At 71.0% G+C, this 57,282-nt stretch carries 52 protein-coding genes, 2 tRNA genes and 1 riboswitch (1 of these 55 only partly in view); of the genes, 27 read left to right on the forward strand and 27 right to left on the reverse strand.

From position 1 onward, the window contains the following. Positions 1–510 precede the first annotated feature (510 nt). The 6 genes from FED44_RS22630 to FED44_RS22655 all read right to left on the reverse strand — a co-directional run bounded on the left by FED44_RS22630 (position 511) and on the right by FED44_RS22655 (position 8,819). Positions 511–3,099 carry a valine--tRNA ligase gene (locus tag FED44_RS22630; RefSeq protein WP_138461970.1) on the reverse strand — a complete coding sequence of 863 codons (2,589 nt, stop codon included), beginning with the start codon at positions 3,097–3,099 and terminating at the stop codon, positions 511–513. A 72-nt stretch (positions 3,100–3,171) separates the two neighbouring features. Beyond that, positions 3,172–4,455 (reverse strand): ATP-dependent Clp protease ATP-binding subunit ClpX, encoded by a 1,284-nt coding sequence (gene clpX, locus FED44_RS22635; protein ID WP_117410257.1) that lies wholly within the window; start codon positions 4,453–4,455, stop codon positions 3,172–3,174. A 194-nt stretch (positions 4,456–4,649) separates the two neighbouring features. Next, complete coding sequence (locus tag FED44_RS22640; protein ID WP_117410256.1) at positions 4,650–5,297, reverse strand: ATP-dependent Clp protease proteolytic subunit; 648 nt, start codon at positions 5,295–5,297, stop codon at positions 4,650–4,652. A gap of 14 nt (positions 5,298–5,311) precedes the next feature. Further along, positions 5,312–5,956 (reverse strand): ClpP family protease, encoded by a 645-nt coding sequence (locus FED44_RS22645; protein WP_262367144.1) that lies wholly within the window; start codon positions 5,954–5,956, stop codon positions 5,312–5,314. Between the two features lie 380 nt (positions 5,957–6,336). After that, complete coding sequence (tig, locus tag FED44_RS22650; protein ID WP_117409708.1) at positions 6,337–7,749, reverse strand: trigger factor; 1,413 nt, start codon at positions 7,747–7,749, stop codon at positions 6,337–6,339. Between the two features lie 203 nt (positions 7,750–7,952). Then, a complete protein-coding gene (locus FED44_RS22655) occupies positions 7,953–8,819 on the reverse strand; it encodes a helix-turn-helix domain-containing protein (protein WP_117409709.1) in 867 nt (288 codons plus the stop codon). 275 nt (positions 8,820–9,094) lie between these two features. On the opposite strand from FED44_RS22655, the gene FED44_RS22660 reads away from it, so the two are divergent. The 5 genes from FED44_RS22660 (at position 9,095) to FED44_RS22680 (ending at position 12,862) form a co-directional block, all read left to right on the forward strand. Further along, the gene (locus tag FED44_RS22660) at positions 9,095–9,574 is read left to right on the forward strand and encodes an ATP-binding protein (RefSeq protein ID WP_117409710.1); all 480 of its coding nucleotides are present in this window, start codon (positions 9,095–9,097) and stop codon (positions 9,572–9,574) included. Between the two features lie 28 nt (positions 9,575–9,602). Continuing rightward, a complete protein-coding gene (locus FED44_RS22665; RefSeq protein ID WP_244302158.1) occupies positions 9,603–9,983 on the forward strand; it encodes a hypothetical protein in 381 nt (126 codons plus the stop codon). A gap of 144 nt (positions 9,984–10,127) precedes the next feature. Continuing rightward, entirely contained in the window at positions 10,128–11,636 is a 1,509-nt protein-coding gene (locus FED44_RS22670; RefSeq protein ID WP_167521563.1) for a serine hydrolase domain-containing protein, read from the forward strand. 99 nt (positions 11,637–11,735) lie between these two features. Further along, positions 11,736–12,122: an ArsR/SmtB family transcription factor gene (locus FED44_RS22675; protein WP_138461973.1), complete on the forward strand. Its 387-nt coding sequence runs from the start codon at positions 11,736–11,738 to the stop codon at positions 12,120–12,122. Next, positions 12,119–12,862 (forward strand): cation efflux transmembrane domain-containing protein, encoded by a 744-nt coding sequence (locus FED44_RS22680; RefSeq protein WP_138461974.1) that lies wholly within the window; start codon positions 12,119–12,121, stop codon positions 12,860–12,862. Before FED44_RS22675 ends, FED44_RS22680 begins: the two co-directional genes overlap by 4 nt. An 81-nt stretch (positions 12,863–12,943) precedes the next feature. Here FED44_RS22680 and FED44_RS22685 read toward each other — a convergent pair. Continuing rightward, positions 12,944–13,014: transfer RNA gene (locus FED44_RS22685), tRNA-Gly, on the reverse strand. Positions 13,015–13,104: 90 nt separating this feature from the next. On the opposite strand from FED44_RS22685, the gene FED44_RS22690 reads away from it, so the two are divergent. Beyond that, positions 13,105–13,181 (forward strand) — tRNA-Pro (locus FED44_RS22690). A gap of 52 nt (positions 13,182–13,233) precedes the next feature. On the opposite strand, the gene FED44_RS22695 is transcribed toward FED44_RS22690, so the two are convergent. The 3 genes from FED44_RS22695 to FED44_RS35945 form a co-directional block, all read right to left on the reverse strand. Then, positions 13,234–14,397, reverse strand: coding sequence for an FAD-dependent monooxygenase (locus tag FED44_RS22695; protein WP_138461975.1), 1,164 nt, complete (start codon positions 14,395–14,397; stop codon positions 13,234–13,236). Between the two features lie 148 nt (positions 14,398–14,545). Further along, the gene (locus tag FED44_RS22700; RefSeq protein WP_138461976.1) at positions 14,546–17,611 is read right to left on the reverse strand and encodes an ATP-binding protein; all 3,066 of its coding nucleotides are present in this window, start codon (positions 17,609–17,611) and stop codon (positions 14,546–14,548) included. A 29-nt stretch (positions 17,612–17,640) separates the two neighbouring features. Further along, complete coding sequence (locus FED44_RS35945) at positions 17,641–17,751, reverse strand: DUF2382 domain-containing protein (RefSeq protein ID WP_167521564.1); 111 nt, start codon at positions 17,749–17,751, stop codon at positions 17,641–17,643. A gap of 91 nt (positions 17,752–17,842) precedes the next feature. On the opposite strand from FED44_RS35945, the gene FED44_RS22705 reads away from it, so the two are divergent. Further along, entirely contained in the window at positions 17,843–18,256 is a 414-nt protein-coding gene (locus FED44_RS22705; RefSeq protein WP_138461977.1) for an SRPBCC family protein, read from the forward strand. A 5-nt stretch (positions 18,257–18,261) separates the two neighbouring features. On the opposite strand, the gene FED44_RS22710 is transcribed toward FED44_RS22705, so the two are convergent. After that, positions 18,262–18,654: a VOC family protein gene (locus FED44_RS22710; protein ID WP_117409730.1), complete on the reverse strand. Its 393-nt coding sequence runs from the start codon at positions 18,652–18,654 to the stop codon at positions 18,262–18,264. Positions 18,655–18,704: 50 nt separating this feature from the next. On the opposite strand from FED44_RS22710, the gene FED44_RS22715 reads away from it, so the two are divergent. The 4 genes from FED44_RS22715 (at position 18,705) to FED44_RS22730 (ending at position 23,188) form a co-directional block, all read left to right on the forward strand. Continuing rightward, complete coding sequence (locus FED44_RS22715; protein WP_117409717.1) at positions 18,705–19,202, forward strand: DUF2087 domain-containing protein; 498 nt, start codon at positions 18,705–18,707, stop codon at positions 19,200–19,202. Between the two features lie 63 nt (positions 19,203–19,265). Then, on the forward strand, positions 19,266–20,624 hold the full coding sequence (locus FED44_RS22720; RefSeq protein WP_117409718.1) for a TrpB-like pyridoxal phosphate-dependent enzyme: 1,359 nt from the start codon (positions 19,266–19,268) through the stop codon (positions 20,622–20,624). 191 nt (positions 20,625–20,815) lie between these two features. Next, complete coding sequence (locus tag FED44_RS22725) at positions 20,816–22,534, forward strand: ATP-binding SpoIIE family protein phosphatase (RefSeq protein WP_117409731.1); 1,719 nt, start codon at positions 20,816–20,818, stop codon at positions 22,532–22,534. An 87-nt stretch (positions 22,535–22,621) separates the two neighbouring features. After that, entirely contained in the window at positions 22,622–23,188 is a 567-nt protein-coding gene (locus FED44_RS22730) for a TIGR03086 family metal-binding protein (RefSeq protein WP_138461978.1), read from the forward strand. A gap of 18 nt (positions 23,189–23,206) precedes the next feature. Here the strand turns inward: FED44_RS22730 and FED44_RS38515 are convergent, their stop codons facing one another. After that, the gene (locus FED44_RS38515; RefSeq protein ID WP_396697758.1) at positions 23,207–23,284 is read right to left on the reverse strand and encodes a 50S ribosomal protein bL37; all 78 of its coding nucleotides are present in this window, start codon (positions 23,282–23,284) and stop codon (positions 23,207–23,209) included. 138 nt (positions 23,285–23,422) lie between these two features. Between FED44_RS38515 and FED44_RS22735 the strand changes: the two genes are divergently transcribed. The 3 genes from FED44_RS22735 to FED44_RS22745 all read left to right on the forward strand — a co-directional run bounded on the left by FED44_RS22735 (position 23,423) and on the right by FED44_RS22745 (position 26,493). Continuing rightward, positions 23,423–24,229 carry a DeoR/GlpR family DNA-binding transcription regulator gene (locus tag FED44_RS22735; protein ID WP_117409720.1) on the forward strand — a complete coding sequence of 269 codons (807 nt, stop codon included), beginning with the start codon at positions 23,423–23,425 and terminating at the stop codon, positions 24,227–24,229. Between the two features lie 48 nt (positions 24,230–24,277). Next, positions 24,278–25,336, forward strand: coding sequence for a galactose-1-phosphate uridylyltransferase (gene galT / locus FED44_RS22740; RefSeq protein ID WP_138461979.1), 1,059 nt, complete (start codon positions 24,278–24,280; stop codon positions 25,334–25,336). A gap of 72 nt (positions 25,337–25,408) precedes the next feature. Continuing rightward, a riboswitch (cyclic di-AMP (ydaO/yuaA leader) is annotated at positions 25,409–25,547 on the forward strand. 34 nt (positions 25,548–25,581) lie between these two features. Further along, the gene (locus tag FED44_RS22745) at positions 25,582–26,493 is read left to right on the forward strand and encodes a VldE C-terminal domain-containing protein (protein ID WP_244302160.1); all 912 of its coding nucleotides are present in this window, start codon (positions 25,582–25,584) and stop codon (positions 26,491–26,493) included. Between the two features lie 56 nt (positions 26,494–26,549). Here the strand turns inward: FED44_RS22745 and FED44_RS22750 are convergent, their stop codons facing one another. Next, the gene (locus tag FED44_RS22750; RefSeq protein WP_117409723.1) at positions 26,550–26,978 is read right to left on the reverse strand and encodes a hypothetical protein; all 429 of its coding nucleotides are present in this window, start codon (positions 26,976–26,978) and stop codon (positions 26,550–26,552) included. A 222-nt stretch (positions 26,979–27,200) separates the two neighbouring features. Between FED44_RS22750 and FED44_RS22755 the strand changes: the two genes are divergently transcribed. Further along, complete coding sequence (locus FED44_RS22755) at positions 27,201–27,710, forward strand: DinB family protein (RefSeq protein ID WP_117409724.1); 510 nt, start codon at positions 27,201–27,203, stop codon at positions 27,708–27,710. 72 nt (positions 27,711–27,782) lie between these two features. Here the strand turns inward: FED44_RS22755 and FED44_RS22760 are convergent, their stop codons facing one another. Then, the gene (locus FED44_RS22760; protein ID WP_117409725.1) at positions 27,783–29,087 is read right to left on the reverse strand and encodes a M50 family metallopeptidase; all 1,305 of its coding nucleotides are present in this window, start codon (positions 29,085–29,087) and stop codon (positions 27,783–27,785) included. 191 nt (positions 29,088–29,278) lie between these two features. On the opposite strand from FED44_RS22760, the gene FED44_RS22765 reads away from it, so the two are divergent. Continuing rightward, positions 29,279–29,884, forward strand: coding sequence for a response regulator transcription factor (locus FED44_RS22765; protein WP_117409726.1), 606 nt, complete (start codon positions 29,279–29,281; stop codon positions 29,882–29,884). A 19-nt stretch (positions 29,885–29,903) separates the two neighbouring features. Here the strand turns inward: FED44_RS22765 and FED44_RS22770 are convergent, their stop codons facing one another. Next, positions 29,904–31,016, reverse strand: a complete 1,113-nt coding sequence (locus tag FED44_RS22770; RefSeq protein ID WP_117409727.1) for a PP2C family protein-serine/threonine phosphatase — start codon at positions 31,014–31,016, stop codon at positions 29,904–29,906. Positions 31,017–31,211: 195 nt separating this feature from the next. Here FED44_RS22770 and FED44_RS35950 point away from each other — a divergent pair, with 195 nt between their 5' ends. Then, on the forward strand, positions 31,212–31,376 hold the full coding sequence (locus tag FED44_RS35950; RefSeq protein WP_165900879.1) for a hypothetical protein: 165 nt from the start codon (positions 31,212–31,214) through the stop codon (positions 31,374–31,376). A gap of 96 nt (positions 31,377–31,472) precedes the next feature. Here FED44_RS35950 and FED44_RS22775 read toward each other — a convergent pair whose 3' ends face one another. After that, positions 31,473–31,943 (reverse strand): ribose-5-phosphate isomerase, encoded by a 471-nt coding sequence (locus FED44_RS22775; RefSeq protein WP_117409541.1) that lies wholly within the window; start codon positions 31,941–31,943, stop codon positions 31,473–31,475. A 111-nt stretch (positions 31,944–32,054) separates the two neighbouring features. On the opposite strand from FED44_RS22775, the gene def reads away from it, so the two are divergent. Beyond that, positions 32,055–32,543 carry a peptide deformylase gene (gene def, locus FED44_RS22780; RefSeq protein WP_117409540.1) on the forward strand — a complete coding sequence of 163 codons (489 nt, stop codon included), beginning with the start codon at positions 32,055–32,057 and terminating at the stop codon, positions 32,541–32,543. Between the two features lie 12 nt (positions 32,544–32,555). Here def and FED44_RS22785 read toward each other — a convergent pair whose 3' ends face one another. Further along, the gene (locus FED44_RS22785; RefSeq protein ID WP_138462135.1) at positions 32,556–33,962 is read right to left on the reverse strand and encodes an aldehyde dehydrogenase family protein; all 1,407 of its coding nucleotides are present in this window, start codon (positions 33,960–33,962) and stop codon (positions 32,556–32,558) included. A gap of 203 nt (positions 33,963–34,165) precedes the next feature. Between FED44_RS22785 and pepN the strand changes: the two genes are divergently transcribed. From pepN to FED44_RS22805, 4 genes are all read left to right on the forward strand, one after another. Next, on the forward strand, positions 34,166–36,730 hold the full coding sequence (gene pepN / locus FED44_RS22790; RefSeq protein WP_138461980.1) for an aminopeptidase N: 2,565 nt from the start codon (positions 34,166–34,168) through the stop codon (positions 36,728–36,730). 268 nt (positions 36,731–36,998) lie between these two features. Next, positions 36,999–37,541, forward strand: coding sequence for a LemA family protein (locus FED44_RS22795; RefSeq protein WP_138462136.1), 543 nt, complete (start codon positions 36,999–37,001; stop codon positions 37,539–37,541). A 2-nt stretch (positions 37,542–37,543) separates the two neighbouring features. Next, positions 37,544–39,028: a DUF2207 family protein gene (locus FED44_RS22800; protein ID WP_138461981.1), complete on the forward strand. Its 1,485-nt coding sequence runs from the start codon at positions 37,544–37,546 to the stop codon at positions 39,026–39,028. 9 nt (positions 39,029–39,037) lie between these two features. Beyond that, positions 39,038–40,006, forward strand: a complete 969-nt coding sequence (locus FED44_RS22805) for a hypothetical protein (RefSeq protein WP_138461982.1) — start codon at positions 39,038–39,040, stop codon at positions 40,004–40,006. A gap of 3 nt (positions 40,007–40,009) precedes the next feature. On the opposite strand, the gene FED44_RS22810 is transcribed toward FED44_RS22805, so the two are convergent. Further along, on the reverse strand, positions 40,010–41,437 hold the full coding sequence (locus FED44_RS22810) for an amidase (protein ID WP_117409534.1): 1,428 nt from the start codon (positions 41,435–41,437) through the stop codon (positions 40,010–40,012). Positions 41,438–41,710: 273 nt separating this feature from the next. On the opposite strand from FED44_RS22810, the gene FED44_RS22815 reads away from it, so the two are divergent. Both FED44_RS22815 and ilvD read left to right on the forward strand, forming a co-directional pair. Continuing rightward, entirely contained in the window at positions 41,711–42,412 is a 702-nt protein-coding gene (locus FED44_RS22815; protein ID WP_244302161.1) for a nuclease-related domain-containing protein, read from the forward strand. Positions 42,413–42,510: 98 nt separating this feature from the next. After that, positions 42,511–44,349 carry a dihydroxy-acid dehydratase gene (gene ilvD / locus FED44_RS22820; protein ID WP_138461983.1) on the forward strand — a complete coding sequence of 613 codons (1,839 nt, stop codon included), beginning with the start codon at positions 42,511–42,513 and terminating at the stop codon, positions 44,347–44,349. A 34-nt stretch (positions 44,350–44,383) separates the two neighbouring features. On the opposite strand, the gene pip is transcribed toward ilvD, so the two are convergent. Continuing rightward, complete coding sequence (gene pip, locus FED44_RS22825) at positions 44,384–45,343, reverse strand: prolyl aminopeptidase (RefSeq protein ID WP_117409531.1); 960 nt, start codon at positions 45,341–45,343, stop codon at positions 44,384–44,386. Positions 45,344–45,506: 163 nt separating this feature from the next. On the opposite strand from pip, the gene FED44_RS22830 reads away from it, so the two are divergent. Continuing rightward, the gene (locus FED44_RS22830) at positions 45,507–46,001 is read left to right on the forward strand and encodes a helix-turn-helix transcriptional regulator (protein WP_117409530.1); all 495 of its coding nucleotides are present in this window, start codon (positions 45,507–45,509) and stop codon (positions 45,999–46,001) included. Between the two features lie 176 nt (positions 46,002–46,177). Here FED44_RS22830 and FED44_RS22835 read toward each other — a convergent pair whose 3' ends face one another. From FED44_RS22835 to FED44_RS22850, 4 genes are all read right to left on the reverse strand, one after another. Next, positions 46,178–47,740, reverse strand: a complete 1,563-nt coding sequence (locus FED44_RS22835; RefSeq protein ID WP_117409529.1) for an alpha/beta hydrolase domain-containing protein — start codon at positions 47,738–47,740, stop codon at positions 46,178–46,180. Positions 47,741–48,233: 493 nt separating this feature from the next. Further along, complete coding sequence (locus tag FED44_RS22840; protein WP_111700843.1) at positions 48,234–48,449, reverse strand: FmdB family zinc ribbon protein; 216 nt, start codon at positions 48,447–48,449, stop codon at positions 48,234–48,236. A gap of 36 nt (positions 48,450–48,485) precedes the next feature. Next, the gene (locus FED44_RS22845; protein ID WP_138461984.1) at positions 48,486–49,304 is read right to left on the reverse strand and encodes a GNAT family N-acetyltransferase; all 819 of its coding nucleotides are present in this window, start codon (positions 49,302–49,304) and stop codon (positions 48,486–48,488) included. A gap of 7 nt (positions 49,305–49,311) precedes the next feature. Then, positions 49,312–49,821, reverse strand: a complete 510-nt coding sequence (locus tag FED44_RS22850; protein ID WP_111700845.1) for an HNH endonuclease — start codon at positions 49,819–49,821, stop codon at positions 49,312–49,314. A gap of 301 nt (positions 49,822–50,122) precedes the next feature. Here FED44_RS22850 and FED44_RS22855 point away from each other — a divergent pair, with 301 nt between their 5' ends. Further along, positions 50,123–52,186, forward strand: coding sequence for a prolyl oligopeptidase family serine peptidase (locus FED44_RS22855; protein ID WP_138461985.1), 2,064 nt, complete (start codon positions 50,123–50,125; stop codon positions 52,184–52,186). On the opposite strand, the gene purU is transcribed toward FED44_RS22855, so the two are convergent. Further along, positions 52,183–53,031, reverse strand: a complete 849-nt coding sequence (purU, locus tag FED44_RS22860) for a formyltetrahydrofolate deformylase (protein ID WP_111700847.1) — start codon at positions 53,029–53,031, stop codon at positions 52,183–52,185. The two genes, FED44_RS22855 and purU, sit on opposite strands and share 4 nt — an antisense overlap. Before the next feature lie 74 nt (positions 53,032–53,105). On the opposite strand from purU, the gene FED44_RS22865 reads away from it, so the two are divergent. Continuing rightward, positions 53,106–53,567: an NUDIX hydrolase gene (locus FED44_RS22865; RefSeq protein ID WP_279633906.1), complete on the forward strand. Its 462-nt coding sequence runs from the start codon at positions 53,106–53,108 to the stop codon at positions 53,565–53,567. A 22-nt stretch (positions 53,568–53,589) separates the two neighbouring features. On the opposite strand, the gene FED44_RS22870 is transcribed toward FED44_RS22865, so the two are convergent. The 3 genes from FED44_RS22870 to FED44_RS22880 all read right to left on the reverse strand — a co-directional run. After that, on the reverse strand, positions 53,590–55,593 hold the full coding sequence (locus tag FED44_RS22870) for a tetratricopeptide repeat protein (protein WP_138461986.1): 2,004 nt from the start codon (positions 55,591–55,593) through the stop codon (positions 53,590–53,592). Positions 55,594–55,744: 151 nt separating this feature from the next. After that, positions 55,745–56,311, reverse strand: coding sequence for a GNAT family N-acetyltransferase (locus FED44_RS22875; RefSeq protein ID WP_244302163.1), 567 nt, complete (start codon positions 56,309–56,311; stop codon positions 55,745–55,747). 9 nt (positions 56,312–56,320) lie between these two features. Next, positions 56,321–57,282, reverse strand: partial view of a tetratricopeptide repeat protein gene (locus FED44_RS22880; protein WP_111700849.1) — the 3' portion only. Its footprint extends 634 nt past the window's final position; 962 of the gene's 1,596 nt are visible here — the last part of the coding sequence; its start codon lies off the right edge, out of view; its stop codon occupies positions 56,321–56,323.

Consider the following 57,282-nt stretch of genomic DNA (forward strand, 5'->3'; position numbering starts at 1 on the left):
CCCGGCTAAGGAAAGGCACCGTCAAAGGAATCCGCCACCAACACGGTGACGGGGTCATGCATGATTCATGCACTGGCTTTTAGCACACTGTTGAGTTCTCAAGAAACGGACGCGACCACCATCACCCAGAACCCTTGAACCAGGTCCCACGCTCCAGGGCGTTTTCCGTTGTGCCTTTATTCTGTCCGGTCTCGTTATTCGTGTCAAATCGAGGTGATTTGCACTGAATTCCGATTTCCGGCCGAGAATTCTGACCACCCCGTCTCCGGGGCAACCCCTCGAACTTACCTGATCCGCGACACTCCGTCGAACCGCGACGAGGTGACCCGAGATCGGGCGTGAGGAAGGGAGTGCAGAGAGCCTAACAGCCGGATCCCCTTCGGGTATTCCGACTCGCCGACTCCCTGCGCGTGCACAAAGACTAGCACCCGTCAGGGTATGCCGAGCACAACTTGGGCAACTTCATAGTCCTGCCCTGCCTCTGGCACTCCCAAACCTCATCTGACGCAGCTATCCCTGCAGCGCGGCAAGCTGGGCCTCCAGACGGGAGATGTCCTCCGCCGCCTGCTCGGCGCGTCGGCGCACCTTGGTGACCACGTCCTCGGGCGCCTTCGCCATGAACTGCTCGTTGCCCAGCTTCGCGGTGACCTGGGCCTGTTCCTTGCGTGCCACGGCGAGGTCCTTCTCCAGACGCTTGCGCTCCGCGGCGACGTCGATGGCTCCGGCCGTGTCGATCTCCACGAGGACCGTGCCGACCGTGAGGCGTGCGGTGGGGGTGAACGTCTCCGACGGTTCGTCGAGGCGCAGCAGGACGCGGACAGCGCCCTCGTGGGCGGCGAGAGCCGTACCCGGCAAGGAGAGCCGCGCGGCCACGCGCTGGCCGGGCTTCAGGCCCTGGTCGGAGCGGAACCTGCGCACCTCGGTCACGAGGTTCTGCAACGCGACGATCTCCTGCTCGGCCGCGGGGTCGAGCAACTCGGGCGAGACGGCGGGCCAGGGGGCGACCACGATGGACTCTCCCCCGGTCAGGGCGCGCCACAGCTCCTCCGTCACGAAGGGCACCAGCGGGTGGAGCAGCCTGAGCAGCGCGTCGAGGACATGGCCGAGCACCCGCTTGGTGTTCTCGGCCACGACCCCGCCCTCGGCGAACTGCACCTTGGCCAGCTCGACGTACCAGTCGAAGACCTCGTCCCACGCGAAGTGGTAGAGGGCGTCGGAGACCTTGGCGAACTCGAAGTCCTCGAAGGCCGCGTCGATGGTCGTGACGACCTGCTGCAGCCGCGACAGGATCCAGCGGTCGGCCGGGGTGAGGTCGCCGGGCAGGCCCTCGGAGACGGCACCGTTCATCAGGGCGAAGCGGGTGGCGTTCCAGATCTTGTTGCAGAAGTTGCGCGATCCGGCCGCCCAGTCCTCGCTGATCGCCACATCGGAGCCGGGGTTCGCGCCGCGCAGCAGGGTGAAGCGTGTGGCGTCCGCGCCGTACCGCTCGATCCAGTCGAGCGGGTCGACCACGTTGCCGAACGACTTCGACATCTTCTTGCCGAACTGGTCGCGCACCATGCCGTGCAGAGCCACCGTGCGGAACGGCGGCCGGCCGTCCATCGCGTACAGCCCGAACATCATCATCCGGGCGACCCAGAAGAAGAGGATGTCGTAGCCGGTGACGAGCACGGTCGTCGGATAGAAGCGGGCCAGCTCGGGTGTCTCGTCGGGCCAGCCGAGCGTGGAGAACGGCCACAGGCCGGAGGAGAACCACGTGTCCAGGACGTCCTGGTCCTGCTCGTAACCGGCGGGCGGGTCCTCGTCCGGTCCCACGCAGACCATGTCGCCGTCGGGGCCGTACCAGACCGGGATGCGGTGTCCCCACCACAACTGCCGGGAGATGCACCAGTCGTGCATGTCGTCGACCCAGTCGAAGTAGCGCTTGGCCAGCTCCGGCGGGTGGATGCGGGTGCGGCCGTCGCGCACCGCGTCGCCGGCGGCCTTGGCCAGCGGCGTGACGTTGACGAACCACTGCAGCGACAGCCGCGGCTCGACCACGGTCTTGCATCGGGAGCAGTGGCCCACCGAGTGGACGTACGGCCGCTTCTCGGCCACGATCCGGCCCTGCTCGCGCAGCGCGGCGACCACGGCGGGCCGCGCCTCGAACCGGTCGAGGCCCTGGAACGGCCCGTGGGCGGTGATGACGCCGCGCTCGTCCATGACGACGAGCGACTCCAGCGAGTGGCGGCGGCCGATCTCGAAGTCGTTCGGGTCGTGGGCGGGGGTGACCTTGACCGCACCGGTGCCGAAGGAGGGGTCCACGTGCTCGTCGGCGACGATCGGGATGCGCCGGCCGGTCAGCGGGACCTCGACGTGCTTGCCGATGAGATGCGCGTAGCGCTCGTCGGCGGGGTGGACGGCCACCGCGGTGTCGCCCAGCATGGTCTCCGCCCGGGTGGTGGCGACGACGATCTCCTCGTCACCCGAGCCGTACCGGATGGAGACGAGCTCGCCGTCGTCGTCGCTGTGCTCCACCTCGATGTCCGAGAGCGCGGTGAGGCAGCGCGGGCACCAGTTGATGATCCGCTCGGCGCGGTAGATGAGCCCGTCGTCGAAAAGCTTCTTGAAGATCGTCTGGACGGCGCGGGAGAGCCCCTCGTCCATCGTGAACCGCTCGCGGGACCAGTCGACGCCGTCGCCGAGTTTCGTCATCTGGCCGAGGATCCGCCCGCCGGACTCCTCCTTCCACTGCCAGACGCGCTCGACGAACGCCTCACGGCCGAAGTCGTGGCGGGACAGGCCCTCCTTGGCGATCTCTCGCTCCACGACGTTCTGCGTCGCGATGCCGGCGTGGTCCATGCCGGGAAGCCACAGCGTCTCCATGCCCCGCATGCGGGCCCGCCGGGTCAGCGCGTCCTGGACCGAGTGGTCGAGCGCGTGACCCACGTGCAGCGACCCGGTGACGTTCGGCGGGGGAAGCACGATGGTGTACGGCTCGCGCCCACTGCCGGGGTCGGCGGTGAAGTAGCCCGCCGATACCCAGCGCTCGTAGCTCCGGGTCTCGACTTCGGCGGGGGCGTACTGGGTGGGCAGCTCAGACGTAGTCACGCTGCCCAATTCTAGGGAGGTCCGGACGCCTCCCGCGCCGTCGCCGCACGCCCTGTGGACAATGGCCGGCGACGGCCGGGATCAGGCCGACTTCTCCCGCGGCGTACGCTGCTGCTTGGCCTGCAGCTGGTCGCGCGGCACGAGGGTGGGGTTCACGTGCTCCAGCACGGCCTCGCGGGTGATGACGACGCGTGCCACGTCCTGCCGGGAGGGGACCTCGTACATCACCGACTGGAGGACCTCCTCCATGATCGCGCGCAGGCCGCGGGCGCCGGTGCCGCGCAGGATGGCCTGGTCGGCGATCGCCTCCAGCGCGTCGTCGGTGAACTCGAGCTCGACGTTGTCCAGCTCCAGCAGGCGCCGGTACTGCTTGACGAGCGCGTTCCGCGGCGCGGTGAGAATCTGGATCAGCGCGCTCCGGTCGAGGTTGTGCACCGACGTGATCACGGGCAGCCGCCCGACGAACTCGGGGATCATGCCGAACTTGAGCAGGTCCTCCGGCATGACGTCGGAGAAGATGTCCGAGGAGTCCATCTCCTCCTTGGAGTGGATGATCGCGTTGAAGCCGATGCCCTTCCGGCCGACCCGCGACTCGATGATCTTCTCCAGCCCGGCGAAGGCGCCGCCGCAGATGAACAGCACGTTCGTGGTGTCGATCTGGATGAACTCCTGGTGGGGATGCTTGCGGCCGCCCTGCGGCGGCACGCTGGCGGTGGTCCCTTCCAGGATCTTCAGCAGGGCCTGCTGCACACCCTCCCCCGACACGTCCCGGGTGATCGACGGGTTCTCGCTCTTGCGGGCTATCTTGTCGACCTCGTCGATGTAGATGATCCCGGTCTCGGCCTTCTTGACGTCGTAGTCGGCGGCCTGGATGAGCTTGAGGAGGATGTTCTCCACGTCCTCGCCGACGTAGCCCGCCTCGGTCAGCGCGGTGGCGTCCGCGATCGCGAACGGCACGTTGAGCATCTTGGCGAGGGTCTGCGCCAGCAGGGTCTTGCCCGACCCGGTGGGACCGAGCAGCAGGATGTTCGACTTGGCCAGCTCCAGGCCGTCGTCGCGGCCCCGCTCCCCGGACTGGACGCGCTTGTAGTGGTTGTAGACCGCGACCGACAGCGCCTTCTTGGCCTTGTCCTGGCCGATGACGTACGCGTCGAGGAACTCGTAGATCTCACGCGGCTTGGGGAGGTTGTCCCACTTGAGCTCGGAGGACTCGGAGAGCTCCTCCTCGATGATCTCATTGCAGAGATCGATGCACTCATCGCAGATGTAGACGCCTGGTCCGGCGATGAGCTTCTTGACCTGCTTCTGGCTCTTGCCGCAGAACGAGCACTTCAGCAGGTCTCCCCCGTCGCCGATGCGTGCCACCCCAGATACTCCTTTGCGTGGGACCGCCCCTGCCGCCGCGGTCGCTTCCGTCCGCAACCGATTGTGATCCGGTGCGAAAACGTCATCCCGCTCAGGTTTCGACGTTACCGTCTCTCGGGCCCTCAGTGAGCCCCCTAGCGGTGAGTCGCACCGGAACGTGCCCAATTGGGCACTGTTCCGGTGCGGCAACTCCCTCAGGAAGCGGCGACCGCCGCCGCGCGCTTCTTCCGCGACGGAATGATGTCGTCCACCAGACCGTACGCCTTCGCCTCCTCGGCGCTGAGGATCTTGTCGCGCTCGATGTCCCTGCGGACCTCGTCGGGCGACTTACCCGAGTGCTTCGCCACGAGGTCCTCGAGCAGCGACCTCATACGCAGGATCTCACGAGCCTGGATCTCGATGTCGCTGCCCTGACCGCCGCCCTCGGTGTAGGGCTGGTGGATCAGGACACGGGCGTTCGGCAGCGCGAACCGCTTGCCCGGCGTGCCGCCGGCCAGCAGGATCGCGGCGGCCGAGGCCGCCTGCCCCAGGCAGACCGTCTGGATCTCGGGCCGGACGAACTGCATGGTGTCGTAGATCGCCGTCATCGCGGTGAACGAACCGCCGGGCGAGTTGATGTACATGCTGATGTCGCGGTCCGGGTCCAGCGACTCCAGCGTGAGCAGCTGCGCCATCACGTCGTTCGCCGAGGCGTCGTCGATCTGGACCCCGAGGAAGATGATGCGGTCCTCGAACAGCTTGTTGTAGGGGTTCATCTCCTTGACGCCGTACGACGTGCGCTCGACGAAGGAGGGAAGAACGTAGCGGCCGTTGATGTCACCCGGCCGGATCAGCTCACTCATCTCGGAAGCTCCAGTCACGAGACGGCGCCCTCGGAGGGCACCTGGCGGGCGCTGCGCACCACGTGGTCGATGAAGCCGTAGTCCTTGGCCTCCTCGGCCGTGAACCAGCGGTCCCGGTCGGAGTCGCGCTCGATCTGGTCGAGCGGCTGCCCGGTGTGAGAGGCGATCCGCTCCGCGAGCGTCTTCTTCACATAGAGCATCTGCTCGGCCTGGATCGCGATGTCGGCCGCGGTGCCCCCGATGCCGCCCGAGGGCTGGTGCATCATGATGCGGGCGTGCGGGAGGGCGTACCGCTTGCCGCGGGCGCCCGCGCAGAGCAGGAACTGCCCCATCGAGGCGGCCAGTCCCATCGCGACGGTGCACACGTCGTTCGGCACATACTCCATCATGTCGTAAATCGCCATGCCCGCGGTCACGGAACCGCCGGGGGAGTTGATGTACATCCAGATGTCGCGGTCGGGGTCATCGGCGGCGAGGAGCAGGAGCTCAGCGCACAGCCGGTTGGCCACCTCGTCGTTCACCTGGGTGCCGAGCACCACGATGCGCTCGCGCAGCAGGCGCTGGTAGAGCTGGTCCTCGAGGCGAGAGGGGCCACCCTCCGGGCTCCGGGCCTCGAAGCCGGAACCACCGGTCGGGAAGAAGGTCGGCGGGCTGGTCACAGCGTCACCTTCCGATGCGTCGTAAACGATTGGCTTTGCTTGTGACCTTAACGCGCGGCGCAGACAGCTCATGCCCTCGCGCCGTACTGTTCGCTGACGGCGCATGCCCCGCCCCCGATCCGCGGGCGGCCGAGCCCCGGCCGTCCCCCGCCCGCGTTCCGTGCGCTCGCCGCGCCTGACAGCGCGACGACGGGCGTGCCGCGCCGCCGGGGCTCCCGGTCGTACGGCCGATCGGCGGCACGCCGACGCGGAAATATCTAGCGGGATTTGCCGCGAATATAGCCGGAAACCCTCGCCGCACCCGCAGGTACGACGAGGGTTTCGTCGTCGTCCCGGCCGTGTGGCCGGCGGCACGCCCCGGCCGGTGTGGCCGGAGGAACTCAGCCTTCCCTGGCCTCGGCGGCGGCCGGAGCGTCGGCGGGCTGGTCGCCCTCCTGCGCCTCCTCCACGCCCACGGCCTCCTGCTCGGGGTTGAGCTCGGCGTAGATGGCCTTGAGGTCCACCTCGTTGCCGGCGGTGTCGGTCACCTTGGCCGCGTCCCCGATGAGGGTCTTGGCCTTCTCGCGCACGATCTCCATCATCGCCAGCGGAAGCTGGTTGTTGTCGGCGAGGTGCTGGGCCAGCGTGTTCGGCGCGACGCCCATCTGCATGGCGCGGCGGACCACGAAGTCGGTGAGCTCCTGCTCGCTGACGCCGATGTCCTCAGCCTTGACGATCTTGTCGAGCACGAAGCCGGACTTGAGGGCCTTGGCGGCGTTCGCCTCGTACTCGGCGAACAGCTCCTCCTCGGTGGTCTGCTGGAGACGGAGGTACGCCTCGCGGCTCAGACCGCTCTCCGAGATCTGGTGCTCCAGATTGTGCTTGCGCGCGTCGATCTCGGCGGTGAGCGCGCTCTCGGGCAGCGGGATCTCGATCCTGTCGAGCAGCGCCTCAAGGGCCTTCTCGCGGCTCTGCACGACCTGGTCGACGAGCTTGTTGCGACGGGCCTGCTCGCGGATGCTGTCCTTCAGCTCGTCGAGGGTGTCGAACTCGCTGGCGAGCTGCGCGAACTCGTCGTCCAGCTCGGGCAGCACCTTCTCCTTCACCGACTTGACCGTGATGATCACGTCGGCCTCCTCGCCGGCGTTCTCACCGCCGACCAGCGTCGTGCGGAAGGTCTTGTCCTCGCCGGCCGCCATGCCCTGCAGCGCGTCGTCCAGGCCCTGGAGCACCGAGCCGGCGCCGACCTCGTACGACACGTCGGCGGCCTGCTGCTCGTCCAGGTTGCGGCCGTCGATCTCGGCACGCAGGTCCATCACGACGTAGTCGCCGTTCTGCGCCGGGCGGTCCACCCCGGTCAGGGTGGCGAAGCGCTGGCGCAGGCCGTCCAACTGGGCGTCGACGTCCTCGTCGCTCACCTCGGCCGCGTCGACCACGATCTCGGCGCCCTCGTAGCCGGGGACGTCGAAGGCGGGACGGACGTCCACCTCGGCGGTGAACTCGACCTGCTCACCGTCCTCGATCTTGGTGACCTCGATCTCCGGCTGGCTCACCGGGAAGACCTCGGTCTCGTCGACGGCCTGGCCGTACAGCTTGGGCAGCGCGTCGTTCAGGGTCTCCTCGAGAACCACCGCGCGGCCGAAGCGCTGCTCGATGATCCGGGCCGGCACCTTGCCAGGACGGAAGCCGGGCACACGCACCTGCTGCGCGACCTTCTTGTAGGCGGCCTGCAGGCTCGGCTCGAGCTCCTTGAACGGCACCTCGACGGTGAGCTTGACCCGGGTAGGGCTGAGCTCCTCGACAGCGGTCTTCACGGGGTGATCTCCTTGGTCCATCATCTGGTGGTCGCGGGCACGTCGTGCACGGCAACCGCGGCACAATAACGCGCGCCGCGCCCACGTGAGGGGCGCAGGGACCGCCCTCTCCGCCTGCACGCGACCTGTCCGGGCATGCTCGACTGTGGCGGGTGTCCAACGCCAAGGGCAGTCTAGAGCAGATGAGGGCCTGGAGCGACTGCTCAGAGCTCGGTCATGATCTGCCGCAGCAGGTCCACCGTCTCGGCGGGGGTCGTGCTGACCGCGCAGAGACGCTCCATGACCTCGGTGTAACGGTCGACTTCTTCCCGTTTATCCAGGTAGAGAGCGCTTGCGAGCTGCTCGACGTACACGACGTCGGGCAGGTCCTGGTCGGAGAACCGCAGGATGCTGAACGCGCCGCCCTCCGCGGCGTGTCCGCCGTAACTGAACGGAATCACCTGGATCGTGATGTTGGGCTGGTTCATCAGGTCGATGAGGTGCTGAACCTGGCCCCGCATGACCTCGCCGCCGCCGATCGGACGGCGCAGCGCGGCCTCGTCGATCACCGCCCAGAACGTCGGCGCGTTGCCGCCGTCGAGGATGCGCTGACGTTCCAGCCGCAGATCCACCCGCCGGGCGATCTCCTCCGGCGCCGCCCCCACCGCACCCGCCGTGATCACGGCACGCGCGTACTCCTTGGTCTGCAGCAGCCCGGGAACGAACTGCACCTCATAGGTGCGGATGCGCTCGGCCGCCTCCTCCAGGCCCACGTACGCCTGGAACCAGGAGGGCAGCAGGTCGTTGAACCGGTGCCACCAGCCGGGCTCGTTGGCCTGGTCCACCAGGTTCATGACGACGTCGCGCGTCTCGTCGTCCTCCACGCCGTACAGCACGAGAAGGTCGGCGACGTCGCGCTCCTTGAAGCCGACCCGGCCCAGCTCCATCCGGCTGATCTTCGACTCGGAGGCCCGGATGCACCGGCCGGCCTCGTCGCGGCTGATTCCCTTGCTCTCACGGAGCTTGCGGAGCTGGGAGCCGAGCAGGATGCGCAGAGCCGTCGGACCCGATCCAGCCTGGATCTGTATCACGGCGCCTCCCTCTCACCTCGGCTCAGTGTGCCGCCAAGGGACGACCCGCACGACACCCCCAGCCCACACAGTGTCACCACTACAGGCCCCGATGACAAGGTCTGATCTACGTGTCTCTGAGGGTGGCAACGTTAGGCGTGTGCGTTTGCACGTGACGGCTGCACGTGCATTTGGGTCTTGCAGCAGTGGGAGAGGGTGTTCCATCATGTCTAGGTGCATATTGGGCCAAATATGCACCAGCCCTCGACTCAGGCCAGCGGGAGGTACGGGCAACCATGTCGGACGAGCCCAAATCCGTCGGCCAGCTGACCCGCGACGTGGGATTCGGCTGGTTCCGGAGGGCGGTGTGCGCGTCCGATACGGCGATGTGCCCCCTTGCCCCACAAGCCGATTCGGTCAAGACCGCGCGGGACGTCACGAGGACGACCCTGCAGCGGTGGGGGCTGCCGGAGCTGAGCGACGACGCGGCGCTGGTCGTCAGCGAACTGGTCACGAACGCTGTTCGTTACGCGCTGTATCCGGCGCGGCGGACCACCGGCCACCCGATAACGCTGACGCTTCTCCGCCTCTCCCCCCACGTCCTGCTCGCCGTCTCCGACCCGAGCGACGAGGCTCCCGCTCCCGCACAGCCCGACTTCGTCTCCGAGCACGGCCGCGGCCTCTACATAGTGGAGACCTACAGCCAGGCCTGGGGCTGGGACGCCCTCGACGACGGCGGCAAGGCCGTCTGGGCCCTCTTCCGCGCCGGCGACTGAGTTCGTTCCTCTGCGAGGAGGCGTGACGGTGGCACGAGTACTGGTGATAGGTCTCGATCCCGCGAAGCTCGAAGGCTGGGACCCGGAGCCGATCCAGGCCGCGCTGGCACGCGGACGGGCCCGTTTCGACGACCACGGCGTCGAGGCCGATTGGTGCCTGGTGGCACTGGATGAGGACACCGAAGCGGTGATCGTGGAGGCGCTGCGCCGCGACGACTACGCCGTCGTGGTGGTCGGAGGCGGCATCCGCAGCCACGAGCCGCTGCTCGGGCTCTTCGAGAAACTGATCAACCTGGTACGGCTGCACGTGCCCGGCGCCGCCATCGCCTTCAACACCAGCCCCGAGGACTGCCTCGACGCGGCGCTGCGGTGGCTGCCCCAGAACCCCGGCGGTGTCGAGCAGCTCTGACAAAACAAATATATAGGCGGAGGGAAAACCGCACCGGCCGCCGTTTGTGACGCCGCCGGAAGGAAAGCAAGCCCCCAGAGAAATGGCCCGCCCGGCATTCTCGCCGCGAATCACTCGATTCCGGGAATGTCAGGAATTCGGGACATGGCACCTTTCATGGGGGAGAAAATGGTCAAGTGTCCTAATGCGGTCGGATTCCTGGCGATCGTCTCCGCACTGGCCGGTGCGGCCGCACCTGGGGGCACTCCCGCCGTCGCCGCCTCCGCCGTGATCGGCCCCGGCGCCGACCACCCCCACGGACACGGTCACGGCCGGGCGCACGAGCGTGATGGGCAGCATGACGGACGACGGCAGCGGGAGCACGGGCGGCAGCGCCAGCACCAGGAGTTGCTCCGCGACGTCACGCTCGCCGTCACACCGGCGCAGAAGGGCGGGACGGATTCGCGCGCCCTTCCGTACAACTGGCAGAACTCGGACGCGACCGCGAATTCCTTCAGTGGTCAGAGCAGCCTGTCGGACGTCGTGAACCAGCCGAACGAGAATTCGGGCGCACCGGCCGATGACCCCACGGAGCAATCGATTCATGAATCGGACCCCCTGGCCACGTCGCCCGCGCCGCGGGATGACACCACAAGTGCGGCGATGCTGGCTTATCTGCGGGATCTGGCCGCGAGGAAGCAGTTCACCGGCTCGGCGCTGGTGCTGCGGCGTGGGCAGGTGCTGGCGCGTTTCGCCGCCGGGGAGTCCGACGAGGAACGGCACATCCCCAACCGGCCGGACACGGTCTACCGGGTCATGTCGGTCACTAAGCAGTTCACCTCGATGCTCGTGCTGAAGCTGCGCGACCGCGGGCTGCTCAGGCTGGACGACCGGGTCTGCCCGTATCTCGTCCCGGCGTACATCGAGGCCTGCCCGACAGCGTGGCGGCCCATCACCATCCGCGAGGCGCTCAATCACACCACGGGCATCCCCAACATCGAGAAGCTGCCCGGCTACCTCGCCAACATCACGCGACCGACCACGACCCGGCGACTCATCCAGCAGATCGTGGACCTCCCGCTGGACTTCAAGCCCGGCACCAGCTGGAAGTACAGCAACTCCGGCTACGTCCTGGCCGGCGCGATCATCCAGGCGGTGACGCACGAGCCCTACGGCGTCGTACTGCACAAGCTGATCACCGGCCCCCTGAGCCTCCGGCACACCGGTTACAGCAGGGGATATCCGCCCAGTGGGTACGCGAAGGGTTACTACACGCTCGGATCACCGGCCCCGCTCCTCAACGGCTCCGAACTGTTCGCCGCGACCGGCATCTACTCCACCATCGACGACATCGCCCGCTGGGACCGGGCGTTCGGCTCGTACCGGGTCGCGCCACCCGCCACCGTCAAGCAGGCGTTCACGCCACAGGCGCCGTGTCCCTCCACCGGCTGCCTCAACCTGCCGTCGAGCGCGTACGCCTTCGGCTGGCTCGTCGACCGGCTCCAGGGGCACCGGCTCCGGTACCATCCAGGTCTCTTCCAGGGCTACACGGCGAGCAACATGTACCTGCCCGACGACGACATCGAAGTGGTCGTGCTCAGCAACGTCCAGAACACCGACACCGCCGGCATCGCCCGCCACCTCGCGACGATGGCCCTCGACAGCCCCTGGTGACCGTACCGATAGCGGCAGCGGGGAACCGCTCCTGCCGCGGCACGGATCGGGTACGCCGAGGGATTCAACATCATCGCCATCACCGACTATCATCGCCGTATGGCGATTGAAAGTGGTAGCTGCGTAAGAGTCGAGATCGCCGCCGGTACGTCGCCGGCGGCGGCTCTGTTCCACTCGCTGTCCGACGAGACCCGGCTTCGCATCGTCCAGCGCCTGGCGCACGGGGAGGCTCGCGTGGTGGACCTGACCGGCGAACTCGGCCTGGCCCAATCCACCGTCTCCAAGCATCTGGCCTGCCTTCGGGACTGCGGCCTCGTCGATTACCGCGCCGAGGGTCGTCAGTCGTTCTACGCCCTGACTCGGCCTGAACTGATGGACATGCTCGCGGCGGCGGAAACCCTGCTCGCCGCGACCGGTCACGCCGTGGCCCTGTGCCCGGCTCCGAGCCAGGACGGCGAGGTCGACGTTATGGAAGCGGCCGAGTGAGCACCCCGGCTCTGACGGCCGAACGCCGCGCGGTACTGAACCGGCGCAGTCTCCACCTGGCCTATGCCACAGCCGGTTACAACCTGCTCGAAGGCGTGGTGGCCATCGCCGCCGGCGCCGCGGCCTCGTCCACGGCCCTGCTGGGCTTCGGCCTGGACTCCTTCGTCGAGGTCTCCTCGGCGTCCGTGGTCATCTGGCAGTTTCGCTCCCGCGTCCCCGAGGCCCGTGAGCACCTGGCCCTGCGACTGATCGCGGTCTCCTTCTTCGCGCTCGCCGCCTGGGTGAGCGTCGACGCGATCCGTTCGCTGTCCGGCGCCGGCGAAGCCGGGAGGTCTCCGGTCGGCATCGCCCTCGCGGCGGTCTCAGTGGTGGTGATGCCGTTGCTGGTGGCGGCCAAGCGCCGGACCGGCCGGGAACTCGGCTCGGCCACCGTCGTCGCCGACTCGACACAGACCATGCTCTGCACCTACCTGTCGGCGGTCCTGCTGGCCGGCCTGGTGCTCAACGCGGTGTTCGGCTGGTCGTGGGCGGACCCGGTCGCCGCCCTGGTCATCGCCGCCGTCGCCACCCGAGAGGGCGTCAAGGCGTGGACAGGCGAGCGGTGCGACGACTGCGTTCCGATGGCCGCGGCCACCCGACCGGCTGATGGCTGCGACTGCCCGCCCGGCTGCGCCGACGCCTGCTGCCGAGGCCGGAGCATCGAGGGGGGCGGGCACGGCGAGAAGACACCGGGCACGTGACGGGCACGACAGGAATCCGGAGGCCGCAGAAGGCGAAGGCCCAGAGTCGAGAACACTCCCCGACCTGGGCCTTACCGTCAGAGCGGACGACGGGAATCGAACCCGCGTAGCCAGTTTGGAAGACTGGGGCTCTACCATTGAGCTACGTCCGCGCGCGCCCGGTGTCCATCTGGTCTAGACTTCATCCGGTCGTCAGGGCGTAAGCGTACCGGAGTCTCGGAGCGCTCGCGCAACCGGCGGGACGGGGCGTGGCGCAGCTTGGTAGCGCGCTTGCTTTGGGAGCAAGAAGTCGCAGGTTCAAATCCTGTCGCCCCGACCATCGAGAAGGCCACCCCAGGATCGGGGTGGCCTTCAGTGGTCTCAGGAGTGGGTCAGCGACGCACCGAGGACGAGTAGTCCTTGAGCCTGATGCCGGTGGCGAACCTGTCGGCCATCCTCATCATGATCTTGAATAGCAAGCCGGCCCTGAAGATCCAGTTGCGCATCCGGATCCCGCGCCAGGTGCGCGGAGCGAGAAAGGGACCCGCGTTGCCGGACTTGGCGATCTTCGCGTACTCGCGGAACCCCTCTTCGTAGCGCCGGAAGGCGACCCGGTGGTTCCCGCCCGCCTCGGCCAGCTCACCGGCCAGTACGTACGCGCCGACCATGGCGAGCCCGGTGCCGAAGCCGCCCAGCGTGTTGCCGTACGCGGCGTCCCCCAACAGAGCCACGCGGCCCTTGGAGTAGTGGTCGATCCGGACCTGGCTGATCGAGTCGACATAGACGTCGTCCGCCTGCCGGACCGCTCCGAGGATTTCCGGCGTCCGCCACCCCATCCCGGCATAGGCGTCCAGCAGGATCCGCTTCATCTGCTCGACGTCGTAGCGGTCGTAGTCGAGCCGTTGCGAGGCGAAGACGAAGAGCGCGGCAGACTTGGGACCCCCGGTGGAGACCAGCCGGCCAGGCTCGTTGTACATCTTCGCCGTCGCCCCGAAATTCCCTCGTATGTCAACGAGGGCGTAGTAATAGTCGAGGAATCGGACATAGTCGGATTCAGGCCCGAACGCCAGACGGCGGACGTTGGAGTGGATTCCGTCCGCGCCCACGACCAGGCCGAAGACGCGCGGCGCGCCGCGCTCGAAGGTCACGTGCACGCCGCCCGCCGTTTCGGTGAGCGAGGTGATGGAGTCTCCGAAGACGTACTCGCAGCCGGCGGCGACCGTCCTTTCGTACAGCAGTCGGGACAGGTCACCCCGCTGGATCTCCAGATCACCCCCGGTGAACTCGCCGGGCATCACCACCAGCCTGCGGCCGTTCGCGTCGACGATCTCCTGGTCGGCCCCGCCGGTCTGCAGCCGCCGTACGTCCTCCAAGATGCCCATCCGCTCCAGTACGGTCAGGTGCGTCTCGCCCTTGAAGTCGACGGCCTGGCCGCCCGGACGCAGGGCGGGGGCCTTCTCGACCACGGTCACGTTGAATCCGTAGTGGTTGAGCCAGTAGGCCAGAGCGGGGCCGGCGACACTGGCGCCGGAGATCAGGATGTCGGTGTCCTCCATGTCCCCGAGATTCGCCGGGAGCGCTGACGGCCCGCAGACAGCCGACTGACAGTCGGAATGGAGCTGTCAGCGAGACTCTCCCGGACGCTGTCGGCGCCTTGCCCCGTCAACGGGTGATCTGCCGTCGCTTTCCCGGTTTCCCACCTGGTCAGGAGAGAGCCGCCAACACCTGTTCCCGGTCCAGCGCGACCCCCCTGGCGAAAGCCGACGCGAACGCCTCGGCGCCGATGACCTCGGTGACGCGTGCGGCGATCCGCTCGCGGTCACGATCGCCGGCGACGACCACACCGCGTAGCGCCAGCCCCGCACCCAGCAGGAAGGCCGCCTGGTCTGGCGCCCCATGGAGGAGGGCCAGCCCGGCCTGTGCCTCGGCGACGTGGGCGAGATCCGTCGCCGGCGACGCCCGCGCACACGCCAGCGCCTCGGCGTGGTGGAGCCTGGCCGCCGTGAGGTCGCCTTCGGCCTGGGCGAGCAGGCCGAGCCCGGTGAGCGCCAGCAGCCTGATGCTCCCGCCGGCATAGGAGCGGAGATCGACGGCTTCCAGCGCCTCCGTGTAGCGAGCGCGGGCTTCGGCGTGATCGCCTCGGAGGCGGGCCAACTCGCCCCAGCCCAGCCCGATCAGGGCCGGTCGGTGCGACCTGCCCGTCCTACGCTCCAGCTCAGCGGCGCGCCGCAGGTCGGCGGCGGCCGTGTGGAAGTCGCCCTCTCGCACCAGCCCACCCGCCCTACGGCACAGCACGTCCACCATCTCGTCGAACGCGCCGAGCTGCTCGTACAGGTCCAGAGCCTGCTCCCACAACTGCCTCGCCCGCGTCCACTCCCCCCTCCAACTGGAGATCAACGCCAGCCACTCATGCGCCTGCGCCATGCCCCAGCGCTCACCAACCGAACGGAAGCTCGCCAGCGTCGCCTCCAGATCCCGGTCGGCGTCGGCCACCCTGCCGTCGAGCAGGTTCACGACGCCCTGCCCCAGCAACACCACGGCCCGGCTCCACGGTTCGGAGCCGAACTGCCGCCTCCTGGGCGAGTCCGGTTCAGGCGGCCCTGCGGCCATTCCCCACATGACCGCCGCGAACGGGTGCCGCAGTTCCCGGTCCAGCGATCGCATGATCTCCTCGGCCCGCTCCCATTGCGCGGGAAGCACGTCAGGCACGGCGTGGAGCACGCAGAGGAGGTACTCCTCCTCCAGCCCCGCGGGCACCTCGGTCCCCAGCCGGCCGAGCAGGCTGAGAGCGGACGAGGCCGCCTGACCGCGCCGCCCACTCAGCCACCAGTACGCCGAAAGGGCGGCGATCAGCCGCAGCGCCGTCTCCGGACCCTCCTGTACGGCATGGCGCAACGCGGCCTCGATGTTGCTGTGTTCCGCGGAGAGGCGGCCCAACCAGTCGAGTTGCTCGGCCCGTCGCAAGCACGGGTCGGCGCGCTGGGCCAAATCGAGAAAGCAGGCGGCGTGCGCGTCGCGCAGCCGCTTCTCCTCCCCCGCTTCCGCCAGCCGTTTCGCGCAGAACAGGCGGATGGTGTCGAACATCCGGTAGCGTCCGCCACTGGCCTCGACGAGGGACTTGTCCACCAGGTCGGCCAGCACCTCACCGGCACCGCAGACCTGTTCCACCGCCTCAAGCGACGCGCCGCCTGAGAAGACGGAGAAGCGCCTGGCCATCACTCGCTCATCAGGGCTGAGCAGGCTCCAGCTCCAATCCACCACCGCGTGCAGCGTCTGGTGGCGTGTCACCGCGGTGCGGTCACCACGCGACAGCAGCGTGAACCTGCCGTGCTCCTTCAGGCGTGAGGAGATCTCCTCCACCGAGAACGACCGCACCCTCGCCGCGGCCAGCTCGATGGCCAGCGGCAGCCCCTCCAGGGTGGCGCAGATCTCGATGACCCCGGGCCCCATGGTGAAGCCCGGCCGTACTGCGGCGGCCCGATCCGCGAACAGGCTCACAGCCGGGTAGGTGAGGGCCTCATCGAGGTCCGTGCCCGGCGACGGCACGGCCAGCGGCGCCAGCGGGACAAGCGTCTCACCGGTGAGCCCGAGCGGCTCACGGCTGGTGGCCAGGACGGCAAGCCTCGGACACGCCTCGAGCAGCCGGCGGACGAGGACCGCGGCCGGAGCGACCACGTGTTCGCAGTTGTCGAGGACGAGCAGAAGCTCGCGCTCCGCAAGGGCGGCCGTCAGCCGCTCCACGGCGTCGCTTCGGCCGAGGTCCGGTGCCCGCAGCCCCGCCTCCCGCAAGCCGAGCGAGCCCAGCACGGCCTGCGGGACCTGGGCCCCGTCGTCGAGCGGGGAGAGGTCGACGAAGCACGCCTCCTGTACCCGGCGACGGGCCGCCTCGATCGCCAGCCTGGTCTTGCCGGTGCCACCGGGACCGGTCAGGGTGATCAACCGGGAGTTCCGGAGCGAGTGGAGCCGGTCCAGCTCCTCCGCGCGGCCGACGAAGCTGGTGAGATGCGCGGGGAGTCGGCCGCCCGTCGCCCGCTCGCGCGGCTCCCCGCCGCGGAGGATCGCCAGGTGGAGCGCCGCCAGCTCAGGCGAGGGGTCGGCGCCGAGCTCGTCGGAGAGCAGCCGCCTGACCTCCTCGAACACGGCCAGCGCCGCCGCCTGCTGCCCGGATGCGTGCAGCGCCCGCATGAGCTGGCCGCGCAACCGCTCACGCAACGGGTACGCCACGACCAGCTGCCGGAGCCCGGCCGTCGACGTGCCCTCCGGAAGGGCAAGCTCGGCCTCGACGAGGTCTTCCTGCGCTGTCAACCGCAGCTCGTCCAGGCGGGCCACCTGCGCCGGCGCGAAAGGCGCGCCGGCCACGTCCGCCAGCGCAGGACCTCGCCACAGCCCCAGCGCGTCCCTGAGCGACCTCGCGGCGCGCTCGTACTGACCCGCGGCCAGGAGCCGTCGCCCGGCACGGGCAAGCCGCTCGAAGCGGTGGACGTCGACGTCGTCGGGGTCCACGGCGAGCCGATATCCGGCGCCGTGGAACTCGATCAGGTCGCCGGGCAGGCTGCGCCGGAGCCGGGACACGTGGGCCTGGATCGCGTTGGCCGCCCCGGCCGGCGGATCGTCACCGTACTGACCGTCGATCAACCGGTCCACACCGACCAGCCGACCGGCGTCGAGCAGGAGCAACGCGAGAAGCGCGCGCGGCCGCAATCCGCCGACGGAGATCGATTCCCCCTCGGCCGTGCGGGCCTCCAGCGGCCCCAGGATGCCGAACTGCACGAGACCGATTCTGGCCCACGTGCGGTGCTTCACGGCGATCGGCGCCGCTGCTCGGTCACGACGTACTCGCGCAGCCGTGCGCGCCCGGTCTCCCCGGCCTGACGGCCGCTGACGTGCGGATGCTCCTCGAAACGGGTCACGGCCTCTCCGCTCTCCCCACCGGTGCCATCACGTCGGCCACCGGACCGTCTAGATTGGTCCCGACCAGCCGCCTGGAAGGACCCCCGCCGCATGGCCTCAGTTCGCCACGAGATCGTGATCGACGCATCCCCGGAGCACATCTGGGACGTCCTGCGCGACGTCGGCGCCGTGCACGAGCGCCTGCTGCCGGGCCGCGTCACCGGCACCCGGATCGAGGGCGACCAGCGGTTCCTGACCTTTCCCGACGGGCACGTGGTCCGTGAACTGGTCGTCGGGATCGACGACGACGCCCGCCGCCTCGCCTACTGCGTCGTCGAGGGCGCGCGGCCGCCGGTGGAGTTCCACCACGCCACGTTCGAGGTCCGGTCCGAGGGCGACGGGGCGGGCCGGCTGATCTGGATCACCGATGTCCTGCCGCACACGCGCGCGGCCGACATCCGGATCCGCATGGAACGCGGCGCCGCGGAGATGAAGCAGGCGATCGAGGCCGCCGCGCACGGCTGACCCGTTCATTCCTCCTCGACGTACGGGTGGGTGAGGAACTCGATGGCGTGGCCGTCGGGGTCGTCCACGTACACCCCGCGGCCGTGGTGCCGGTGGTTGATCCGCTGTGGCTCCTGGTGGTGCGGCCCGCCCCAGTACGGCAGGCCCCGCTCGCCGATCCGGGTGAAGATCTCGTCGAACTCGTCCTCCGAGACGAGGAAGGCCAGGTGCTGGAGGACGATCCGGTCCCGGCCGACGATCGAGTCGGCGAAGTCGATCGTCACACCGTTGGCGACTCTGACCGTGGCGAACGGCCCGAACGTACCGGGCCCCGGCTCGCCGAGCAGGCCGGTGAGGAAGCGGGCGGAGGCGAAGCGATCGGTGCTGTGCACGATCGTGTGATCCAGTCGAGCGGGCACGGCGCCCTCCATGTTTCCGAAGGTACTCATCGGTCACATACCGTGGACGGGTGATCGACAAGCGCATTCCCCGCGTGCTCGGGCTGCTCGGCCAGGAGGACACGCTGCGGGTTCTCTCCTGTCTCGTCCTCCATCCCGGGGAGCCTCTCGGAAAGCTCACCGGGCTCGGCCCGGACGAGGTCGGGCGGGCGCTCGGCCGGTTGGAGCGGGGCGGTCTCGCCGTACGGGACGGGGACGGGTGGCGGGCGCGGCCGGAGGCCTTCCGCGACCTGCTCCGCGCGGTGCCCGCCGAACCGGCGGGCCCGCTGGACGCGTTCCTGGTCGACGGACGGCTCGTCTCCATACCGACGAAGCGGGCCAAGCGGCTGATGGTGCTGGACTACGTCTCCCAGGTCTTCGAGGTGGGCACGCGGTACCCGGAGAAGGAGGTCGACGTGGCGCTGCGGGCGTTCCACGACGACCACGCCGCGCTGCGCCGCCATCTGGTGGACGAGGGGTTCCTCACCCGGGAGGACGGCGTCTACTGGCGCTCGGGCGGCACCGTCTGACCAGGTCCGGCCACATCGGCGGGTGCCCTTTCCCGACCGGCCCGCCGCGCGGACACTGGAGACATGGGTGAGCCGACCAGGGTCCTTCTCGACGAGTCCCGGATCCCCCGGAACTGGTACAACCTCGTCCCCGACCTCCCCGCGCCTCCTCCCCCGGTGCTCCACCCGGCCACGCTCCGGCCGGTCGGTCCCGACGACCTCGCGCCGCTCTTCCCGGCGGAGCTGATCGGGCAGGAGGTCTCCGGAGAGCGGTACGTCCCCGTTCCGGATGAGGTGCTCGACGTGTACCGCCTGTGGCGGCCCACTCCCCTCATCCGCGCCCGCCGCCTGGAGCGCCGGCTCGGCACGCCCGCCCGGATCTACTACAAGTACGAGGGCGGCAGCCCGTCCGGGTCGCACAAGCCGAACACCGCGGTCCCGCAGGCCTACTACAACGCGCGGGAGGGCGTGCGGAGGCTGACCACGGAGACCGGCGCGGGCCAGTGGGGCTCGGCCCTGGCGTTCGCCTGCGGCCAGTTCGGCCTGGCGTGCGAGATCTGGATGGTCAGGGCGTCGTACGACCAGAAGCCCTACCGCCGTACGCTGATGCGCGTCCACGGCGCGACGCTGCACGCCAGCCCGTCGGCGGTGACCGCCGCGGGAGCCAGGATCCTGGCGGAGGACCCGGAATGCACGGGGTCACTGGGCATCGCGATCAGCGAGGCCGTCGAGGTCGCCGGGCAGCACGACGACACGCGGTACGCCCTGGGCTCGGTGCTCAACCACGTCCTGATGCACCAGACCGTGATCGGCGAGGAGGCGCTGGAGCAACTGGCCGTCCTCGGCGAGACCCCCGACCTGGTCATCGGCTGCACCGGCGGCGGCTCCAACTTCGCCGGCCTGGCCTTCCCGTTCCTGCGGGAGAAGCTCGCGGGGCGGATGGACCCGGTGCTGCGCGCGGTGGAGCCCACCGCCTGCCCGTCGCTGACGCGGGGCACGTACGCCTACGACTTCGGCGACACGGCGGGGTTCACGCCGCTGATGAAGATGCACACGCTGGGCCACACGTTCGTGCCGGACCCCATCCACGCCGGCGGGCTGCGCTACCACGGCATGTCGCCGCTGCTGTCGCACGTGTACGAACTGGGCCTGGTGGAGGCCGTGGCGGTGACGCAGACCGAGTGCTTCGACGCGGGCGTCCGCTTCGCCGGGGCCGAGGGGATCCTGCCGGCTCCCGAACCCGCCCACGCGGTGGCCGCGACCATCGCGGAGGCGCTGCGGTGCGCCGAGTCGGGCGAGGAGAAGGTCATCGTGATGTCCCTGTGCGGGCACGGCCATTTCGACCTGCCCGCGTACGAGCGTCACCTCGCCGGCCGCCTGGAGGACTTCACGCTCCCGCAGGAGCGGATCGACGCGGCTCTCGCACACCTGCCTTCCGTTTGATGCCACGCTGTCTAATGTGACGCATGTTGACTGATATCCGTTTCGTCCGTTGACCGCAGGGTACGGCTGCGCCATCGCGTCGTGCCGGCCCAAGCACTCATGCCAAACGGCTGAAATGCGCGGTATCAGCTCCATACGATTCTGGGACACCATCCGCTCTCGCCGGAGTATTCGTTTTGAACCGGAACTGCGTGATCAAGGACCCCGCCCCGGCGGACCGGGGACAGTGGCGGCGCAGCGGCGCCGCGTCCGCGCACGAACGGCTGGCGTTCCTGAACGAGGCGAGCCGCCGCATCGGCAGCACCCTCGACCTCGAGGAGACGAGCCGGGAACTCGTGGACGTGGCCGTCCCGAGGTTCGCCGACACCGCGGCCGTGATGCTCCAGGACCGCCTCCTCGCCGACGGCGAGCTGTCGTCCCGCCCGGTGGACGGGACGACCCTCGTCCGCCGGACGGCGATGGGCGTGGCCGGCGCGGACGCGGACGCCTGCGTGAACGCCTTCCCCGTCGGCGAGGTGGCGGTCTACCCGGCGAGCCTGCCGCAGGCGCAGTGCATGGCGAGCGGCAAGCCGCTGATGTATCCGGCCATGGACAAGGAGAACGCCCGGCTGATCGGCGCGGCCTTCGGCCGGGAGGACGCGATCGCCGCCCTGCTGACCGACGCCTCGTTCCTCACCGTGCCCCTGCGGGCCCGGGGACGGGTGCTCGGGTGCGTGGTCTTCACCAGGCGGGCGGGCGCGCCCCCGTTCGAGGAGCAGGACGTCGCGGTGGCCGAGGACCTCGCCGCCCGCACCGCCGTGTGCGTCGACAACGCCCGCCTCTACACCACCGAGCGCCGGACCGCGCTGACCCTGCAGAGCAGCCTGCTGCCCGCCGAACTGCCGCAGCCGCTCGGGATGGACATCGCGTCGCGCTACCTTCCGGCCAGCGACCTGATGGGCGTCGGCGGAGACTGGTACGACGTGATCGCCCTTCCCGGGTGCCGTACGGCCCTGGTGGTGGGCGACGTCATGGGCCACGGGACCAGGGCCGCGGCGACGATGGGCCAGCTCCGCACGGCGGCGCGCACGCTGGCGAGTCTGGACCTGCCGCCCGACGAGGTGCTGTTCCGGCTCAACCTGATGAGCCAGGACCTCGATCCGACCCAGATCGCCACGTGCATCTACGCCGTCTACGACCCGGTGACGCGCGGCTGCGCGCTCGCCCGCGCCGGGCACGTGCCGCCGATCCTGCTGCATCCCGACCGGTCGACCGAGATCGTCGAGCTGCCGTCGGGTCTTCCCCTGGGCATCGGCAGCGACCCGCTGGAGATGCGCGAGCTGGTCCTGCCGGCCGGGAGCGTGCTCGCCTTCTACACCGACGGCCTCGTGGAGAGCCGCGAGCGGGACCTGGACGCCGGGATCATGGGGTTGCGCCGCCTGCTCGCCGGGCCCGTCGAGGACCTCGACGACATGTGCGACGACATCATCAGCAGCCAGCGGGCGAGCCACGAGCGCGACGACATCGCCCTGCTGGTGGCCCGTGTGCGTGAGCTCGATCCGGACGAGGTGGCGACCTGCCCCCTGCCCGCCGACCCGAAGTTCGTCTCCCAGGCCCGCCGGTTCGTCCGGGTCACCCTCGCCGCCTGGGGGCTGAGCAGCCTGGTGGACAGCACCCAGCTCATCGTCAGCGAACTGGTCACCAACGCGCTCAAGCACGGCTGGCCGCCGATCGAGCTGCGGCTGCTGCGCTGCCGCACGCTGGTGGTCGAGGTCGCCGACGGCTCCCCCTCCACCCCCGCCCCACGTACGGCCACCCCCGACGAGGACACCGGCCGCGGCCTCCAGCTGATCAAGCGCTTCGCCTATCGCTGGGGCACCCGGCCCACCCCGTACGGCAAGATCGTCTGGGTCGAGCAGCATCTTCCGTGACCGGTCGCCTCCTCACGGGCGGGCGGGCATGACTGATCGTCGGGAGGAGTTACGGTCGAATCGGGGAGCTCGTGGCGAGGAGGGGACATGATCGACATCCGGGACGCGTACCGCAGGGCGCTCGACGGTTTCGGCGACCGCCTCCATCTCGTCCGCCCCGGACAGTGGGACCTGCCGACGCCCTGCGTCGACTGGGACGTCCGGGGGCTGGTGAACCACCTGGTGACCGAGAACCTGTGGGCTCCCGAACTGCTGTCGGGCCGTACGGCCGCCGAGGTGGGCGACGCGTTCGAGGGCGACGTGCTCGGCGACGACCCGGTGAAGGCGTTCGAGGCGTCCGCGCAGGGCGCCGTCCAGGCGGTGTACGCCGAGGGCGCCCTCACGAGCGTGGCTCATCTGTCCTTCGGCGACGTGCCGGGCGAGGAGTACATCACCGAGCTGTTCGCGGACGCGCTGATCCACACCTGGGACCTCGCGCGTGCCGTCGGCGGTCCGGAACGGCTCGACCCCGACCTCGTCGCGTCCTGCGCCGAATGGTTCGCCAAGGCGTGGGACGGCTACCGCGAGGCAGGCGTGATCGGGGACGAGCGCGACGTCCCGGCCGGCGCCGACCAGCAGACCAGGCTGCTCACGGCGTGGGGCAGGACCCCCTGAGACGGACCCGGAACCGGGCTATCGCCCCGTAGGACGCTTGCCGTGGTTGGCCTTCTTCTTCCTGCGGGCCTTCGACTTGCGTGCGCGTCTGCCCATCGCGGCCGCCTTCCCTGGAGTACGGGTTTCGCCCACTGTCCCCCCGGGGGCGGGCGGCGGCAAGTACCCGCACCCCGGCTCAACACTCCTGTACGGATGTGTGCATAATCTGTTGGAATCTGTTTAAAGGAGTGGCGGATGCTGGCCCAGCAACGGCAGCAGGCGATCCTGGAGAGAGTCCGCAGGTCCGGCGGGGTCCGGGTCGCGCAACTCGTGCGTGAGCTCGGGGTGTCGGACATGACGATCCGCCGCGACCTGGAGGTCCTGGCGGAGCGCGGCCTGATCGTCAAGGTGCACGGCGGGGCCACCGCCACCGGTGCCGGCTCCACCGAGGAGCCGGGCTTCGCGGCCAAGTCGATGCGGCAGCAGGCCGAGAAGGAGGCCGTCGCCCGCTGCGCGGCCCCGCTCGTACGGCCGGGAAGCTCCGTCGCGCTCTCGGCCGGCACGACGACCTGGACGCTGGCCCACCACCTGGTGGACGTGCCCGAGCTGACCGTGATCACCAACTCCGTCCAGGTGGCCGACGTCTTCCACCGGGCGGGACGGCCCGACCAGACCGTGGTGCTCGTGGGCGGCGTGCGGACGCCGTCCGACGCGCTGGTCGGCCCGGTCGCGGTCGCGGCCGTCCGCTCCCTGAACGTCGACATCCTCATGCTCGGCGTGCACGGCATGAGCGTCCGGGCCGGTTTCACCACCCCCAACCTGCTGGAGGCGGAGACCGACCGCGCCCTGATCGCCGCCGCCCAGCGGCTCGTCGTCCTGGCCGACCACACCAAGTGGGGGACCGTCGGCATCAGCACGATCGCGGCCCTCGGCGAGGCCGACGTGGTCGTGAGCGACACGGGCCTGCCCGAGGACGCCCGCGCCGTGCTGTCGGAGCACGCCGGCGAGCTCCTCCTCGCGGATCCGTCCGGCGAGGCGCCCCTGAAGACCGCCTCCGTGTGACGCCGCCGCGACGCCGGAGAAGAGCACTGTGAAGCTGGAGATCGCACCGTGAAGCGCACCATCGCTCATCTGGCCGACGGCCGGGAGCTGATCTATTTCGACCGCCGCGACGACGCCGACCACGACGTGGCCGACCCCCGGGATCTGCCCGCGCGCCCCCTCGCGTCCGAGTTGCGTCACGACCCGCTCATGGACGAGTGGGTGGCCGTCGCCCGGCACCGCCAGACCCGCACCCACCTGCCATCCGCCCAGGAGTGCCCGCTCTGCCCCGGGCATCCCGGCTCGGAGATCCCCTCGCCGTACGAGGTGGCGGTGTTCGAGAACCGCTTCCCGTCGTTCAGCTTCAACACCGGCGCGTACGAGCAGGTGGGCGGGCTGAGCGAGGTGCGGCCGGGGACCGGGCGCTGCGAGGTCGTCTGCTTCACCTCCGACCACGACGCCTCCTTCAGCTCCCTCGGCGACGAGCAGGCCGCGCTGGTCGTCGAGGCGTGGGCCGACCGCACGGCCGAACTGTCCGCGCTGCCCGGCGTGGAGCAGGTCTTCTGCTTCGAGAACCGCGGCGCCGAGATCGGCATCACGCTGCCGCACCCGCATGGGCAGATCTACGCCTATCCGTACGTCACGCCGCGTACCCGGCAGATGCTGGAGACCGCCGCCCGGCACCGCGGCGGCAACCTGTTCGCGGACGTCCTGGCGGCCGAGCGGAAGGGGCCCCGCGTCGTGGCCGCCAACGAGCACTGGACGGCCTTCGTCCCGGCCGCCGCCCGGTACCCCTTCGAGGTGCACCTCTACCCGCACCGCCGGGTGCCGGACATCCCGGCGCTGTCGGCGGAGGAGCGGGCCGCCTTCGCGCCGCTGTACATCGACGTGCTGCGCCGCCTGGACGGCCTGTTCGGCGTCGTCATGCCGTACGTCGCGGCCTGGCACCAGGCTCCGGTCACCTACCGCCGGGATCTGGCCTACCTGCACCTCCAGCTCTTCACGATCCGGCGGGCGGCGGACAAGCTGAAGTACCTCGCCGGATCGGAGTCGGCGATGGGCGCCTTCGTCAACGACGTGCTGCCGGAGGAGGCCGCCCGCATGCTGCGCGAGGTGGTAACGGACTGATCTCCGTACGGTTGCGACTTGGGGTGGCAGTCACCATTTCTTTACCACTAGTATCCCTGGCACCACCGGTCACAGCCGGTGCCGCCTAATCCCGGGCGCCTCGCCCGGGAGCCGGGGACCCGTTCACGCCTCTGGGGTAAAGGCACGTCGCTGCCCGGGCTCCTCCAGCCCGCACCCGTCAGCTAACCCGGTCGGCAGATGGAGAGGAGTGGGCTCTGCCCCGCGCGTTCCCCCTGGCCGCCGGTGTGTTGACCGCCGCGGCCCTCGTTCTCGGCACGGCCGCCGGGGGCGCCGCCGCCCCCAAGCCGACGGAGAGGCAGCTCAAGAAGCAGCTCGCCGGCCTGCAGAAGAAGGTCGACCGGCTCATCGCCGACTACAACGCCAAGCGGGTCGCGCTCGCCCGGGCGCGGGACGACGAGGCGGCGGCGCGCGCCCGCGTGAGCAGGGCGGAGGCCGACTACACGGCGACCCTCGACGAGGTCCGGGAGTTCGTCGGGCTGCGGTACCAGACCGACAGCGTGCGGGTCCTGCCCAACCTGACCGTCTCCGCGGTGGCGTACCAGCTCAAGGAGGAACAGGCCGCGAGACTCGCGCGGGTCGACGAGGTCCGCGCCGAACGGCAGAAGGCCGCCGAGGCGGCGAGGGCGCTCACCGCGTCGCTGAAGTCGCAGGCCGCGGAGGTCGCCGGTCGGCGCCGGGAGGCCGAGAAGCTCATCGACGACATCAAGGACAAGATCGACCGTCTGGTCCCGATCGCCCCGGGCCGGAGGGGCAGCGGGTCGTGGGCGCCCGAACTGCCGGCGGGCGCGGACAACATCACGCCCCGGATGCGGCTCATGCGCTCGGAGGTGGAGGACCACTTCGATCTGAGCTTCCCTGTCGGCTGCTACCGGGCCGAGAACAGCGGTGAGCACCCCCTCGGCCGCGCCTGCGACTTCATGATGAGCTCGGGCGGCGCCATGCCCTCGGCCCAGATGAAGGCGCTCGGCGACAGCTTGGCCGCCTGGGCCATCAAGAACGGCCCGAAGCTCGGCGTGATGTACGTCATCTGGCAGCAGCGCATCTACAACCTCGGCCACCCGGGCTGGCGCCCCATGTCCGACCGCGGCGGCGTCACCGCCAACCACTATGACCACGTCCACATCTCGATGTACTGAGCAGGAGCTTCGAGGGCCGGCGGCCTCGCCGAGCGAGGCGACCGGCCCGTTCCGCGTCAGGCCGGGATCTGCTTCTCGTTCCAGGTGTAGTAGAGGTAGGTGCTGCCGGGCCCGGTCAACGTGCCGTAGACCTGCCACCAGCTGTTGGCGCCGGGCGAGAAGCGGAAGACCTTATCGCCGGGCCGGTCGTCCACGAACACGGTCGTGGACCCGTCGGAGGAGTGGATCTGTACCTCGATCGTGAACGTCTCGGTGTCCGGGATGTCGAGGCAGACCTCGTGCGTGTACGCCGACGGACCGGCGATGTTGTAGTTACGGCCGTCCACCGACGGCCGCTGGACGTTGGTGGGGACGTAGCTGGTCCGGGCGTAGGTGTACCCGCCCGTGGAGCAGTCGACCGCGGAGGCGGACGCGGGACCGACGCCGGTGAGCGTGGCGCCCAGGACGCCGGTGGCGACGGCGAGAACGGAGATCGTGCGCTTCATGCCTCTCCTCATCCGTGCAGCGACCCTCCAACCAAAATGGTTGAAGGCTGAACTGATTCTGACTCGATCTTCCTGTTTGGACAAGTACGGGCAAAGATTCCCCTACGCCCGAGTCAAGCGGGTCGCGAGAGCGCGCCCCCTCTCCTGCGCCTGAAAGGCAGGCCGTCCAGCTGGGCGGAAATGAAGTGGTCGCGCCCCGGGGGCCAGGGGGAGGATGTCCGGATGACCGACACACGTACCGATCCTCCGCTCGCCGCGGGCGAGCGCGAGATGCTGCGCGCCTTCCTCGACTTCCACCGCCAGACGCTGGCCGTGAAATGCGAGGGCCTCGCCGAGGAACAGCTGCGGCTGCGCTCCGTCCCGCCGTCGTCCCTGTCGCTGCTCGGCATCGTGCGGCACATGGCCGACGTCGAGCGGAGCTGGTTCCGGCGGCGGCTCGCCGGCGAGGACCTCGAAGGCATCTACTACACCGACGACGATCCGGACGGCGAGTTCGACAACGTGGACACGGCGTCCGCCGAGGAGGCCTTCGCCACCTGGCGCGCGGAGATCGAGCACGCGCGGGCGGCGGAGGCGGCCTGCGCCGATCTGGACGCGACGACGAAGGCGGCCCGGCAGGGCGTCCACCACTCACTGCGCTGGATCATGGTCCACATGATCGAGGAGTACGCGCGGCACAACGGCCACGCCGACCTGCTGCGCGAGCGCATCGACGGGGCGACGGGCGAGTAGGGACCCGGTCCCTCACCCGCCGGGCCGGGCCCGCCCGGCCCGGCCCAACCGTTCAGCCCGGTTCAGCCCCGTTCAGCCCGAGATGCGGACGGGGTTCACCAGGTCGGCGTAGATGAGAAGGCCGCCCATGACGACCAGCAGGGCCGCCATGACGTACGTCAGCGGGAGCGCCTTGGCGACGTCCACGTAGCCCGGCATGGGCCGCCGGCGCACCCGGGCGAAGGCCCGCTTGACGCCCTCCCACAGGCCGCCGGCGATGTGGCCGCCGTCCAGCGGCAACAGGGGGACGAGGTTGAACATGCCGACCGCGAGGTTCAGCCCGGCCAGCAGGCTGATGAACACCTCGATCTTGCTGTCGATGGGGATGTCCGACGCGGCGATCTCACCGCCGATGCGGCCGGCGCCCACGATGCCGATCGGCCCGTTCGGGTCGCGCTTCTCCCCCGAGAACGCGGCGTTCCACACGCCGACCATCTTCTTGGGGATGTTGACCATGGCCGCGGCGGTCCGCTTGGTCAGGTCCCACATCTGCCCGAGGACGTAGCCGGGGCCCTGCTTCTCCACGACGATCGTCGGGCTGACGCCGAGGAAGCCGACGTTCCTGTCCACCTTGTCGGGGTCGGTCTGCGAGGGCATGTCCTGCGCGATCAGGTCGACGTCCACCGTCGTGGTCCGGCCGTCGCGCTCGATGCCGAGCGTCGTCGCCCCGGCGCCGTGCGACCGGATCTGCCGGGTGGCCGCCTCCCAGCTGGCGACCGGAGTGCCGCCGACGGCGACGATCCGGTCGCCCGGCCGCAGTCCCGCCTTCGCCGCGGGCGTCAGCGGGTCGCCGGACGCGCAGTCCCGGTGCGCGGCCTCGGCCGCCGGGATCGCGCACTTGGACACCGAGGAGACGACCGGCTTCGTCGTCCGCACGCCGAAGCCCATCATCACGACCGCGAAGAGCACGAACGCCAGCACGAAGTTCATCGCGGGCCCGCCGGTCATGATGATGACCTTCTGCCACCAGGGCTTGCGGAAGAAGACGCGGTTCTCGTCGCCCGGCCGGATCTCCTCCGAGGCGACCGCTCTGGCGTTCTCGATGAGGCCCTGCCAGGGGCCCGTCGAGACGCTGCGCAGCTTGCCGGGGTCGTCGGAGGGACGCGGCGGGAGCATGCCGACCATGCGGATGTAGCCGCCCAGCGGGATCCACTTCACGCCGTACTCGGTCTCGCCGCGCCGCCGCGACCACAGCGTCGGCCCGAAGCCGACCATGTACTGCGTCACGCGGACGCCGAACAGCTTGGCCGGGACGAGGTGCCCGATCTCGTGCAGCGCGATGGAGAGCAGCAGACCAACGAAGACGATCACGAATCCGGCCACGATGAGCCAGCTCATCAGCGCGTACCCCCGAGTCGGAGAAGATGCCGTGGCAGTCGTCGCACCCTCCGAGAGTAGCCCACCGGAACAAGGGAGAGACCTGCTCCGGCGAACCGGCGCGTTGCCCATACATGGCCGAACCTGGACACTCCGTTGACAGTACGCAATGGGTCGATCACCCTTTGAGAGACCGTCCAGAGGGGAGCGTCTTGATCCGGATCCTGGTGGCCGAACACCTTCCGTTGGTACGGCGAGGCCTGGTCGCCTCTCTCGAAGGGGAGAGCGACCTCACGGTGGTCGCGGACGTCGGTTCGGCCGAGGACATCGTGCCGGCCGCCCTCGACGTACTGCCGGACGCCGCCGTCATCGACGCGGACCTGCCGGGGGCGGACGGGCCGAGCCTGGCCGCGCGGCTCGTCGAGAAGGTGCCCAGATGCCGGGTGATGCTGCTGTCGGCCCAGCCGAACCCCGGCCACCTCAAGCGGGCCTTCACGGCGGGGGCCCTCGGCTACCTGAGCATCGAGGTGTGCCCCGAGCAGCTCGCCGACGGGATACGGCGGATCATCGCCGGGCGCCGGATCGTCGACTCCGAGCTCGCGGTCGCGGCCCTGGAGGCCGCCGAGTGCCCCCTCACGCCCCGGGAGCACGAGGTGCTGCGCCTCGCGGCCGGGGGCGCGCGCTCGAAGGAGATCGCCGCCGAGCTGGGCCTGTCCGTCGGCACGATACGCAACCACCTGTCGCGCGTCCTGGTGAAGACCGGGGCGCGCAGCCGGGTGGACGCCGTCCGCATCGCCACCGACTACGGCTGGTTGTAGGGACCTTTCCCGGCGGGCCTCAGGGACGCCAGATGAGGACGAGCGCGCAGTCGTCGTTGTGACCGGACGACATGGCCTGCACGAGCTGCCGCGCCTTGTCCCGGAAGCCCGAGGGCAGCAGCCGCTCGGCCTCCCCCAGCAGCCGGTCGAGCCCGGCGTCGATGTCCCGGCCGGGCTGCTCGATCAGCCCGTCGGTGAACAGCATGAGCGCGTCGCCCTTGCGCAGCACGCCGCTGTCGGTCTCGCAGGCCAGGTCGGGCACGACGCCGAGCACGACCCCCTTGGCCGTGGACACCCGCCAGGTGCCCGACCCGGAGTCGAACCGGACCACCGGCGGGTGCCCGGCGGAGGTGATCGTGTACTCCCCCGTCGACAGGTCGAGCGTCAGGTGGACGGCCGTGACGAACCCCTCGTCGCCGATCTGCCGGTGGAGATAGGAGTTGCAGGAGGCCAGGAAGTCGTCCACCGAGCCGAGCAGCCCGCCGAACGTGCCGGAGAGCATGAGCGCGCGGGTGCCGGCGTCGACGCCCTTGCCCGACACGTCGACGACGGCGAGCTGGACCCGGTCGCCCTCGCGCATGGAGACGACGAAGTCTCCGCCGAACGACGACCCTCCGGCCTGTTTGAGCACGACCTTGCCGCCCCAGTCCTTGGGCAGCGGCGGCAGCTCGCTCTGCCGCTTGAGCCGGTCGCGCAGCTCCAGCAGCATCGCGTCGCCGCGCAGGCCCTGCACGCCGAGCTTGCCCCGCGTCCGCGCCATCGTCCACGCGAGCGCGGCGGTGAAACCCATCGTGATCAGCAGGCCCGGCCCGACGGCGAGCACTCCCCTGGTCGATCCCATGTAGGCGAGGGACGCCGCGACCACGCACAGCAGGATGGCCAGGCTGCGCAGGCGGAGCTGGAGGCCGCCGATCAGCGTCACGAGGATCAGCAGCGACGGTGAGAACCAGTACGCCGAGACCTCCGCGTCGAGCACGCCGATGACCACGGTGACCGCGACGAGGGCGATCAGGAGGTACTGGTCCTTCGACCATACTTTCCTGACAAAACGGACCGACGGCACCAAGAGCGGCACGCGCGCCAGGATGGCGCGCAGCCGTGGAGAGATCAGCGGCGCCGGACGGGAAGTCATGATGGCCTCGACTGTATCCGGACATCCCAGGTGGCGGCACCCGCTTGACCGACGCCGGGGTCGTGTCCCGTGATCTTTACAGCCTACCCCCGTCGAAGATCACGGGCCACCCGCCGGCCGCCCGGTGCGGATGTCCGGTGCGGATGTCCGGCCGGTTCGATCGCACGCCCACGGCCCGGGGCGTACGCTCGCGGTATGGCGCTGCAGAGTTTGCAGATCACCGCGATCACGGCCATGCGGGCCCGCGACGTGTCCCGGCCGACCCCCGAGCAGCAGGAGACCGCCGAGCGGCGGCCGCTGCGCGACGAGACGACGCCCCGGCGGGAGTCCCGCCGGGGTCGTGACCGGGACGGCCGCTGACGCCGCCCCTGGGGCGCTGACCGGCCCGCTCACCGGCCGCCCGCCCGGTGTCCCGGGCCGGGCGGCTCCGGCCCCGGCGGCTTCCGGCCGGGCGGATCAGGCGGGCAGCGGCGGCAGCTCGCCGGTCGTCTCGTACTCGGCGAGCTGGCGGATCCGCCGGGCGTGCCGCTCCGCGCCCGAGAACGCCGTGCCGAGGAAGACCTCGACGAACCGGGCGGCCTCCTCCGGCGTGTGCATCCGCGCGCCGATGCTGATGACGTTGGCGTCGTTGTGCTCGCGGGCGAGCCGGGCCGTGTCCTCGTTCCAGGCGAGGGCGGCGCGCACCCCGCGCACCTTGTTGGCGGCGATCTGCTCGCCGTTCCCCGAGCCGCCGATCACCACCCCGAGGCTGCCCTCGGCGGCGACCACGCCCTGCGCGGCGCGCAGCACGAACGGCGGGTAGTCGTCCTCCGCGTCGTAGACGTGGGGGCCGCAGTCCTCCACGTCGTGGCCCTGCTCCTTAAGCCAGGAGACCAGGTGGTTCTTGAGCTCGTAGCCGGCATGGTCGGCACCGATGTAGACACGCACGGGACAAGTTTCCCAGACGAGTTCTGGCGGAGGTCACCCCGGCCTCCACTAAGGTAATAGACGAACACCGCCAGTGGCTCTTACACCACCTCATGCCGGAGCAGGAGTGTCATGCGCGAGATCCGCTACGTCGGCGACCCCGTCCTGCGTACCCCCGCGGAGCCCGTGACGGACTTCGACAGGGAGCTGCGCCGCCTGATCGACGAGATGTTCGCGGTGATGTACCAGGCCGACGGCGTGGGACTGGCCGGGCCGCAGATCGGGGTGGGCCGGCGGCTGTTCGTCTACGACATCAGCAACCGCAAGGGCCACGTGGTCAACCCGGAGCTGACGATCGACGACCCCGGGGAGGTCGTCGAGGAGGAGGGCTGCCTGTCGGTGCCGGGCAAGGAGACCGGCAAGCCGCTGTACGCCCCCACCGTCCGCGCCGCCGGAGTCACGCTGCGCGGGGTCGACAAGCTCGGCCGGCCCGTGGCCGTGAAGGCCCGGGGCATGCTCGCCCGGTGCTTCCAGCACGAGTTCGACCACCTCGAGGGCACGCTGTACGTCGACCGGCTGGGCAAGGACGAGCGCCGCAAGATCCTCCTCCAGGCGCCCTGAGACCGCCGCCCCTTACAACTGGATCGCCTTGGTCTCCAGGAACTCCTCCAGGCCGAACTCCCCCATCTCGCGCCCGACGCCCGACTGCTTGTAGCCGCCGAAGGGCGCCATGGGGTTGAACCGGCCCCCGTTGACCGCCACCTGGCCCGTGCGCAGGCGGCGGGCGACCGCGAGCCCCTCCTCCTCGGTGCCCGCCCAGACCGCCCCCGACAGTCCGTACGGCGTGCCGTTGGCGATCTCGACGGCCTCGTCCTCCGTGCCGAAGGGGATGATCGACAGCACCGGGCCGAAGATCTCCTCCTGCTCGACGGCCATGCCGGGCGACACCCCGGCGAAGACCGCGGGCTCGACGTAGTAGCCGCGGCCCATGGGGTTGCCGGTCCCGCCGAGCACGAGGCGGGCCCCCTCCTCCTGGCCCCGGTTGAGGTATCCGACCACCCGGTCGCGCTGGGCCGCGGACACCAGCGGGCCGAGGCGGGTGCCCTCGGCGAACGGGTCGCCCGGGACGTATTTCGCCGCCGCCTCCACGGCCAGCCGGACCGCCTCGTCGTACTGGTCCCAGTGGACGAGCATCCGGGTCAGCGCCGAGCAGGTCTGGCCGGAGTTCAGGTAGGCCCCGGCGACCCCGTTCTTCACCGCCTTCTCCAGGTCGGCGCCGGGGAGGACGATGTTCGCCGACTTGCCGCCCAGCTCCAGGGCCACCCGCTTGACCGTCCCGGCCGCGAGGGCGGCGACCCTGCGCCCGGCCCTGGTCGAGCCGGTGAAGGAGACCATGTCCACGCCGGGGTGGGCGGCGAGCGCCTCTCCGACCACCGGGCCGTGCCCGCTGACCATGTTGAACACGCCGGGCGGCAGGCCCACCTCGTGGAGGATGTCCGCGAACGCGTACGCCGCGAGCGGCGCGACCTCGCTCGGCTTGAGCACCACCGTGCAGCCGGCCGCCAGGGCCGGGGCCACCTTGCAGACGACCTGGTGGAGCGGGTAGTTCCACGGTGTGATCGCGCCGACCACCCCGACCGGCTCGCGGACGATCAACGAGTTGCCCACCCGCCCGCCGTCGAAGTCGTACCGCTTGGCGAGGTCGGCGTAGGAGGCCAGCACCTCGGCGGGCATCAGCGTCTGCACCTTCAGCGCGAGTGGCAGCGGCGCGCCCATGTCGGTGGCGATCGTCGCGGCGATCTCCCGGGCGCGGTCCCTGAGCAGCCCGGCCGCCGTCCCGAGGAGCGCGGCGCGCTCGGCGGGCTCCGCCGCCGCCCAGGACGGGAAGGCGGCACGGGCGGCGGCGACCGCGGTCTCCACGTCGGCGGCCGACCCCGCGGGCACCCGGTCCACGATCTCCTCGGTCGCCGGGTTGACGACCTCGACGGCCTCGCGCGAGGAGGACGGCGTCCAGCCGCCGTCGACGTAGATCTGACGCATGTTCCTCATACTCGCGCCTTGACTGTCAGAACGCGAGCCCCGGCCGGAAGGCCCCTGTCAAGAGGGCCGTCGGACAACTTCCTTCTCAAGGTAGGGGCGATGTCGAATCCGTCCTGTGACCGTGACGTGGCAGGATTCATCCATCCCTGTACGCGAAGGGGCGACGGGGAACCGGGGGATTGATCATGCGATGAGGAGTGGGTGTGGCAGGGAATCTGACACGTGACGAGGCTCGGGAGCGTGCTCGGCTGCTCACGGTCCAGTCCTACCAGGTCGAACTCGACCTGACGGAGGGCGAGGAGCGGTACGAGAGCATCACGACGGTCCATTTCACCTCCGACCGGCCGGGGGCGGGCACGTTCATCGACCTGCACGGGGCCCATGTGCGGAAGGTGGTGCTGAACGGCCGGGATCTCGACGTTCGGACCTACGACGCGGACAAGGGCCGATTCCCGCTGCCGGACCTGGCCGAACGCAACGAACTGCGCATCGACGCCGACTGCTCGTACATGCGGACGGGCGAGGGGCTGCACCGCTTCGTCGACCCGGTCGACCAGCAGATCTACCTGCACAGCCAGTTCGAGACGGCGGACGCGCACCGCATGTACGCCTGCTTCGACCAGCCCGATCTCAAGGCGACCTTCGAGCTCACCGTCCTCGCGCCCGCCGAGTGGGAGGTCGTGTCGAACGGCGCCCCCGACTCCGCCGAGGACCTGGAGGAGCACCGCGGGCGGCACGGCACGCTGCAGGCCGCCAAGCGCTGGCACTTCCCGCCGACGCCTCCCATGTCGACGTACATCACGGCCCTCATCGCGGGGCCGTACGCGGTCGTGCGGGACGAGCACGACGGCATCCCGCTCGGCGTCTACGTGCGGCGCTCGCTGGCCGAGCACCTCGACCCGGAGAACATCTTCGAGGTCACCAAGCAGGGCTTCGACTTCTTCCACCGCGTTTTCGGCCTGCGCTACCCGTTCGGCAAGTACGACCAGCTCTTCGTGCCGGAGTTCAACGCGGGCGCGATGGAGAACGCCGGCGCGGTGACGTTCCTGGAGGACTACGTCTTCCGCTCGCGGGTCACCGACGCGATCATCGAGCGCCGGGCCGAGACGATCCTGCACGAGATGGCCCACATGTGGTTCGGCGACCTCGTCACCATGCGGTGGTGGGACGACCTGTGGCTGAACGAGTCGTTCGCCACCTACATGTCGGTGCTGTGCCAGGCCGAGGCCACCCGCTGGGGCCAGGGCGCGTGGACGACGTTCGCCAACGTGGAGAAGTCCTGGGCCTACCGGCAGGACCAGCTCCCCTCCACCCACCCCATCGCGGCCGACATCCCGGACATGCAGGCCGTCGAGGTCAACTTCGACGGCATCACGTACGCCAAGGGCGCCTCGGTGCTCAAGCAGCTCGTCGCCTACGTCGGGCTGGACAACTTCCTCGCCGGCGTGCGCGACTACTTCAACGAGCACGCCTGGAAGAACACCACCCTGCAGGACCTGCTGTCGGCGCTGGAGCGCACCTCGGGCCGCGACCTGTCGTCCTGGTCGAAGGAGTGGCTGGAGACCTCCGGCGTCAACACCCTGCGGCCGTCGTTCACCACCGACGACGAGGGCCGGTTCCTCGGCTTCGAGGTCCTGCAGGAGGCCACGCCGGAGCACCCGACGCTGCGCTCGCACCGCGTCGCCATCGGCCTGTACTCCCTGCGGGACGGCGTGCTCGCCAGGACCAGGCGGGTCGAGCTCGACATCGTCGGGGCGCGCACGGCCGTGCCCGAGCTGGTCGGCGAGACGCGGCCCGACCTCGTGCTGATCAACGACGACGACCTCACGTACGCGAAGATCCGGCTCGACGAGCGGTCGCTGCAGACGCTCGTGAACGGCGGGATCACCGCGTTCACCGAGTCGCTGCCGCGCGCGCTGTGCTGGTCGGCCGCCTGGGACATGACCCGGGACGCCGAGATGGCCACCCGCGACTACGTCCGGCTGGTCGTGTCCGGCATCGACTCGGTGCGCGACATCACCGTGGTGCAGACGGTGCTGCGCCAGGCCCGCCAGGCCGTGCAGCAGTACGCCGACCCGGCGTGGCGGGCGACCGGCATGGGCGAGCTCTCCGCCGCGCTGCGCCGTCTCGTCACCTCGGCGGAGCCGGGCTCGGACCACCAGCTCGCCTACGTCAACGCCCTGGCCGCCACCGCGACCTCCGAGGAGGACCTGGCGTTCCTCAAGGGCGTGCTGGACGGCACCGAGGTGCCCGAGGGCCTGGCCGTCGACGCCGACCTGCGCTGGACGCTCATCCACGGGCTGGTGTCCCGCGGGGTCCTCGGCGCCGCCGACATCGACGCCGAGCTGGTCCGCGACGCCACCGCGACCGGCGAGCGCTCGGCCGCCAACGCCCGGGCGGCGATCCCGGACGCGGAGGCCAAGGCCCGGTCCTGGGCGGCCATCGTCGGGGGCGAGCTGAGCGGCGCCCTGCTGCGCTCCACGATCCTCGGCTTCGTGGACCCGCACCACCCCGAGCTGCTGGAGCCGTACGGCGACCGGTACTTCGAGGAGGTCGGGCGGATCTGGAGCGAGTGGACCTCCGACATGGCACAGAACTTCGCGGTCGGGTGCTACCCGGCCCTGCTGATCCGCCCGGAGACCGTGGCGAGGACGCAGGACCTCATCAGCGCCCAGCAGCCGCCGCACGCGCTGCGGCGCCTGCTCCTGGAGGGCGCCGACGGCGTCAGCCGGGCGCTGCGGGCCCAGGCCCGCGACGCCTCCGCGTGACCGGGCGGCCCGCCCGCCTTCCTTCCTGATCCGGTCGCCCGGCGGGTGTGCCGGGTGAAAGCGGGGCGCAAGCCCCGTGCAAGACCACCGGGGTGACATGAGGGGGCCGGGCCGTTCACCCGGCACGGGCGCGGCGGGCCCCCTCCGCCGCGCCCCGCCGCTCCGGCCGTACGGCGTGCCCCCACCGGCACGCGTACGGCCGGCGGCGGGCGTTCACCGGGTGAGCGGCCACGGATCGTCGTCCGTGCAGGAGGCCCCCGTGATCCCCATGATCGTCACCCTCGCCGTCGTGGCCGTCCTCGTCGCCACGCTCGTCTCCCTCTACAACCGCCTCGTGCGTGGCCGGGGCGCCGTCGACAACGCCTGGGCGCAGATCGACGTGCAGCTCAAGCGCCGCCACGACCTCGTCCCCAACCTCGTGGAGACCGTCAAGGGCTACGCCGCCCACGAGCGGGCCACGCTGGAGGCCGTGGTCACGGCCCGCTCCCGGGCGATCGGCGCCCAGGGCCCCGCGGAGCAGGCGGCGGCCGAGAACATGCTGTCCGGCGCGCTGAAGAGCCTGTTCGCCGTGGCGGAGGCCCACCCCGCCCTCAAGGCGAGCGGCAACTTCGCGGAACTGCAGCAGGAGCTCGCCACCACCGAGAACCGGATCGCCTACTCGCGGCAGTACTACAACGACGCCGTGCTGACCTACAACAACGCGATCCAGACGGTCCCCGCCAACATCGTGGCGGGGATGACCGGCTTCACGCCCCGTGAGTACTTCCGGGCTCCCGGCGAGGAGCGCGGACCCGTACAGGTCGGGTTCTGACCATGGCCGCCGCCTGGACGGCCGCCGCGGCGGTGACCGGCCTCTGGCTGCTGCTCCTGCTCGCGCTCGCCGCGGCGACGAGGAACCCGGACGTCGAGGCGGGACCGGCCACCGCGAATCTCGCCCCCCAGTCCCCCGCGGTGGTCGACCTGATCACCGGCGGCTGGCGGCTGTGCGACGAGGCGGCCTCGGCGACCCTGCTGGACCTCGCCGCGAGGGGCGTCGTCGGCGTCGAGGAGATCGGGCCGGAGCTGTCGCTCGTCCGGACGCGGGGCGAACCGGGCGGCCTGCGCCCGTACGAGCGGCTCGTCTACGACCACGTCCGCGCGCTGGCCGTCGACGGGGTGGTGGCCACGGGCGCGCTGGCCGAGGGCTCGCGCGACCTCGGCCGGTGGTGGAAGAGCTTCCGCCGGAAGGTGATCGCCGAGGCCCGGGAGCAGGGCCTGTCCCGGGCGCGCTGGAGCAGGGCGCACGCGGCGCTCCTCACCGTCGCGGCGGCGCTGCCGGCGGCGGCGATCGGCGTCGCGGCGAACATCTCCGACAAGGACCACGAGGCCGGGATCGGCGCGGCGGTCGTCTCCTTCGCCGGTCTCCTGGCGCTCATGGGCCGGCTCAACGGCGAGCGCGGCACGGCCGAGGGGGCCAGGGCCGCCGCCCACTGGCTCGGCGTCCGCGCGCACCTGGGGACGACCGGGCGGTTCGCCGAGCAGCCCGCCGCCTCCGTCACGATCTGGGGCCGCCACCTCGCGTACGCCGCCGCGCTCGGGCTGGCGCCGCGGGCCGTCACGAGCCTGCCGGTCAGCACCCCCGCCGACGACAGCCGCGCGTGGTCCGACTACGGCGGCATGTGGCACGTCGTCGACGTCCGCTATCCGTCCCGCCTGCTGTGGGGCCGGCCGCCGGGCTCTGTCGTCGTGCGGGGCCTCGCGGCCGGCTGGTTCGCGGGCTTCTTCGCCTGGATGCTCCTGGTGGCCGCCTCCGCCTTCGACGTGTGGCCGCGCGGACTCGTCGTGCCCGCCGCCCTCCTCGCGGGCCTGGCGGTGGCCGGGCCGCCGATCCTGTTCGCGCTCTCCGACCTGACCGGCCCGGTCACCGTGGAGGGCCAGATCGTACGGTTGCGGCGCTTCCGGGACGGCGGCAAGGGCGGCGACAACGCCAAATGGACCTACTGGTGCGCGATCGACGAGGGACGTGCCCCCGAGGTCAGGGCCCGCGAGGTCAGGGCGATGTGCCTGGGCGGGGACATGTGGGAGCCCCTGCGCGAGGGCGACCGGGTGCGGGCCGAGGCGGGCCGCAGGACCGGCTGGATCAGGCGGATCGAGGTGATCGAGGGCTCGCGCCTCCGGAACGCCGCCTCCTACGACGACACCGGCGAGCACCTGCTGGACGCGCCGGAGAACCTGGGCGAGGTGCCGGTCCTGCCCGATCCCGCGCCCCTGCGGTCCACTGATCAGACCCGCCCATACCGCCACCGGCGTCATGAGTAGGGTCGTCGGGTGCACTCAGCCCGAGACCTGTTGATCGCCCTGGCCCGGAGGTACTCGTTCGGCGACGTCGGCGCGCTCGCGCCGGCCGTGCTCGGGGAGAACGAGCGGGCGGCCCGGGTGGCGTCGGTCTGCGAGTTCGGCCAGCGGCTGCTCACGCTCGACGCCGAGGACTTCGCGGCCGAGATCGACGCCCAGACCGTGCCCGCCGACCTGCGCCGCCGTGCCCGCGCCTGCCACATGCCGCAGACGCCGAGGGAGCAGCCGCGGGGCGCGCTCGACTCGCTGCGTCCGGCGTACGCGCTGCTCCTGGAGGTGATCGAGGCCCGCTGGCGGCGGCGCGAGCTGAGCTCGATGATCGCGGCCGTGCACATCTGCGGCGAGTATCTCCCGCTGCTGGCCTTCGAGCCCGCGCTCGGGCACGCGGGCGACCCCGCCCGCTGGCCGGAGGGCCTGCGCGCCCCCGGCAGCAGGTTCGGGGCCATGGCCGACCGCGAGTGCGACCACACCAGGGCCGAGCGGTCGGCGGCCGAGCGGACGCTGCGGGTGGCGGTGGAGCCGCCCACGGGCTGGCGGGCCTACTTCGACCGGCAGCACAGCCAGGTGGCCGGGGCGCTCGGCACCTGCGCGGGCCGGTGCCGCACCCCCTGCCGGGCCCTCGACTGGGTGCCGGACCCCGGCGACCTGGCGGCGCGCTGCCGCGTCGCGCTGGCCTTCGCCGACACCCCGCTCGTACGGCTTCGCCACGCCGCCCCGGTCGGCCACGGGTTCGGCGTGCCGTCGCCGGAGGAGACGCTGGAGGCGTGGGACCGCAGCCGGGCCGCGCTGGCCAAGCACGACGCGGCGCACGCGGTCACCGCGGACGACGGCTTCCCGCTGCCGGGGCTGCCCGCCCTGATCTCCGCCGTGGCGGCGGTGCCGGTGCGCCCCGCCACGCTGCTCGCCGACGTCTCCGCGCACGTGGTGGAGCTGCTGCGTTAGGCGTCACCACATGGCCGGCCTGCGGTCGCCCCAGAAACCGCCGACGGACGCCTCCACCTGCGACGACAGCGAGATGAGGGTGCCCTCGTCGCCGTACCTGCCGGCCAGCATGACGCCGATGGGCAGGCCGTCGGGCGTCCAGTGGAGCGGCAGGTTGACCGCGGGCTGGCCGCTCACGTTGTAGATGGCGGCGAACGGCGCGAACCGCTTCATCCGCTCGAACGTCTCCTCCGGGGAGTCGACGTCCTCGAACCAGCCCACCGGCGCGGGCGGCTGGGTCACGGTCGGCGACAGCACCGCGTCGTAGGTGTCGGTGACGAGCATCGCGAAGCGGGTGGCGAGCTGGAGCGCCGACTGCGCGTGCAGGAACTCGGGCGCCGAGAGCGCGTGGCCCCGCTCGCGCAGCCAGGCGGTGAGCGGGCGCAGCTTCGGTTCGAGCTCCTTCGAGACGGGGTGGATGCACGAGAAGCTGAACCACAGCTTGACGAACTCGGGCACGATGTCCGGGCCGAACGGCGGCGCGATCTCCTCCACCTCGTGGCCGAGCGCCTCCAGCGCCGCCGAGGCGCTCTCGTACGCGGCGAGCACGTCGGGGTGGACCTCCGCGCCGGGCACGGCGGGCTCGGCGAACCTGGCGATCCGCAGCCGGCCCGGGTCGCGCCCCACGTAGGCCGAGAACGACCCGAGCGCGGGCGGCGGCGCGTGGTAGAGGTCGCCGGGGTTGTGGTGGGCCATCGCGTCGAGCAGCGCCGCGGCGTCGGCGACGTTCCGGGCCAGCGGCCCGTTGGTGGACAGCCCCGCCAGGTCAGGGACGATCGGGGCGAAGGAGATCCGGCCCCGGCTGGGCTTGATGCCGTACAGGCCGCAGACGGAGGCGGGGATGCGGATCGACCCCGCGCCGTCGCTGCCGTGGGCGACGGGCGCGAGACCGGCCGCTACGGCGGCCGCGGCGCCTCCGCTCGACCCGCCCGCGGAGCGCCCGGTGTCCCACGGGGTGCGGGCGGGCTCGCTCACGTAGGTCTCGGTGTAGCAGGGCAGGCCGAACTCCGGGGTGCTGGTCTTGCCCAGCATGACCGTCCCGGCCTCCCGCAGCCGCTCGACCACGCTGTCGTCCACCGGAGAGACGAACCCCTCGTAGGTGGCCGATCCGAAGTAGAGCGGCACGTCCTTGACGAAGTTGAGGTCCTTGATCGGAACGGGCACGCCCAGCAGCGGCGGGTGGTCGCCGGCGTCCCCCGCGGCGATCCTGGCCTCCTGGTCGCGGGCCTGGTCGAGGGCCCGCTGGGCGGTCACCGTGACGAACGCCCCCACCCCGGGGTCGAGCCGTTCGATCCGCTCCAGGTAGTGCTCGACGATCTCGACGGGGGAGAGTTCACCCGTTCGTACGGCTGCCGCCTGCTCAAGGGCGGTAAGGTCGTGAATGTGCGCCACGCTTCCGAACCGTAGGCCGCCCGGCCGGGGATATCTAGAGAAGATACCCGGCCTTCTGAGCTTCAAATCAGCTCATGCACGCAACAAAAGTATGAACCATTCAACACTAGGCAAGCTGTAGACGACTCAACTACCGTGAGTGATGTGGATACCGGTCTAAGGCCAGAAGACGGTCACGATACGTCACCCATCTGGGTCGGTGACCAATCGTCGGAGCAGGCGGAACGCCCTTCGGCGCCGCCCGAGGCGGCCGCGCCCCCCGAGTACGCTCCGGTGGAGCGGGCGTCGCTCCGCGGCCTGCTGCAGGACCCGAGATACCGGCACCTGCGCCGGCGCGCCCTGATCGCGGCCGCCGCGGGGGTGGTGTTCGGCGTTCTGCTGGGCGGCTGGCGGATCGGGCTCACCGCGGCCATCCTCGCGTGGGCGGCCGACGCCGTCTACCGCGCGCGCACCATGTCCACGGTTCCCGCCTGGCGGCGGGCCTCGGCGGCGGAGCGCCGCACCGAGGCCCAGCTCAAGAAGCTGGAGCGGAACGGCTACCTGACGCTGCACGCCCGGGCCATCCCCGGCAGCGAGGCGCAGATCGACCATCTCGTCGTCGGGCCCACCGGCGTGTACGCGGTGGACTCGGAGAAGTGGGACAAGCGGCTGCCCGTACGGGTCCAGACGCACCGCAAGCTCTTCCACGGGCCCTTCAACCGCAAGCCCCGCCTCGACGAGGCCCGGTGGGAGGCGGCCCAGGCCAGCGACCTGATCAGCAAGGCGCTCGGCCGGGAGATCACCGTGGTGCCGTCCCTGGCCATCTACGGGCCGGCGATCCCCTGGCGGATCCTCAACATCCGGGACGTCGACGTCTTCTCCGGCGGGCTGGTCCGCAAGTGGATCACCAAGCGGGAGAGGTCGCTCACCACCGCCGAGATCGACGCGATCTACCGCGCCGCCGAGCGCGTGCTGCCCGCGCGTTACCCGGAGTAGGACGGCGCGCCGTCCCGGGAGGTGGACACCGGGTCTCGGCAGCCGGGCACTGGCCGTACCATTTGAAGACTCAGACGTCTCCGGATGGGGGTCCCTCGATGCCCGCTCTCAGGTCCCGCACTGTCACCCACGGCAGGAACATGGCCGGCGCCCGCGCGCTGCTCAGGGCCACGGGCGTAGCGGGCAGCGACCTCGGCAAGCCGATCGTCGCCGTCGCCAACAGCTTCACCCAGTTCGTGCCCGGCCACGTGCACCTGCGCGAGGTCGCCGAGGTGGTGGCGGGCGCGGTCCGCGAGGCGGGCGCGATCCCGCGCGAGTTCAACACGATCGCCGTGGACGACGGCATCGCGATGGGCCACGGCGGCATGCTCTACTCGCTGCCGTCCCGCGAGCTCATCGCCGACGCGGTGGAGTACATGGTCAACGCCCACTGCGCCGACGCGCTGGTCTGCGTCTCCAACTGCGACAAGATCACTCCCGGGATGCTGCTCGCCGCCTTCCGGCTCAACATCCCCACGATCTTCGTGTCCGGCGGCCCGATGGAGGCCGGCAAGGTCCCGGGCCGCAAGCTCGACCTGATCGACCCGATGATCGCCTCCGCCGACACGAGCGTGTCGGACGCCGACCTGCTGGAGATGGAGGAGAACGCCTGCCCGACCTGCGGGTCCTGCAGCGGCATGTTCACCGCCAACTCGATGAACTGCCTCGCCGAGGCGATCGGCCTGGCCCTGCCCGGCAACGGCACCACGCTGGCGACCCACACGGCCCGCAAGACCCTGTTCGAGAACGCCGGCCGGGGGATCGTCGACCTCGCCCGGCGCTACTACGAGGAGGACGACGAGTCGGTCCTCCCGCGCAGCATCGCCACCCGCGAGGCGTTCGAGAACGCGATGGCGCTCGACGTCGCCATGGGCGGATCGACCAACACGATCCTCCACATCCTGGCCGCCGCGCGTGAAGCGGGCGTCGACTTCGGGCTCAAGGAGATCAACGAGCTGTCGCTGCGGGTGCCGTGCCTGTGCAAGGTCGCCCCTGCGACGGCCAAGTATCACGTCGAGGACGTGCACCGGGCGGGCGGCATTCCCGGCATCCTCGGCGAACTGGACCGGGCCGGCCTGATCCACCGCGACCTGCCGACCGTGTCCTCCTCCTCCATGGCCGAGTACATCGCCAAGTGGGACCCGAAGTCTCCGGAGGTCACCGAGGAGGCCCTGGAGCTGTGGCACGCGGCGCCCGGCAACGTGCGGACGGTCAAGGCCTACTCCCAGAGCGCCCGCTGGGACTCCCTCGACCTCGACCGCGCCGAGGGCTGCATCCGCGACCTCGACCACGCCTACACCCGGGACGGCGGGCTCGCCGTGCTGTACGGGAACCTCGCCCAGGACGGCTGCGTCGTCAAGACGGCCGGAGTCGACGAGTCGATCTGGCGCTTCTCCGGCCCCGCCGTCGTGTTCGAGTCGCAGGAGGACGCCGTCGAGGGCATCCTCGGCAACCGGGTGAAGCCCGGTGACGTGGTCGTCATCCGCTACGAGGGCCCCAAGGGCGGCCCCGGGATGCAGGAGATGCTCTACCCGACGAGCTTCCTGAAGGGCCGCGGCCTGGGCAAGGCGTGTGCCCTGGTCACCGACGGCCGCTTCTCCGGCGGCACGTCCGGCCTGTCCATCGGCCACGCCTCCCCCGAGGCGGCCGAGGGCGGCACGATGGCCCTGGTCGAGGACGGCGACCTCATCGAGATCGACATCCCGGGCCGCTCGATCGAGCTCAAGGTGGCTGAGGACGTGCTGGCCGCCCGCCGCGAGCGGCTGCTGGCCGACCTCGGCGGCTACCGGCCGCGCGACCGGCAGCGGACGGTCTCGGCCGCGCTGCAGGCGTACGCGGCGCTCACCACCTCCGCCTCGACCGGCGCGTCCCGCGACCTGACCCAGTTGTCGCGCTGACCGCGACACCGTTCACCGGGCCCGGCGCCGGTCGTCAGCCGGGCGGCGCGGCTCCGAATCGGTCCAGCGCCGCCCGGATCTCCCGGCGCATCGCGTCGCTGCCGGTGTGGCCCGAGTCGTCCACCACGACGAGACGCGCGTCCGGCCAGGCCCGGGCGAGTTGCCAGGCGGTCTCCAGCGGACCGCCGAGGTCGAGGCGGCCGTGGACGAGCACTCCGGGGATGCCCGCCAGCCGGTGCGCGTCGCGGAGCAGGACACCCTCCTCCAGCCAGGCGGCGTTGGAGAAGTAGTGTGCGCAGATCCTGGCGAAGGCCTGCAGAGCGGGGGAAGGCCGGTCGCTGTAGGCGTTCGGCGCGCCGTTGACCTCGTGCGCGATCACCGCGTCCTCCCACGCCGTCCAGGCGTGCGCCGCCCTGGCCCGTACGTCCGGGTCGGGATCGGACAACAGCCGCGCGTAGGCGGCGAGCAGGTCGCCGTCGCGCCGGTCCTCGGGGACGCCGGCCCGGAAGCGCTGCCACTGCTCGGGGAGGAAGCGGCGGACGCCCCGGTACAACCAGTCGATCTCGGAGCGGCGGGTCATGGTGACACCGGCGAGGACGATCTCCGACACCCGCTCCGGATGGGCCTCGGCGTAGGCGAGGATGAGCGTGGAACCCCAGGACCCGCCGTAGAGCAGCCACCGGTCGACGCCGAGGTGCTCGCGCAGTCGCTCCATGTCGGCGACGAGGTGGTGGGTGGTGTTCGTCGTGAGGTCGGTCGCCGGGTCGCTCGCGTGGGGCAGGCTCCGGCCGCAGTTGCGCTGGTCGAAGAGAACGATCCGGTAGCGTCCGGGGTCGAAGGCCCGCCGCTGGCGGGGCGTGCAGCCCGAGCCGGGACCGCCGTGGACGACGAGCGCGGGCTTGCCCTCGGGGTTCCCGCAGACCTCCCAGTAGACGAGGTGACCGTCGCCGGTGTCCAGGTGCCCGTGGTCGTAGGGCTCGATCGGAGGATGCACGACGGAGAAACTACAGCCGGCGGCCCGGACCGGAAAGCGGTTAAGGCGGTCGCGGCGGCATGCGGCAGGGTCAGGAGAAGGTGGCCGCGAGGTCAGGTGAACCTGTCCGCTGTTCCGAGCATCCGTTCGGGAAAATGTCGGTGCTGATGATTATTGTCGAAGTATGGCCAACGTCATTCGGCACACGCTGACCGCCGAGGAACTCGCCGCCCTCGCCCTTTCCCTCGCTCACCTCGGAGCCGGCCCCCAGTCGGTCACCGCCCGGCGCGGCCTGCGCCACGCGTTCCAGCACCTCGAACTGGACGACGACGTCATCGCCACGACCCTCACCACACTGACGACCCCGCTCCCCACCGACGTCGCCCGCCGGATGCGGGCGGTGGCCAACGCGATCACCGCACGCCTGGTGATCCGCATCCAGTACCACGACGCCGGGGGCCGGCTGTCGGTCCGCGACGTCGAGCCGGTGACCTGCATGGTCCACGGCGAGTTCTGGTACCTGGTCGGCTGGTGCCGCCTCAGGCGGTCGATCAGGGCGTTCCGCTTCGACCGGATCCTGGCGGTCGAGCCCACCGACCTGCCGGCCCGCGCGCACCTGCCGCAGCGTTACCTGCCGTTCCAACGCCGGCCGCGGGTGAGGCGCCCGACGGCCGCCTGACCCGCTCCTTCCCCCGATGCGGTAGCGGGCCGATGCCGTAGCGGGCCGATGCCGTAGCGGACGGGTCCGCAGGCGTGGGCGGCACGCCTGCGGACCCGTCCGGCTACTCGCTTCCGAACCGTGTCCCGTTCCGTGTCTCCGGCCTGCGGCGAGCCGCTACGGCGGGAGACCGCGGCCTAGTGCCGCTGGTCCAGCTTCCGGGCCTCGGTGAGGAGGTCGACGAGCGCCTGGGTCACCCGCAGCACGCCGTCCCGCGCCGCGGCGTCCTCGATCTGCTTGCCCGCCCGATCGGCGAGCTGTCGCAGGTGGGCGATCGCGGGGGGCTCGTCGCCCGCGAGGCCGGCCCGCTCGGCGTGCCGGAGACGGTCCTCCAGGCTCGCCCCGACCGCCTCGGTGATGGCGCCGGAGGCGACGTACTCGCCGACGAGGTCGCGGATCTCGGAGTACCAGGCGGGATCGCGGGTGAACGACCGCGAGATGTAGCCGGCTGCGACATCGGCGAGCGTGGTCGCCACCACCTTGTCGGCGTACGACCGCGTGGCCGGGTAGAGCTGCGCGAGTTGCGCGCCGGTCAGCGGCAGGGAGCTGCCGTCGAGGAAGCAGAAGCCCGGGCCGGTGTTGGTGCCGGTGTTGATCCGCAGCGGCGCCTCCTGCTGCGCGAGGCGGATGCCGCCGAGCGCGAGGCCGAGGGAGTCCCGTGCGATCGCCGGCGGAGCCGTTTCCGTCATCTGGATCTTGGGTGCCGCCGGAGGCTGCACGCCGTAGGCGATCCAGGCGAGGGTGTGGTCGTACACGGCGTTCTGCACCATGTGCTGGGGGATGCGGGACAGCGAGGGCAGTGCGCACGTCTGCGGCTCGCCCGGGTAACCACCGGGATAGCTGCCGATGTCCCGCTTGCGCAGCGGACCATAGTCCCGGATGAGCTTCCAGTCGCCGTGCGACGCCCCGGCCACCTCCCAGCTGCGCAGGATCGCCGAGTCGGCCTGGGCGCGGGCGGCCGCCGGCAGGATGCCGCCGCTCACGTCGCCCTCGGAGTTGACGCGGAACACCGGCGTCGGCAGGTCGGTGCGCAGCACGCCCCCGCCTCCGTGCAGCACGACCGCGTCGAGGACGTTCGCGAGCGGCTGGACGGCGTTGTAGTAGTTCGCCAGACGGCCGGCCGACTGCGAGTGGCCGGTCGCGATCACGTATCGCGGCCGGGGAAGCTCGCCGAGCGGGCCCTTCTTGCCCGTGGGGCTGCGGACCGCCTTCACGGCCTGGCTGAAGATGTCGTAGGACAGGCTGTCGTCGCCGACCGTCCCGCCCGCGGTCACGTCCAGCGTTCCGTAACGGGCCGGGCTCCACGCCTTGAGCCCGGTCGCGGAGTGCACTCCGGCGCGCTGCGCGGAGACGCCGACCCAGGCGTACCCCTCCCGGATCAGGTGCTCGTGGGACTGGAACCAGTCGACCTCCTGGTCCCACTGGTTGCTGACGTTGTACCACTCGGCGATCACGACGCCGTTGAACGCGCGGGCGTCGGCCGGGCGGCGCACGACGATGCGGGTGCGGTACGGGTTGCCGGTGCTGACCACGGTCGCGGTGCCGGTGCCGCGTGTCGCGTAGCTCGTCGCCGTGCCCGAGACGAAGAACTCCTGCTCGACGTAGCCCGCCGACCTGAGGTCGACGTCGGTGGCGAGGAACGGATACCCGTGCTGGGGGCTCCCGACCGGGGAGGTGTTCGCGATCGGTCCCGTGAGCACCGGGTTCGCGACGCTCTCGCCGGTCGCCGTGGACGGGCGGGGAGCGGCGGGGCCGCCCGCGGATGGTCCGCCAGGTGGTCCGCCGGGCGTCCCGCCGGGGCCTGTCGCGCTCGCCGGAGCGCAGAGGGGGATGGTCAGGGCGCCGGCCAAGCCCAGCGCGATCAGGCTTCTGCGGACGTTCCGAAGAGGAGGAAGGAGGGCATGCAAGAACGTCACCTCGCTGAGAGAGAGGCTGCGCGGGCGGAGCGCCCGCGCCGGGGGTGTCTCTGAGGCAGAGACTAACTTCCAGGAAAGTCGAAAGATAGTCTTGATTAACACGAACTTTATGTTTGAGAGTCAAAAGTTCGTCTCAGCATGGACAAAGCGGAGTTCGACGGCAGAGCCCGCTCACCGCTCAGCCGTGGAACGCGGACGGCCCGCGGGCGTGTCTTCCACACGCCCGCGGGCCGTCCGTACCGCCGGGACCCGATCCGAAGCGGGTCCGGCTCGGGGGTCATCCCCCGCAGCACCCTCCACCGCAGCAGCCGCCGCCCGCGGGGCGCGCGGCGGGAGCCCCGGACGCCTTGCCGGTGACGGCGATGGTGGACAGCAGCTTCACGGTGTCGTCGTGGCCGGAGGGGCAGACCGCCGGGTCGCCGGCCTCGGCCATGGGGCGGTTGAGCTCGAACGTCGATCCGCACGCGCGGCAACGGTAGTCATAGCGAGGCATGCGTCCAGAGTACGGCCGATCCGAGGAGGCAGCGCCTCACTCGAAGTGGACGGTGACGTAGTCCGCGACGGGCCGGTAGCCGAGCCGCTGGTAGATGGAGTTCGACGTCGGGTTGCCCAGGTCGGTGAACAGCAGCACCTCGGTGGCCCCCTCGTCGAGGGCCTTCCTGGTGGCCGCGTGGGTGACGGCGCTGCCGTACCCGCGGCCGCGCAGGCCGGGCGGGGTGTAGACGGGCCCGATCCGGGACATGCCGGCGATCGGGGCGGAGACCCCGGCGATCGACACCGGCCTGTCGTCGTCCTCCCACCACAGCAGTTCGTCCCGGTTGAGGCGGACGGCGACGACCGGCGTGGGATCGGCGCCGCGATCGACGTGCGCCTCCTCCTGGAACTCCCGGAAGAACCGTACGGCGAGGGGCAGGTCGTCCTGCCCGGCGATCCTGGCCTTTCCCCTCGCGGAAGGGGGGCGCAGGGCGCCGAGCCGGTAGAGGCGCTGGGACGTGCGGCCCGTCGCCGGGCGCCACCACGCCCCGGCGAAGGTCTCCGCGGCGACGACCGGACCCGTCACGCCCGCGATCTCCCGGTCCCGCTCGATGAGCGCGGCCGCCAGCGCGGGGAGCGCGCCGGGCGGCACGTCCCCGAGCAGCAGCGGCCGAGGCGGCGTGTGACAGAAGGCGCCGGCGACCGCGCCCTCCTCGTCGGTCAGCCAGCCCATGAGGAGGTCCTCGGCGAACTGGCCGGTGCGGATCCCGCGCAGCACGGTCAGCACGACCGTGTTGCGGACGGGATCGCGCAACAGCCAGGGCTCGGCCGCCGCGGCGTACTCCTCCACCCCGGAGGTGATCGTCCACGTCATGACGCGGTTACGCCGCCGTCTCCACCAGGTAGGGCGCCCACTGCGGGTCTCCGTCGAGTTGCGCGCCGATGAGCCGCCAGTGCGCGCCGTGCGGCACCGCCGGGGCCACGCGCAGCGCCCACCCCAGCTCCTCCAGCAGCCGGTCGGCCTTGCGGTGGTTGCACGGCATGCACGAGGCGACGCAGTTCTCCCAGGTGTGGGGGCCTCCCTTGGAGCGCGGGATCACGTGGTCGATCGTCTCGGCCCGCTGGCCGCAGTAGGCGCAGCGGAAGTTGTCCCGTCGCATCAGCGCGGCCCGGGTGAGCGGGATACGCGTCCGGTACGGGATGCGGACATAGCGCCGCAGCCGGATCACCGAGGGGACGTCGAGCGTCCGGGTGGCCGAGCGGAGCACCGCTCCCCGGCCGTCCCGGTGGATGACGTCCGCCTTCTCTCTCAGCACCAGGATGACCGCCCGGTGCAGGGAGAGTGTGGTCAGCGGCTCGTACGTGGCGTTCAAAAGCAGGACTTGGCGCATCAGCCGACCTCCGCAGCAGCCTCGGCTGTGCGCCTGGGTTGTGGCCCCGCTGGTTGGGACCCGGATGCTTCCGTCACAGGGACCTCCGCCGGACGGCCCAGCGGATCGTCACCACGGCACCGCCCTTCACCAAAGTGTGGCCTTCTCGACGGCCCCTCCGCCACCCCATAACCGGGGTCCATGAAGTGAACGGCGGGAACGCCTGCTGCTTCTATGCCCAGCCGATCATCCCTTTACTCCAGTCTTGGCCGGGTACGGCCGATGTACCGCCCCAGTCCCTCACCTGATTTAAAGTGCCAGCATGAGCCGACCGCAGTACCCGTCCGCCCGCCGTGACGACATCGTCGACGACCTTCACGGAACGCCGGTTCCCGATCCCTACCGCTGGCTGGAGGATCCGGACGACCCGGAGGTCAAGGAGTGGCTGGACGCGCAGGAGACCCTGTTCCGCTCCGCCGAGCTGGAGGGACGCGACCACTTCCGCGGCCGGGTGGCCGAGCTGCTGCGGTCGGGATCGGTCGGCACGCCGTCCTGGCGCGGCGAGCGCCGCTTCTTCACCCGCCGCTCACCGGAGCAGGAGCACCCGGTCCTGTACGTCGCCGACGAGGCCGGCGAGCGCGTCCTGCTCGATCCCACGGTCCTCGACCCCTCGGGGCTGACCACCCTCGACTCCTACCAGCCGGACAAGGAGGGCAACCGGCTCGCGTACCAGATCTCCGTGGGCGGCGACGAGGAGTCGCGCCTGTACGTCGTCGACGTGGCGACCGGGGAGCCGGTCGAGGGGCCGATCGACCGCTGCCGCTACTCCCCCGTCGCCTGGATTCCCGGCGGCGAGGCGTACTACTACGTGCGCAGGCTCGCGCCGTCGGAGGTCCCGGCCGGTGAGGAGCAGTTCCACCGGCGCATCTACCTGCACCGCGTCGGCACGTCCCCCGACGACGATGTGATGATCTTCGGCGAGGGCCTGGAGAAGACCAACTACTACGGGGTGTCGGTCTCCCTCGACGGCCGCCGCCTGTCGATCTCCGCGTCGCGCGGCACCGCGCCGCGCAACGACCTGTGGGTGGCCGACCTCGCCGCCTCCTCGCCGGAGGCGCCGGAACTGGTCGTCGTCCAGCAGGACGTCGACGCCCAGACCGGGGTCCACTTCGGCCGCGACGGCCGGCTCTACGTCTTCACCGACCTCGGCGCCTCGCGCGGGCGCGTCTGCGTCACCTCCCCCGAGACGCCGGGCCCGGAGCACTGGCGCGACCTCATCCCCGAGGACCCCGAGGCGGTGCTGTCCGACTTCGCCATCCTCGACGGCATGCCGGAGCCCGTCCTGCTCGTCGGGTGGACGCGGCACGCGATCGGCGAGATCTCCCTCCACGCCCTGGAGACCGGCGAGCGGATCGGCGACGTCCCGCTGCCGGGCCTGGGGTCCGTCGGCGGGATCCTGGAACGTCCCGAGGGCGGCCACGAGGCCTGGTTCAGCTACACCGACGACATCACCCCCACCGCGGTCTTCCGGTACGACGCGCTCACCGGCGAGACGACGCTCTGGGAGGCGCCCCCGGGCTCGGTGGAGGTGCCCGAGGCGACGACCGAACAGGTCGTCTACCGGTCCAAGGACGGCACCGAGGTGCGCATGCTGGTAACCTCGCGGCCCGGCTCCGGGCCCCGTCCCACGATCCTGTACGGCTACGGCGGCTTCGGCGTGCCGATGAACCCCGGCTTCTCGGCCACCACCCTCGCCTGGGTCGAGGCGGGCGGCGTGTACGCCGTCGCCCAGCTGCGCGGCGGCGGCGAGGAAGGCGAGCAGTGGCACCGGGACGGGATGCTGGGCAAGAAGCAGAACGTCTTCGACGACCTGCACGCCGCGGCCGAGCACCTCATCGCCACCGGCGTGACCAGCAAGGACCGGCTCGCCATCTCCGGCGGCTCCAACGGCGGCCTGCTCGTCGGCGCGGCGCTCACCCAGCGCCCCGACCTGTACGCGGCCGTCGTCTGCTCGGCCCCCCTGCTCGACATGATCCGCTACGAGAAGTTCGGCCTCGGGGCGACCTGGAACGTCGAGTACGGCTCGGCCGACGTGCCGGAGGAGTTCGCCTGGCTGTGGAGCTACTCGCCGTACCACCACGTGCGGGAGGGGGTGTCGTACCCGGCCACGCTGTTCGCGGTGTTCGGCTCCGACACCCGGGTCCACCCCCTGCACGCCTGGAAGACGGCCGCGGCCCTGCAGCACGCCCAGGCGGGCGACCGGCCGATCCTGCTGCGTAACGAGACCGAGGTCGGGCACGGCGCCAGGGCGGTGAGCAGGTCGGTCGAGCTCGTGGCCGACCAGCTCGCGTTCCTGGCCCGGCACACCGGCCTGAAGGTGTCCTAACGCGGGAAGATGACGGTCTTGTGGCCGTCCAGCAGCACGCGGTGCTCGGCGTGCCAGCGGACGGCCCGGGCCAGCGCCTGGCATTCGAGGTCGCGGCCGATCGCGGCGAGGTCCTCCGGGGAGTGGGTGTGGTTCACCCGCGCGACCTCCTGCTCGATGATCGGTCCCTCGTCCAGGACGGGCGTCACGTAGTGCGCCGTGGCGCCGATCAGCTTCACCCCGCGCGAGTACGCCTGGTGGTACGGCTTGGCGCCCTTAAAGGATGGGAGGAACGAGTGGTGGATGTTGATCATCCGGCCGGACAGCTTGGCGCACATCTCCTCGGAGAGCACCTGCATGTAACGCGCCAGCACGACCACGTCGGCCTGGTAGTGGTCGACGAGGGTGAGGATCTCCGCCTCCTGCCGCGGCTTGGTCTCCGGCGTGACCGGCAGGTGGTGGTAGTCCACCCCGTACGACTGGGTGAGCGGGCGCAGGTCGGGATGGTTCGACGCGACTCCGACGATCTCGATCGGCAGCAGGCCCGAGCGCACCCGGTAGAGCAGGTCGTTGAGGCAGTGGTCGAACCGGCTGACCAGCACCAGCGCCCGCGTCCGCGCCGCGAGGTCGAAGAGCTGGAAGTCCATGGCGAACTCGGGGGCGAGCGCGGCGAACTCCGCCCGCAGCTCGTCGATCGCGGGCTCGCCGGCGAACTGCACCCGCATGAAGAACCGCTCCGCGACGGGGTCGCCGAACTGCTGGCTCTCGATGATGTTGCAGCCCCGGCGGGCCAGCAGCCCCGACACGGCCGCGACCACTCCGGGCCGGTCCGGGCAGGACAGGGTCAGCACGTAATCAGCGCTCATGCTCAGTCAGATCCTCAGAGGGAAGTCGGTACCGGGTTCCAGGGTAGGGGCAGTCACTTGGAGGGTGCGGGCGCGTGGACACGGCGATGACGGACGACCGGCCGGCCGCGCGGGTGGTGTGCGTGGACGACCGCTCGCGGGTGCTGCTGATGCGCTGGCACGACCCGCTCGCCGGCCGGACGTTCTGGGAGCCCCCGGGCGGCGGCATCGAGCCCGGCGAGTCGCCGCTCCAGGCGGCCCGCCGGGAGCTGTGGGAGGAGACCGGCCTGCCCGGCGACGCCGTACTGGACCGGTGGGTGCCGGTCCACCGGGACTTCCACTGGCTCGGCAGGCACTACGTGAAGACCGAGCGCTTCTACCTCGCCCGGTTCGGCACGGCGCCGCCGGTGGCCTCGGCCGAGCTGACCGAGGAGGAGAGCGGCGCCCTCCTGGGACTGGCCTGGCACGAGATCGCCGCCCTCTCCGCGCTGCCCGAGCCGCTCGATCCGCTGGAGCTGCCCGGGATCATCGACCGCCTGCTCGCCGTCGCGCCCTGACCCACCCGGCCGCGGCCCGGGGTCAGCTCTCCTTCTCGTGGCGCTCCAGCGCCGCGCGTACGTCGGGGTCGCCGGGGGCCAAGGCCAGCGCGCGGCGGAGGTCGAGCAGTGCCTCGCGGCCGCGGCCGAGCGCGTCCAGGGCCGTCGCGCGGTTGAAGTAGAGGGCGGCGTCCTCCCCCAGCTCGATCGCCCGGGTCAGGTCCTCGACCGCTCCCGGGGAGTCGCCGGTCTCGAAGCGCAGGGTCGCCCGGTTGGCCCAGGCCGAGGCCAGGCGGGCGTCCGCGGCCAGCGCCGCGTCGAACGCCAGCCGCGCCTCGGCGTACCGTCCGGCCGCCGTCTCGAGCTGCCCCAGCACGCCGTGCAGGTGCGCGTTTCCGGGGTCCAGGGCCAGCCCCGCCTCGACGTCCCGCCTGGCGGCCTCGTGCTCCCCGAGCATCTCCAGGATCCCGGCCCGGTTGACGTACGCGTCGAGACAGCCGGGGTCGAGGTCGAGCACATGGCCGAGGTCGGCCCGCGCGCCCTCCAGATCCCCGGCGGCGAGACGCAGCTCCGCCCGGTTGTAGTACGCCTCGGGCAGCGGCGGGCTGACCCGCATCGCGGTCTCGTAGTCGGCCAGCGCCGCCTCGGTCCGCCCCATCTCCAGCAGCAGGTTTCCCCGGTCCAGGTAGTGGTCGGGGAAGACCGGGTCGATCCCGATGGCCACGTCGAAGTCGGCCAGCGCCTCCCGCCGGCGGCCCAGGCGCGCGAGGAGCTGCGCGCGGTTGGCGTGCAGCACCATCCGGTGCTGGGGATGGGCGTCCGGGGGGAGGTCGCGCCCGGCCAGGTCGAGGGCCGACTCGACCAGGCCGAGCGCCTCGCGGAGCCGCCCCTCGCGCAGTTCGACGAGCGCCCGGCCGTTCTGGTCGAAGCCGAGCTTGAACGCCCGCTCCCGCCGGTCGGGCAGCAGCGTCGAGATCGCGATCGCCTCGTTGATCCAGGCCCTGGCCCTCGTCAGGTCGCGTCGCGCCGGGTCGCGGTCCCGGGCGTCCAGCATCGCCGTGCCGTACGCCGCGGCGGCGTGGACGACCGGATCGACGCTGCCCCTCCGCGCCTGGTCGTACAGCTCCTGCGCCTGCGCGCGCCGTCCGAGGCCGGCCAGGGCGGTCGCGGTGCGGTGGGCGAAGCGCCACCACAGGCCGGACCCCGGCTCGCAGAGCCGCAGCCCGCGCGAGCCCAGCTCCACGACCGCGTGCAGGAAGCCCTCGGCGACGCAGTGGTCCACCGCCGCCCACAGCGCCCGCGTGGCGGCGTCCGGGTCGCCGCCGTGCTCCAGGTGGTACGGCACCGCGCCGAGGGCGCTCTCCGCCGACTCGGCGCCGGCGCTGAGCTCCGCCGCCCTCAGGTCGTGCCGTCGCGCCCGCTCCTCCGGCGCCAGCGCCAGATACGCCCGGTAGGCGCGGGGGTCGTCGGACGTGCAGTCCGAGGCCAGGTAGTCGTCCGGCGGCCCGTCCAGGGGTAGCACCTCCACCGGTCGCATGCCCTCCCACGCGGGCTCGGCGGAGCCCAGGGCCAGGGTGAGACCGGGCACCCGGCGGGCGAGGACGCCCAGCAGCTCCCGGTCCGCCGGATCGGCCTCGTGCAGGTTGTCCGCCAGCAGCGTGCGCGGCTCCGCGAGATGGTCGCGGACGAACTCCGCGATCCCGTTGGCGATCCTGAGCGTGCGGCGCGGCGCGGGCACGAGGATCCGCTCGTCCTCGGGAAGGCGGGCCTCGATGGTCTGACGGCGGGCCGGCACCAGCGGGCGCAGGCTGGGCGCGACCGCGCGGATCTCGATGTCGTGGTCCGCCACCAGGTCCGGGGAACGCTCCAAGGCGGCCGGAACGAGGGCGCGCAGGAGCGCGCCGCCGATCGTGTACGGACCGCGTAGCCGGCGGTGCCCGTTGACGACGGGCTCCAGAGGGGGAGGCGTCTCCAGTGCGCGGAGCGCCGCCACGCGGTCCCGGGCGAGGTCTCCCCGGACCCAGATGTGGTTCGGGCGGCGCCTCACCCCTTGTGAATAACGCTCGACGTGCCGCTGAGCTTCGTCGTTCCCGGTTTGCGGATAATGATCTTCTTCATCATGCCTCTTTCCCCACTCTTGTGGACAAGGCACAAGTATTCGCAGTGATCAGCTATCCGCCAAGAGATGTAAGCATTATCTATCGCGGGAAAAGCTGGGAAACAACGCCGCCCAACTGCTTCTCTATATAAATCACTACATTGTCGCCTCGGGCTTCGCGCCGCAACTCCCGCCATCCGGATTTACGGTAGAGCTCCAGCGCGGCGACCTGCCGCAGTGTGGTGTCGCCGAGCAGCCGGGAGTAGCCGAGGCGGCGGGCGCGCTCCTCGAGCTCCTCCGTCATCCGCGCACCGTAGCCACGCCGCTGGTGGGCGGGATGGACCCGGAGCCGGCACATCTCGGCCGTGTGGTCGTCGACGCGCCGCAGGCCCCCCATGGCGACGAGCTCCGCCCCGGCCACCTCTCCGACGAGGAAATCGCCCCCGGCGGCCAGGTAGACCTCGGTGATCCGGGGGAAGTCGTCGTCGTAGTAGACGCCGTCACCCGGCACGACACCCACCTGGGCGAGGCCGATCTGGTGGAGGGACCACACGGCGTCGAGGTCCGACCACCGGTACCGCCGGATCCGCAGAGGCGCGGCCTCGCTCTCGGCGCCTTCCCTTAGGGCGTCGCGCTCCAGGTCACCCGCCGGCGCGTCTTCTGCCACTCATCCTCCTCACCCGACGTCCTTTATCAGGCCCTTGGGGATCCCCACCCGGCTCTCCGCGAGCATCTCCCGGAACTCCTTGAGCTCGGGCGAGTCACCGTGCTTGGCCCGCACCGCCTTCTCCAGGTCGTATCCGGGCTTGAGCAGGAGGTCGGTCCGGTGGTCCTTGTCGACCATCTCGATCGCGGCGCGGCCCAGCTGGAGCGCGGCGTCGACGTCGCCTTCGATCAGCCGGCACAGCGCCCGGTCGAACCGGATCAGGGTCTGGTCGAGCAGATCGTCGTCCGAATACTGGGAGAGCGCCTTCTCCAGGACCACGTCGGCCTCCACGGTCTGCCCCAGCCGCACCAGGACGTCGCCCTGGTAGAAGTAGAGCTGCCGCTCGGTGTAGCCGAAGGCCGGGTTCTCCCGGTCGCTGTCGTTCATCTGCGCGAAGGCCGTCCTGGCCCGGTGCAGCGCCCGCTTGGCCTGCTCCACCACGTCGTGCCGCGACCCGCCGAGGCCGGCGATCTTCGCCAGCGCCCTCGCCTCGACCACCGGCGCCATGGTGCGCGCCGCACACGGAGTCGTACCGGCCAGGTCGCGGCTCTTCTTGGCGAGCGTCAGCGCCTCACGGGGGTCGCCGTAGTACAGCGGGACCAGCGACTCCCGGGCGGTCACCCAGGCGCGCAGGGCGCGGTCGCCGGTCTCGTCGGCCGCCATCCGGCCGGTCCGGAAGAACGAGCGGGCCAGCCGCTGGTCACCCAGATCGATCATGAGCATTCCGGACAGCCCGGCAAGCTGGGCGGACATCCGGCACAGCCGCTCCTGCACGTCGACGGGCTGACGGTGGTTCAGCGCCTTGCGCACGGCGGCGAACTCCAGCATCACGTCGCAGAGCAGCCGTACCGGCGGCGTGTTCATGTACTGCCGGCCGAACCCCGAGGTGGCCTGCTCCCACTGGTCGAGCATCGCCGGGGAGACGGTGGCCC

Origin of the sequence: Microbispora triticiradicis (assembly GCF_005864065.1) — a bacterium.
Classification (GTDB): domain Bacteria; phylum Actinomycetota; class Actinomycetes; order Streptosporangiales; family Streptosporangiaceae; genus Microbispora; species Microbispora triticiradicis.

Excerpts from the sequence above, each read along its gene's own strand:
- FED44_RS22640 (WP_117410256.1), bottom strand. The coding sequence starts at position 5,297 with ATGAGTGAGCTGATCCGGCCGGGTGACATCAACGGCCGCTACGTTCTT.
- FED44_RS22660 (WP_117409710.1), top strand. The coding sequence starts at position 9,095 with ATGTCGGACGAGCCCAAATCCGTCGGCCAGCTGACCCGCGACGTGGGA.
- FED44_RS22670 (WP_167521563.1), top strand. The coding sequence starts at position 10,128 with ATGGCACCTTTCATGGGGGAGAAAATGGTCAAGTGTCCTAATGCGGTC.
- FED44_RS22675 (WP_138461973.1), top strand. The coding sequence starts at position 11,736 with ATGGCGATTGAAAGTGGTAGCTGCGTAAGAGTCGAGATCGCCGCCGGT.
- FED44_RS22695 (WP_138461975.1), bottom strand. The coding sequence starts at position 14,397 with ATGGAGGACACCGACATCCTGATCTCCGGCGCCAGTGTCGCCGGCCCC.
- FED44_RS22705 (WP_138461977.1), top strand. The coding sequence starts at position 17,843 with ATGGCCTCAGTTCGCCACGAGATCGTGATCGACGCATCCCCGGAGCAC.
- FED44_RS22720 (WP_117409718.1), top strand. The coding sequence starts at position 19,266 with ATGGGTGAGCCGACCAGGGTCCTTCTCGACGAGTCCCGGATCCCCCGG.
- FED44_RS22730 (WP_138461978.1), top strand. The coding sequence starts at position 22,622 with ATGATCGACATCCGGGACGCGTACCGCAGGGCGCTCGACGGTTTCGGC.
- FED44_RS38515 (WP_396697758.1), bottom strand. The coding sequence starts at position 23,284 with ATGGGCAGACGCGCACGCAAGTCGAAGGCCCGCAGGAAGAAGAAGGCC.
- FED44_RS22735 (WP_117409720.1), top strand. The coding sequence starts at position 23,423 with ATGCTGGCCCAGCAACGGCAGCAGGCGATCCTGGAGAGAGTCCGCAGG.
- FED44_RS22750 (WP_117409723.1), bottom strand. The coding sequence starts at position 26,978 with ATGAAGCGCACGATCTCCGTTCTCGCCGTCGCCACCGGCGTCCTGGGC.
- FED44_RS22755 (WP_117409724.1), top strand. The coding sequence starts at position 27,201 with ATGACCGACACACGTACCGATCCTCCGCTCGCCGCGGGCGAGCGCGAG.
- FED44_RS22760 (WP_117409725.1), bottom strand. The coding sequence starts at position 29,087 with ATGAGCTGGCTCATCGTGGCCGGATTCGTGATCGTCTTCGTTGGTCTG.
- FED44_RS22770 (WP_117409727.1), bottom strand. The coding sequence starts at position 31,016 with ATGACTTCCCGTCCGGCGCCGCTGATCTCTCCACGGCTGCGCGCCATC.
- FED44_RS35950 (WP_165900879.1), top strand. The coding sequence starts at position 31,212 with ATGGCGCTGCAGAGTTTGCAGATCACCGCGATCACGGCCATGCGGGCC.
- def (WP_117409540.1), top strand. The coding sequence starts at position 32,055 with ATGCGCGAGATCCGCTACGTCGGCGACCCCGTCCTGCGTACCCCCGCG.
- FED44_RS22785 (WP_138462135.1), bottom strand. The coding sequence starts at position 33,962 with ATGCGTCAGATCTACGTCGACGGCGGCTGGACGCCGTCCTCCTCGCGC.
- FED44_RS22795 (WP_138462136.1), top strand. The coding sequence starts at position 36,999 with ATGATCGTCACCCTCGCCGTCGTGGCCGTCCTCGTCGCCACGCTCGTC.
- FED44_RS22800 (WP_138461981.1), top strand. The coding sequence starts at position 37,544 with ATGGCCGCCGCCTGGACGGCCGCCGCGGCGGTGACCGGCCTCTGGCTG.
- ilvD (WP_138461983.1), top strand. The coding sequence starts at position 42,511 with ATGCCCGCTCTCAGGTCCCGCACTGTCACCCACGGCAGGAACATGGCC.
- FED44_RS22830 (WP_117409530.1), top strand. The coding sequence starts at position 45,507 with ATGGCCAACGTCATTCGGCACACGCTGACCGCCGAGGAACTCGCCGCC.
- FED44_RS22840 (WP_111700843.1), bottom strand. The coding sequence starts at position 48,449 with ATGCCTCGCTATGACTACCGTTGCCGCGCGTGCGGATCGACGTTCGAG.
- FED44_RS22845 (WP_138461984.1), bottom strand. The coding sequence starts at position 49,304 with ATGACGTGGACGATCACCTCCGGGGTGGAGGAGTACGCCGCGGCGGCC.
- FED44_RS22850 (WP_111700845.1), bottom strand. The coding sequence starts at position 49,821 with ATGCGCCAAGTCCTGCTTTTGAACGCCACGTACGAGCCGCTGACCACA.
- FED44_RS22855 (WP_138461985.1), top strand. The coding sequence starts at position 50,123 with ATGAGCCGACCGCAGTACCCGTCCGCCCGCCGTGACGACATCGTCGAC.
- purU (WP_111700847.1), bottom strand. The coding sequence starts at position 53,031 with ATGAGCGCTGATTACGTGCTGACCCTGTCCTGCCCGGACCGGCCCGGA.